Origin of the sequence: Streptomyces lycii, from assembly GCF_009735685.1 — a bacterium.
GTDB classification, from domain to species: domain Bacteria; phylum Actinomycetota; class Actinomycetes; order Streptomycetales; family Streptomycetaceae; genus Streptomyces; species Streptomyces lycii.
In genome coordinates, this window is record NZ_WHPN01000351.1 from 25,749 (window position 1) to 83,419 (window position 57,671).

Genomic DNA, 57,671 nt, shown 5'->3' on the forward strand with positions numbered 1-57,671 from the left:
CCCGCCGGCCGGGTCGCCGGACGCTCCGTCCGCGGGGGCCGGGGTCGTGGTCGGGGCCGGGGTTGGGGCCGGGGCCGGCCGGGCAGGGGTGGGCCGGTCCGGGGTGGGCAGCCGGTCCGGGGTGGGCAGCCGGTCCGGGGCCGGATCGTCGGCCCGTACGGACTCGGTCACTGCCAGGTCGTCGGCCGGTACGGACTCGGGCACTGCCAGGTCGTCGGCCGGTACGGACTCGGGCACGGCCGGGACGTCGGCCCGTACGGACCCGGGCACGGCCGGGACGTCGGCCCGTACGGACCCGGGCACGGCGGAGTCTTCGGCCGGCACGGACCCGGGCACGGCGGGATCTTCGGCCGGTACGGACCCGGGCGCGGAAGAGAGCGGGGGCGCGGGCACGGGGCGGACGGTGGGCAGCGGGACCGGTGGAGTTCCGTGCGCGTCGAGCCGTACGCCGAGGGGCGCGGCCCAGGCCGGGTCGGGAACCTGCTCGCAGCTGGTGCGGACGGCGGCGCCCTGGGACCGCAGGAGACGGGCGAGGGTGTCGGTGGTGACGACGGCGCGGAGCTCGTACGGGCAGTGCAGCTGGTGAACCTCACCGGCGAGGACGGAACTGTGGCCGTAGCGGAGACCGGCGGCGAGGATGTCGCGCACCAGCAGGGTGGCGGTGTCGTCGGCGAGGGTGATGTTCAGGAACCCGGGGCCGGCGATGTCGACGCGCCGGATGCCGGGGGCGCCGGCGAGCCGGGGCCGCAGGATCTCGGCGACGCGGCGTGCGGGAAGCCCGGAGGGCCCGGCGAGCTGCAGGGCGACGGCGGTGGCGTAGTCCCCGAGCCCGGGGCGCGCGGCGGGCTTGACGACCACCCGGCCGGGAACGGGCACGCGCAGCTCACCGTCCTGGACGGCACGGCGCACCGTGCTCAGCACGGTGCCGGAGAGCTGGGCGGGGGTCACGCAGCAAGCGTATGGGAGGAAGGGGGTGGGTCCGCGAACCGGTTTCACGGACCGATACGCCGGGCGGGGCGCACCGATACGCCGGGCCGGGCCTCGACCGGGGGCCGGGGAACGCGGAAGGACCGCGCCGGCGCAGGGATCTCGGCTCTGTCGTCGCGTGGCAGGACGTGTGCCGTGGCGTGGCCTGGCTCATGTCGCCATGGCGTGCCGTGACGTGGCTCATGCCGTGCCCGTGGCGTGGCGCGCCGTGGCGCGCCGTGGCGCGTCGTGGCACGGCTCACGGACTCCGGGAAGGACGGTGCTGCGAACAGCGGAGGGCGTAGGCCGCGGGCGGCGGGAGGACGCGGTTCGCGGGCAGTGGTGAGAGACGCGGTCGCGGACGGCAGGAGGGCGAGGGTCGCGGACGTGGCAGGAGGACGAGGTCCCGGACGGCGAGTGGGCGGCACGAAACGGGGCGGTACGAAACGGGCGGCCGAGCCCGGCCGGGGGCAGGCGCGGCGGCTGCCCGGGCCGGCCCACTGTCGAGCCGGGCCCCGGGCAGGCGCGGCAGCCTCGCTCGGCCAGGTCCGGAAAGGTCACCCAGCCGCTCGGCGCGGGCCCGCCGGGGGCACGACGCCATCGCATCGCACCCCCGGGGCCCGGCGGCCCAGGGGTACGGACGGGCTCAGCCCGCCGGGTGCGCGAACGGAGCGGTGCCCCCGCCGGGCCAGTCGTCCGCGGCGGAGGAACCGAGCGGAGCCCGCTTGCCTCCGTGCAGCAGCTGACGTACGACCCGTACGAGCTGGACCGGTTCGAAGGGCTTGGCGACGAAGGCGTCGACACCGGCGGCCTGGGCGCTGTCGATCTCGCTGCGCGTGCAGGCACTGACGATGGCTATGGGCAGTTCACGGGTGCGCGGATCCTCGTGCAAACGGGCAGCCGTACGTAACCCGTCGAGTCGGGGCATCACTACATCCAGGGTGACGACGTCGGGACGCACGTCATGGACGACATCCAGACACTCGGCACCATCGGCCGCGGTCACGACCTCGAACCCTTCAAGCTCGAGGTTGACCCTGATCAGCTGCCGGATCACCTTGTTGTCATCGACGACAAGGACCCGTGCGGACGAGTCGGGCACGTTTCGAGAGTAGGTCGAGAACTCCGGCCGCGTCCCGCTTTTGCCCACTTCCACCACCTGCGAGGGACCTTTCAGCGACTACGTGCGGGGAAGCCGCCACATGCGCTACGGCGCCCCTCCTCCCCCGGGCCCCGCCCCTCCCCCACGCCTCGGCGGCATCAGCACCGGCCGTGGGGACGACCGACGCATTCAAGCCCGCCCGACCGAGACCGGCGCCGCCCCGCACAGCCGCACGAAGCCCCCGGAACCCCAGCCTCCGCCACCTGCCCCGGCGGCCCGGCGGCCGCCTCCCGGGGCTGCGGCAAATGGTGTTCATGGACACCCCCGCAGAGCTGGTAGTGTTCTACCCGTCGCCGCGAGAGCGGCAGACACGCCCCCGTAGCTCAGGGGATAGAGCAACGGCCTCCGGAGCCGTGTGCGCAGGTTCGAATCCTGCCGGGGGCACCATCGATTAAGGTGCCCAAAGACCCCGTCACCAGCGGAAACGCTGAGGCCGGGGTCTTCGCGTTTGTGCAGCCGTATGCCGCTCGGAGCGGCCGTATGTCGAGGCCTGTGGGCGAGGCGTGGACGGGATCCTGAAGCATCGCCGCAGGTGGCCCGTGAGAGGGTGAGAGCCTACGCCAGCGTGACCTGGTCAGCTTGGTGCACCTGCGCTGATGCCACACCTTGATCCAGCTCGCGGCGGGCCTTGGCATCTCCGTCCGCACCGCCTACGCCTACGTCACTGTCATGACCTGCTTGTCAAGTCGCCAGATCGATCAACACCGACATCTTGAGCCGAGGGTCAGGGGACTGGACGTCACGTCCCGCAATCATGGCAACAACACGTTCAGGCAACTCAGGGAGCGGCTGATCGTTAGCGTCACGCAAGGCCAAGCGTCGAGAGATACCGCTAGGCAAGACAAGGGAATCGGCATGGGCTACGGGATGAGTTACTGGCGGAAGGTCAACATGCTTGCCTGATGCAGATGACCACTTGTCACCCTTCACAGTATCGCGCTCAGGCCGCTCCGCTCTAAAAGCGACAGAATTCTCCGCCCATGCGAAGTGGACAAGACCAGCGCGATGCATGAAGTTGACTACTGCATAGGCGCCCTCCAGGTCGCCCGGACTCTGATCTGAATCGTCACAAAGGATTGTGTGCCACGGCATGCTCTGCTGCCTGGCATACCTTGGCCCCAACTTGGGATCAAGAATCGCAGCTCTCACCGTATGAGCGGAGACAATGGTGCAACCAAGATGGGCTTGTTCACCGGAACCGTGAGGGCAGTCGAAGACGGCGTGGCCCGGAGAGTAGGGGGTCCAGTTTCGGTGGTTGTAGAACACATAGGCGGGTAGACAGCCCGACGCTTGTGCATCTTCCACGAGCAGTTCGCTTTGCAGGCGACCTCGTACGGTGTACTTCAACTGGTAGCTACCACCAGGCTTCATGCGCTTCGCTTGTACCCGCATACCAAACCCCCGCTTTCCAGAGTGGAACCACCACTCCCAGTCCGCGCCGTTTCGAGCTTCTTCGGATCGATGGAACTCCCGGATCTGCACACGGCCTCCGTGCAATCGACGAAATCTCCGCAAGTTTTTCTTGGTGAATTCCTCCTCGCTCGCAGGAGACCCATGAACATGGTCCATCGCGAGATCCTCGAACGTCTCCTTCGCACAGTCTCGAAGCGTACGACACAGAGAGCCGACAGGCGCCACACTTCGCTCCGCCCGGGACTCGACAGAATCGTCAACCCCCGTTCCGCAATACGGGCAGAAACTGAATTGCTCGTCGGCCTGACGCCCACAGCACAACATTGGTCCCCTCCCAGGGCAAGCGATGCGCGGAGCAAGGCTGGCGGGCTATGAAACAAGAGAGGCCCCGGACAGGATGCCCGGGGCCTCGATGGGGTGCAGGATGTTTCACTCGTACTCGCGCAAGAGGTCCTCGATACGCCGGTTAGTACTCCAGCAGGACTTTGCTGTCTGACCTGCGGGTTCCGCTGGGCGGCTGGAGTGTAGCGGGACTTCGATCGTGCGGGGGCGGTCTCACGGAGACCGCCCCTCGATCGTGCGACAACGCCGCAGGTAGTGACAGCGGCGGGCGACTGCTTGGCGTCGGCGGCGCCAGTTCGACCAGCTCAGCGCGTGGTGTCGTGCTCGGTGTCCGCTCAGGTGCGGGGGCCGGGCACGACTAGCTGCCAGGAGTCGCCGAACCTCCGCCACTGTGAGCTCGATGGTCCCGGCTGTCCCACCTGTTCGCATTCCTCGATCGCCCAGCGTGCCCCGGCGACCCGCGCCAGCTCCTGGACGGTGACCTGAAGGGGGTGTAGGCGAGGTAGTAGGCGATCTCGTCGGGCTTGTTGATGCTGCGCCGGGCCAGTGCCCACCGCATCCGGTGAGGGACCTCGCCCTGATAGTCGAACTCGGCGACGGCCGGCAGCCGCACCGCTGTCCAGTGGTAGACGCGGGGGCCCCTTCGCGCCGTTGCCGCATGAGATCTTCTCCCACGCTTCGTCCGGGGCTTGCGCGAACAGAACCTCGATCCGCGAACAGCTCACGCAGAACCGGGACTTGGGGACGGCCAGCACGTAGCCGACACCCGACTGTTCCAGCAGCCGGCGGAATCGGTTCTCCTGACCGTAGGCGGAATCCGCGGTGACCCAGGCAATGGGCAGCGGCGAGGCGACGGCCCGCAGCACCATATGCCGGGCCAGTTCGCCCTTGGTGGCGAACTCCCGCTCGTCGGGGACCCTTGCGGTGCGGCAGCGTTCCCGGTCCTCGGTCCAGGACTTCGGGAGGTAGAGCTCGCGGTCGACCAGGGCCCGGCCGCGGGCGGAGGCGTATGCGGTGAAGACGCCGATCTGGCAGTTCTCGGTCCGGCCGGCGGTTCCGGAGTACTGGCGCTGGACCCCGGCTGAGGTGGTGCCCTTCTTGACGACCCCGGTGTCGTCGACGATCAGGATGCCGTCGGCCTCGCCGAGCTTGTCGGCGATGTATGCGCAGGTCGTCGCGGATGTCATCGAGCTCCCACTTCGATCCGGCAAGGAGGTGCTGCAGGCCGTCGGGCGTGGGGTGGCCGACCTGTTCGGCCAGCTGCCAGCTGTTCTTGCGGGCCACCGGGGCGAGCAGCCCGCGTACGTAGTCACGCATGCGACGGCGGAGCTCGAATCGGCCGAAGCGGTGCCCGATGGTCAGGAAGAGATCGTCCAGTTCGAGGTCCCATTGCGCGGCGGCGTACTCGGTGATCACCCTCGGAGGCTGCCCCGCCGCTGTCATTGCTCCGTGTCGCGTCCCCCCGGCCGAGAGCTGACGCGGCGTCCGCCGGCACGGGCCTGGCCGGCAGGGTCGGAGGGGTCGGCGGGATCGGCGGAATCGGCGGGATCGGCGCCGGAGGGGGGCGGCCCTGCCCTTGTCCTTTCCCGCTCAGGGTTCGCGGAGTTGCAGGGTGTCGTGCGGCTGCCCGCCGAGGACGACCTTGCGCGCACCGGTGTCGGCGGCCCGTGAGAAGACGTCGTACGCCTCCTCCATGGCGTCCAGGGAGAAGGTGTGGGTGACATGGACCCCGCGGACAGACGGCCGGCGTTCAGCATGCGCAGCAGCGTGGGCGTGGAGTACGTGTCGACCAAGCCGGTGGTGATCGTCACGTTCTTGTGCCAGAGGTCTTCGAGGTGCAGGACGGGCCATCCGCCGTCCCCGGTAACCACCAGCCACCGGCGCCGACGACAGACCGACGACAGGGGGACATCACTTGGCGGCCGTCCCGGGACGGAGTGCCCTCGTCCCACAGCCTGCCTCCGACCGCCGCCGTCCGCAGCGGCAGGCAGCTCGTTTCCGCCGCCGGAGCGGTGCGCCCGGGCGGGCCGGAGGCCGGCCGGGCCTCAGCGGTGCGTCTTGCGGGGCCGGGGCTGTGCGCCTCGCCGAGCCGGAGCCGTGCGTCCCGCCAGGAACCGGAGCAGTACGTCAGCCAGGGCGCAGCGGCACGTCTCACCGGGCCACAGCGGCTGCGTCGACCCGGCCGCGCAGCGGTGCATCTCGCCAGGCCGCAGCGGTTACGCCTCACCGGGCCGTGCCGCTCCGCGCCCGTACCCCCCGGCGCGGAGCCTGCGCCCGCAGCAGCGCCAGGGGCCCGTACCCGGCCGCCGCGCCGCCCCGCCACGCCGCCCCGCCGTGATCACGCGGGGTGCTCAGCGCTGCTTCCCAGCAGGTCGCTGCCGATGGCTCGGGCCCATGCGTCGACGTCGGGCCAGTCCCGGTAGTCGCCGTAGCGCAGTCCCATCGCCCGCAGTCTCAGCCGCCCGGCCCGCGACAGGTGCTCGGGCCGGATGACGCCTGAGAACAGGCGGTGACCACGCGGCCGCAGTTCCTCGGTGAGATCGCCGGTCACCTGTCCTTCTTCCCTGCTCACGAGTGCTTTCCACGGCCCTCGCAGAGCGGACGGCATCCCCACGCTGAAGATCCACACGCCGCGCCGGGCCAGCAGCTCCGCGTCCCGGTGCACGAGGGCGAGAGCCTCGGGCAGCCACGCCATGTCGTGGACCGCACTGCCCAGGACGTAGGCGTCATACCCGCGAAGGTCGTCCACCGCCCCGGCCGGCAGGACATCGGCCGCGACACCCAGCTCCCCCGAACGGGTGGCGATGCGTTCGGCGATGCTCCGGGTCGAACCGTGGACACCGGCATACGTGACCAGCACACGCACGGCCCCGCCCCGCGGTCCTCCCGCAGAACGCGCCTGTCCCGGATCGGTCGCCATGCCCGCCAGTCTCGTCCACAGCGAGCCGCACCGCGACTTCCGCTGCGTACGTCCTGTGCGTACGCATGACGACTTCGTACGCATGACGACCGATCCGGTGGCCGGACGCGCGCGGCGCTACGGCGTCAGCGTCCGGCCGATCGCGGCGCCCGAGGGAAGCCCCAGTGCCCCGCGGCCGTAGTAGACGGCGCCGGTGGTGGACACGCCCGCACTGCCGCTGTCCAGTTGCAGGATCGTCCCGTTGCCGCTGTCCTCGCCCTGGGCCCCGATGGCGAGATCGGCGCGGCCCCAGCCCGAGAGGTCCTGCAGGACCACCGACGAGCCGACCTGGTCGCCGGACTCGCTGACGCCCGGCACTCCGGACGTGTCCTGGGAGAGGGCGCGGGCCCCGGAACCCGTCAGGCCGGCGGAAGTGCCGCGCAGCAGCAGCGTGGCGCCCGCGTTCTTCCGGCTGGTGCCGCTGCGGGTCAGGTCCTCGTTGGGCAGGCCGGCCAGAACGTCGGCGTAACCGTCGAGGTCGTAGTCGCCCACCGAGACGGACCAGCCCAGCGCGTCGCCCGCCTCGGCGGCGCCCGGGACGCCGGAGGTGTCCTGGTGGATGGTTTTCATACCGGTCGTCGTGAAGCCGGTCGAGGTTCCGGGTACCACGGTCACCTGGCCGCCGGCCTTCGCGTTGGACTCGGCCGTGTACGCCTGGCCGATCACGAGGTCGTCGTAGCCGTTGCCGTTGACATCACCCGCGTCGACCGAGCGGCCGCCCCGCACGGACAGGTTGCCGACCTTCACGAGGCCCGAGGACGATCCCTCGAACCAGGTGACCCGGCCGGTGCCGCCCGTGTCGCGGTAGTTGAGCGCCACGTCCGCGTAGCCGTCGCGGTTGAAGTCACCGGTGGTGGCGTCCATGTACGCGACGGAGCCGGTCGCGCTCGTCAGCGTGCCGTACTTCGTGCCGCCGTCCGTGTGCCGCACGTTCCAGTTGCCGCCCCCGCCGGTGCCGGCGGAGAAGAGGTCCGCCTTGCCGTCGGCGTCGAAGTCGCCGATGGTGACGGCCGAGCCCAGCTTGGCGCCGGACGCCGTGACCCCCGTGGTGGTGTACATCGACCCGGAGTCCAGCCCGGGCCCGTACAGCACCGTGACCGCGCCCTGGTCGGTCGCGGACAGGTTCTCGCCGGGCGCGCCGACCGCGAGGTCCGCGTACCCGTCGCCGTTGAGGTCGCCCCAGGCCGTGGCGGCACCGAAGGAGTCACCGGACTCGGAGCCGCCGGGCACACCGGCGCTGTTCTGCGTCAGGGTGCGACCGGCCTCCGCCACCGGCCCCTCCGTGCCGCCGGGCACGACGGTCAGCGAGCCCGCGCCGCTCGACGTCTTGGGCGTACCTGCCACCAGGTCGGCGATCCCGTCGCGGTCCGTGTCGGAGGTGGGTACGGCCGAGTCCGCGCCCGGGGAGGCGGCGAAGCGGCGGATCTCGCCGAGCTTCGCGTAGAGGGTGGTGCCGGGGCAGGCGGTCGCGAAGCCGTCGCGGTGGCCGGAGATCCGGTGGATCGTGGCCTCTTCGTCCGTCTCCCAGACGCCCGTGTCGCCCTTGGCGGTCAGGGTGACCTCACCGGCCGGATCGCCCCCGTACTGCCCGAGCTTCCAGGCCGCGACGCGTGCCACGGACTCCAGCGCTGCCCGGGTCGGTTCGCCCGGTGCGATGCCCTTCGCGGGATCGCCGTGGAAGTCGCCCAGGACCGCGATGCCGGTGGAGTAGCTGTTGAAACCGTAGGTGTGGGCACCCGTCACCGGCAGGTCGATCCCGCCGCCGCGGCCCTCGAAGATCTGGCCGCACTTGTCGACCAGGAAGTTGTAGCCGAGGTCGTTCCAGCCCTCGGACTGAACGTGGTAGGCCATGATGCCGCGCACCAGGGCGGGCGACTCGGCGCAGCTGTAGCTGTTGCTGCCGACCGTGTGGTGGACGAACGCCGCGTCCACCCTGTCGATGTACGTGGGCGGTTCCTCCACCATCGACTCGTCCGCGCCCCACCCGGCCCGGCTGATGACGGGCGGCTGCGTGACGGTGGACGGCGGGGCCGTCGGCACGGTCGCCGTGGGGGACGGAGAGGCCGGCGCCGAGCCGGTGGGCGTACCCGAGCTGGGTGTACCCGAGCCGGTGGGGGCGTCGCTCCCGGTCGGGGCAGCGCTGCTGGTCGGGGTGGCCGTCGCGGACTCGCCGGGTCCGGCGGTCCCGTCGGAGGTCACGCCGGGCGAGGGGCTTCCCGGCGGCGTCTCCTCGGCCGCGAAGGCCACCGGGTCGAGCTCGGAGCTGCTGTCCTCCGCCTCGGCCGCCGTGACACCCGGGTCGACCAGGCTGATCTTCATCCCCTTGGGCAGCCCGGCGGAGGTGGTTCCGTCCCCGGCCACGACCTGCACCTCGACGCCGTCCGACGGACCGACCCACAGCGGCTCCGAGCCGCCGCGAACACCTGGTTCCGCGGTCTCCGGCGGATGCGACTCGTCCGCCTCCAGGTCCCTCCAGGGCCCCCACTTCCCGTCGTCGCTGCTGCGGGTGCGCACCTGCGCGCTGCCGTCGAGCTTCTTCGCGGCGCCGGTCCAGGTGACTCCGAGCAGGGAGAAGGGCTCCGTGCCCGTGCGCTGGAGTTCCCGCTTGCCCTTGCCGGTGTTCTTCAGCGCGATGTCGTGCACCGCGACCGGGCGCTTGGTCTTGCCGCCCGCCCCGGCCCGGTCCTCGTTAGGGCCGGCGACGGCGTAGGTGACGACGCCTCCACCCCCGAGTACCAGGGCCCCCAGAGTCAGCCAGGCTCTTCGTCTCGGACTGAGCGGTCTGTATGCGTGTGTTGTGCGCGGGCTCACTGCCCCACCCCTCGAAAAGTTCGTTTCGCGGCCCGCCTGTCCGGCAGGGCCCTGCTGTGAGCAGCGCCGTGAGCTGCTGAAACGTCACACCTCAAGGGGCGCAACCACCACACTCGTCGCGGATGCTCCCCGAACGGAGCCTCCCGCGAGGGCCCCCGGCGGCGGATTCCTTCCCAGAGGCAGCCACGCTCAGGAAACCTCGGAGGTCCGGTCTGCCGCGCTCGCCGCCCCGGCACGGGTGGCGCGAAGCGCCCGCGGTCCGAACGGCCTCGCTGTCCGACCCGGTCCGCGGGCCGGAGCACCGCACCGGCTCGGGGACCACGGCCTCCGAGCCGGCGCCGCACCCGGGCTGCCGACGTGTATCAGCCGAACTGGCCGACCTGGTAGTCGCCCGCCGGCTGCTGGACGAGGACGTTCAGCCGGTTGTACGCGTTGATGACCGCGATGAGGGCCGCCAGGGCGGTGAGCTGCTCCTCGTCGTAGTGCTTGGCGGCGTTCGCCCAGGCCTCGTCCGTGACGCCGCCGGCCGCGTCCGCGATGCGGGTGCCCTGCTCCGTCAGTTCCAGCGCGGCGCGCTCGGCGTCCGTGAACACCGTGGCCTCCCGCCAGGCCGCGATCAGGTTGAGGCGCGTCGAGGTCTCCCCCGCCGCCGCGGCCTCCTTGGTGTGCATGTCGGTGCAGAAGCCGCAGCCGTTGATCTGGCTGGCACGGATCTTCACCAGTTCCTGCGTCGCGGCCGGCAGCTCCGACTCCGAGATCACCTTCCCCGTCGCGTTCATGTGCTTCATGAGCTTGGCTGCGAGCGGGCTGCCGAAGAGGTTCAAGCGAGCATCCATGGTTCACTCCCTGTGCCGTTATCGGTGACTACACCTCCCTGACGGAGCAGCCCGGCGTGATGTGACGGGACCGGGTGTGACGTGCGTCCCACCCTCCCGTTCCCCGGCGGACGAAAGGCCTTCACGCCGGGCAGCGCCCGGGCCGAAGGCCGGCTCCCGCGCACCTCGACGGGCCGACGTAATCTGGACCGCCGCAGGTCGGCGCCTCTCTTCCAGGGCCGCCGGCACCGCGGCTCCCCCGGGCGGCGCCGCGGGGAGGGCACGGGAGGGGAGGGGAAAGGTGAGTACGTTGAGGATCGCGCTGGACGATCTGTCCGGGCCGGAGATCGCCGGGTTTCTCGAGGAACACGTACAGCAGATGCGCTCGCTGACCCCCGTGGACAGCAAGCACGCCCTGGATCTCGACAGTCTCCGGAAGCCGGACATCACGTTCTGGTCGGTCACGGACGGCGGCGACCTGGTGGGCTGCGGTGCTCTCAAGCGGCTGGACGCGCGCCACGCGGAACTGAAGTCCCTGCGCACCCGGCCGGCACGGCAGCGGAGCGGAGTCGCGTCCCGGCTGCTGGGACACATCGTGGCCGAGGCGCGGCGCACGGGTTACGAGCGGCTGAGCCTGGAGACGGGCGCGGCCGAGTTCTTCGTGCCCGCCCGGAGGCTGTACGAGAAGTTCGGCTTCCGGTATTGCGAACCGTTCGCGGACTACCGGCCGGACCCGAACAGTACGTTCATGACGCTGCGGCTCTGAGGGGTCCGTCCACGTAATCCGGCTCGGCTCGGCGGAGGCCGCGGGCCGGTGCGGGCCGCCCCCGGCCGGTGACGCAGCCGGTGACGCTGCCGGGTGCGCAGCCGGGGCCGACACCGCCTTGCGGGAGCCGCCCCGGCCGCGCACCCGGCCTCCGGCCTCAGGACACCGGCCTCAGGTCACCGGGCCCAGATGACCGGGCTCGGGTCACCGGGCCCGGATCACCGGCCTCAGACCACCGGCGCCGGCGCCGCCGGATACGTCGGGTACTCCACCCCGGACACGTGCTGCACGACCCGGATCACCTGGCAGGAGTAGCCGAACTCGTTGTCGTACCACAGGTACAGGATCGCGTCGTCGCCCTCGACCTTCGTCGCGCCCGCGTCCACGATCGACGCGTGCCGCGAGCCGATGAAGTCGCTCGACACCGCGTCCGGCGCGCTGGTGTAGTCGATCTGCCGCTTCAGCGGCGAGTTCAGCGATACGTCCCTCAGGTGCTCCAGGACCTCCTGGCGGGTCGTCTCGCGGGCGAGGCGCAGGCTGAGGATCGCGATCGACACGTCCGGGACCGGGACCCGGATCGAGCTGCCCGTGATCCGTGCGTTCAGGTCGGGCAGCGCCTTGGCCACGGCCGACGCGGCGCCGGTCTCGGTGATGACCATGTTGAGCGGCGCCGAGCGGCCCCTGCGGTCGGACTTGTGGTAATTGTCCAGCAGGTTCTGGTCGTTGGTGAACGAGTGGACCGTCTCCACGTGCCCGCGCAGCACCCCGAACTCGTCCGCCATCGCCTTCAGCGGCGGCACGATCGCGTTCGTCGTGCAGGACGCGCAGGACAGGATCTGCTCGTCCGGCTTGATCATGTCGTGGTTGACGCCGTGCACGACGTTCGGCACGTCCCCCTTGCCCGGCGCGGTCAGGACGACCTTATCGACGCCGGGCCGCAGGTGCTGCGACAGCCCTTCGCGGTCGCGCCACCGGCCCGTGTTGTCGATGAGGATGGCGTCCTTGATGCCGTACGCCGTGTAGTCCGGCGACGCCGGATCGTCGGAGTAGATCACCTTGATCTCGTTGCCGTTGGCGATGATCGTGCTGTTCGCCTCGTCGACGGTGATCGTGCCCTGGAACTGGCCGTGGATCGAGTCGCGGCGCAGCAGCGACGCGCGCTTGACGATGTCCTGGCCCGCGCCCTTGCGGACCACGATCGCCCGCAGCCGCAGGCCGTTGCCCGAGCCGGCCTTCTCGATGAGCAGGCGTGCCAGCAGGCGGCCGATGCGGCCGAATCCGTAGAGCACGACGTCGCGCGGCTCCCGGCGCTCGATCTTGCCGGCACCCGTGGCACCCGCGACGGCCTCGGCGGTGAACTCCGCCACCGGCAGTCCGCGGTCGTCCGCGCGGTACGCCGCGGCGAGCATCCCGAGGTCGATCTGCGAAGGGCCCAGGTCGAGGGTGGTGAGGGCCTGGAGGAAGGGCATCGTCTCGGTGACGGACAGTTCCGCGCCGGCGATCTGCCGGGCGAAGCGGTGGGTCTTGAGGATGCCGACCACCGACTTGTTCACCAGGGAGCGGCTGTGGAGCAGGACGGTGACGTCCCTCTCCCGCTGCAGCTTCCCGATGATCGGGATCATCGACTCCGCGGTTTCCTCGCGGTTCTTCCAGTTGGTGAACGTGTCCACGGTGGCAGTCACACTCATCTTTCGAGCTAGAGGGTGCTCAAATGATAAACGCCTGCCGTTTCGGCGTTTCACCCGGTGCCCTCCGGGGAAAGGTCTCCTGCTTCCGGGCTCGTGCCCGCGTCGGAGGCGGCGCCCGCCCTCGTCCCTCCGGCCCCCTGCCGTGCCCCGCCGAAGTCCTCATCCGGCCCGATGGATCGCCCCTTCCGCGTCCCTAGCGTCATGGCCATGCGACGAACCTTCGTAACCCTGACCGCGATCACCGCGGCCCTCGGCATCGCCGCCGGCGCTACCGCGACCGCCGCCGACCGCTCCCCCGGTGACGCCGGCCGGGACGCCGGCCCCGTGAGCCGGGCCACCCTGCAACACGACGCCGACGCCCTCCTCGACCTCGGCGCGCCCGGCGTGCTGGTCGCGCTGGACACGCCGGGCCGCGACATCACCGTGCGCAGCGGCTACGGCAACGTGGACCGGAAGACCCCGGTCCCCTGGAACGCTCGGTTCCGTATCGGCAGTTACACCAAGACCTTCGTGGCCGCGACCGTGCTGCACCTGGCCGGCGAGGGGAAGCTGTCCCTCGACGACACCGTCGAGGACTGGCTGCCCGGGCTCGTCAGGGGGCACGGCCACGACGCGGACGCGATCACCGTGCGCATGCTGCTCCAGCACACCAGCGGGCTGCCCGACTACGTCGCGGGACTGCCGCATCTGTTCCTGGAAGAGGAGTTCGAGGCCAGGCGCTTCGAGACGGTGACGGCCGGGGAAGCCGTCCGGACCGGCCTCCGGCTGGACCCGGAGGACCAGGACACCTCACCCGGCGAGTGGAGCTACTCCAACACCAACTACGCGCTCATCGGCATGATCATCGAGAGGGCCGCCGGGCACAGCTGGCAGCACGAGGTCCGCGAGCGCATCATCGAGCCGCTGGGCCTGCGCCACACCTACGCGCCGGACACGTTCCCCTTCATACCCGGACCGCACGCCGTCGGCTACCAGCGGTTCGCCGAGAAGGGCCTGGAGGCCGACCCCGAGGACCCCCGGTACGGCGAGGCCGTCGACGTGACGGTCCAGAACCCGTCATGGGGCGGCGCCGCGGGCGAGATGATCAGCACCGCCGAGGACGCGAACCGGTTCCTGCGCGCTCTGCTGGGCGGCGAGGTGCTCCGCCCCGCCGAGCTGGCGGAGATGAAGAAGACGGTGCGCGCCGACAAGTTCGACGGGCCGTGGCCCGGGGCCCGTTACGGCCTGGGACTGATGTGGGTGCCGAACTCCTGCGGCGGCTCCTGGTCACACGGCGGCGACATCCCCGGCTACAAGACGCGCAACGGCGTCACCCCGGACGGCAGCCGCAGCGTCGTGGTGTCGCTCAACACCGACAGCATGGTGCCGAAGCCCGGCGTCACCGCGCCGGCCGGGGACGAGGCGGCCGACCTGATCGATCACGCGCTCTGCGGTACGGGGTGACCCGCGGCCCCGGCGGCTTCGCGGTACGGGGCGGCTCCGTCCGGTGCGGTACGGGGCGGCTCCGTGGGTGCGGTACGGGGCGGCTCCATGCGGTGGGGTACACGGCCGCCCGTGATCGGCTTCAGCGGTGGCGCGTGCGGTGCGGAGCGCGCCTCCCGCCGCGGACCCGTGGACCCGTGAACGGTCGGGGACATGGCCAAGGGCTCGCCGACCGGTCGCGCTGAATGCTCCGGGCGGCCTTGCCGTGCTTTGCGGATGGAACGGGTGTTTCCCGCACGGGACAGGAAACGCCCGATTTCCCTTCCAGAGACGCTGGTACGGCATCGCTGCGGGGTGCGGAGAATCTGCCGCCGGGCACTGGGAACGCCGTGCGATCCGGCTCCCCTGAGGATTGTTCAGGAATCCGCACGGCTGAAATCTCCGCACGGCTGAACGGACACGGACAATCCGTGCCGGTTCGAACCGCATGCACCCGGCACGGCCGTTCGCCGGCACGGCCGTTCACCGGAACCGGCCCGGAACCCAGCCCGGAACCCGAACCCCGGTACGGACCCGGGCCAAGCCGCGACAGGCGGAAATCCACCGACCGACCGGCACCCTCCTCGACGGCACGACCGGGCCGGAACGGCACGCTACAGCCCCCGGAACGGCAGGCTCCGGCTCCCGGAACGGCACGCTCCGTGTGTCGAGGTCGCGGTCTGGCCGTGCCGAACCCGGCGCCCTACACTCGCGTCTGAAAAACCGGCCAGCGTTCGAAATCACGAACGTATTCGGTGTGGGGGCACCCTGCGGCCATGCCACGGCCCTCCCACCGCACCACCGCACCACCGCACCACCGCACCACCGCACCACCGCACCACCGCACCACCGCACCACGGCACCACGGCACCACGGCAAGCGAACCAGTCGTTCCGTTCCGGTGAGCCCCCGGTCACCAGTGTTGTCCGTACAGGGCGGCCCACCGGTCACGCCGCTTCCTCCCGGCCGCCGGAGCCTCCCCGGCACCGCGTCGGTCACGGCCCGGCACCGGGTGGGAGCCGGCCGAGCCCGAAGGAGAATGAGCCCCTTGCACAAGACACCACCCCTCGCCCGGCGGGCGGCCACGGTCCTCGTCACACTGCTGCTGGCCGCGGCAGCGGCGGTCACGACCGGCGCCCCGTCCGCGCCCGCCGCCACGCAGGCCACGAGCACGTCGACGCCGTCACCGCAGGCGCCCACGGACCCCCCTGCCGTGGACAACGACTTCCCCGTCACCCGGGAAGGGGCGCACGGCGACAACCGCTACACGGTGTTCCGCCCCACGGACCCGCAGGCCGCCGGGCATCCGCTGCCCGTGCTGGCCTTCGGCAACGGCGCCTGCGCACACACCGACAACAGCGAGGTCACCCAGGCGTTGACGTTCATCGCGTCGAAGGGATTCGTCGTGGTGGACACCGGGTCCGCGGACGGCTCGTCCAACGGCGTGCCGAGCGGCCGGCCCATTCCGTCCCTGCTGACCGACGCGATCACATGGGCCGAGCAGGAACAGAACCGCCCGGACTCGCCGCTGTCCCAGCAGCTCGACCTCACGAAGGTGGCCACCGCGGGCCACTCGTGCGGCGGACTGGAGGCACTCGTCGCCGCCCAGGACGACCGGGTGTCCGCCGTGGTCTCGCTGAACAGCGGGTTCTTCGAGGACGGCTCCTTGGGCTACCCGCGCTCCGAGCTGCAGAAGCTCCACACGCCGGTGATGTTCATGGACGGCGGCTCCGCCGACACCGCCTACGCCAACTCCCAGGCCAACTACGGCCTCGTCACCGTCCCCGCCGTGCTCGCCTCGCAACCGCAGGCCGGCCACGTGGGGTTCATCACCGGCAGCCAGCTGGCCGAGGGCATGACAGCGGCCGTCTCGTTCCTCGACATGGTGCTCAACGGCAACGAGACGGCGCGGGACTACATCCTCGACCCCGGCGGCCTCGCCTCCCAGGCCCCCTGGACGGTGGCCACCAAGAACTTCTGAACCACCGGCCACTCCGCCGGCCCCCGCCAGGGCCGGCCCCCGTCCGGCCGCCGCGGTGACCCCGGGCCGCCGGCAACCGTCCGGCACCGCCCCCCTCCGGCACTCCCGCGGCATTCCTCCAGCTTTCCTCCAATTCCCTTCCGGACCTCCTCCCTTCGCCCTCCGGCTTTCCGTACGCCGCCCCTCCGGATTTCCGCACGCGACCCCTCCGGCTTTCCTCCGTTCTTGGCCCGCGCCGCGCGGCAGGCCCGGAATCCGCTCCCCATCCCTGTCCCGGCCGGGCAGAATCCGGGGCATGACCGACACCCGGCTCACCGCCGCTATCAAGCTTCCCGACGGCACCCCCGTACGCGGACGGGGCCTGCGCGATCCGCTCCCCGGCGGGGCGGAGCCCGAGTACGGCCTCTACCTCGGCAGCGCCCGGCTCCGGCGCCGGCACGACAGCGGGCTCGACTGGGAGCACCGCTGGGTGGACTGGCCCGACTTCCTCCTCCCCCGCGACCGGGACGACGCCGTGGACGGCATCCGCACCCTCTACGAGCGGGCAGCCGCCGGGCGGCGGGCCGAGGTCGCCTGCGGCGGGGGCGTCGGCCGTACCGGCACGGTCGTCGCCTGCCTGGCAATCCTCGCCGGGCTGCCTGCCGGGCAGGCGGTGGACTGGGCCCGCGAGAACTACCACCGGCGGGCGGTCGAGACCCCGTGGCAGCGCGCCTGGGTGGCCCGCTTCCCGCCCGCCTGAGCGGCCACCCGGGCGAGCCCCTGGACGACCGCGCGGGCGACCCTGGACGACTGCACAGACGAACCCCGGGACGACTGCCGGGGCAAGTCCTGAACGACCGCCCGGGCGAGCCCTTGAACCACCGACTGAACCACCGCTTGGACGACCGCCCGGGCGAGCCTCTGAACCACCGCCCGGGCGAACCCCCTGAACCACCGCCCGGACGACCGCCCGGGCGAACCGTTGGACCAGTTCCCGGGCGACCGCCTCGCCGTGCCGCCAGTTCTCGCCATTGTCGGGTGACCTGCCGCAAGGCGCGCACCTCCGCTGTGCGGGACTCATTCCCGATCGGGGACCGCTGTACCGCGAACTCCGGCCAGGTGTATTCCCTCCGCCCGACAGGCAGCCGTTGACGGGAATTTTGGGCAGGGCGAGACTCAATCCGCCAATGTCGCCGGACCAATCGAGGTGTCCGCACATGCTGGGTACACGCCACAGATTCCTGCTCGTCATCGGCACCACCGTCTCCCTCTTTCTCGCCCCGACCGCCGTCAACGCACACGCCGACGAGGCGAAAGCACCGGGAGAAACGGTCTCCCATTCCGCTTCCGTTTCCGCTCGCAACGCCCGAGCCACTGCCGCCGACTACTGGACCACCCAACGCATGGCCTCCGCGATACCCGTGGAGACGACCGAACTCGCCGAGGAGGCCGCCGAGCGCGCCGCCTCGGGGAACGCGCCCGGCCCCGACGCGCCGCAGGCCCCCGCCGGGGCCCCGACGACCGGTTCCGAGCCGGCCGCGCCCACCACCGGCGACTCCCTCCACCGCGCCGCCGTCACCGCGACCCAGGTCGTCGGCAAGGTCTTCTTCACCGCCTCCGACGGGCTCGACTACGTCTGCTCCGCGTCGGCGGTCAACAGCACGGGCAAGAACATGGTGTTCACCGCCGGGCACTGCGTCCACGGCGGCCCCGGCGAGTCCTGGGCGTCCAACTGGCAGTTCGTGCCGTACTACGACCACGGCAGCCGCCCGTACGGCACCTGGAGCGCCGAGACGCTGGTGGCCTTCAACGGCTGGATCGAGAACGGCAACTTCGGCTACGACCTCGGCATCGTGATCACGTACCCGAATTCCTCCGGTACGGAGCTGGTCGACGCGGTCGGCGGCCTCGGGGTCCAGTGGAACTATGAGAAGGCGCGCGCGATGATCGCCATGGGCTATCCGGCGTCCGGACAGTTCGACGGCGAATGGCAGTACTTCTGCCAGGCCACCACCTCGCAGCGCAGCTCCGGCGTCCCCGACCAGATCAAGATGCCGTGCAACATGACCGGCGGTTCCAGCGGAGGCCCGTGGATCTACGGCAAGGACGACAGCGTCTACTACAGTGGCTATGTCAATGGTGTGAACAGCAACGTCGAGGACCGGGACGCTCCCACCGAGATGCGTTCCCCCTATTTCGCGACCTGGGTCGGAGACGCGTTCAACGAATACTCCGACAACTGACCGGGCGCTCGACCGACCGGGCTCTCAACCGACCGGGCGCTCTTCGAGGGTGAGGCGTTTTCCCATGACGGGGTCCACTGCGGCACCTGCCAGGCTTTGCGTCGTCGTGCTGGCGCTCGCCTGCGTGCTGCTCGGCTGTGCCGCGGAGAGCGGGCCCGCACGGCCGTCGCCGCCCTCGGAGGGCGGCGACGGGAAACCGGGCGACGGCAGGACTCCGTGTCCCCGGTCCCAGGCCCCCGAGCAGCCGTCGGACGGCGGCTCGCCCGGGACCACCGGCCCGGCGGACTCCCCGGAGCCCTCCTCCGGCGCCCCCGGGGACAGCACCTCGCACACGCTCCCTCCGGGTGACGGCTGCGTCATCGAGAGCGGGATCCCGGCCATGCCCGTGGACCCCTGAGCCGTACGAGTGCTGTGACGGCACCCGGCGTCCCGTCCTCGAGCACGTCGATGCCGCCAGAGCCGCCAGAGCCGGATCCGCGGGTCACCTCAGAACCGACCGAACCGAACCGACCGAACCGGCTGAACCGACCGAACCGACCGGAGCGGCCGGCGTGACCACGCGCCGGCCGCTCCCTGCTGTGCGCGCCACCCGCAGCCGGCCTCACAACCGGCCCCGAGAACCGTAGAAAACGCTCTCTGCGGTCTCGACAGTCCGGCGGTTCCGCCGCGCCCCTTGCACAGGCGGGGCGCGGAACCGACGGAAGGAAAACGCTTGTGAGGCGCAGGACTTTGTTAACGGCGGCCGGCGGAGCCCTGCTCGGCTCCGTCGTGGCGTCCGGTACGGCGCACGCGGACGCCATGGTGCGCGTCGAGCCGGGCACGGACAACGGCCCCTGGGACGGCTGGGGAACCTCGCTGGCCTGGTGGGCCAACGTGTTCGGTGAGCGGGACGACTTCGCCGACGCCTTCTTCACCCTCGACGACGTGCCGTACGGCGGACGCACGCTGCCCGGCCTGGGCATGAACATCGCCCGCTACAACCTCGGCGCGTGCAGCTGGAACAGCGTCGACGGCGAGTCGATGGTCGAGTCCCCCAACATCCCCCGGTTCAAGCAGATCGAGGGCTTCTGGCAGGACTGGCGCGACACCGACCCGGCCGGCTGGAACTGGAGCGCCGACGCCGCGCAGCGGGGCGCCCTGCTGCGCGCGCACCGGCGCGGGGCGCAGGCCGAGCTGTTCTCGAACTCGCCGATGTGGTGGATGTGTTCCAACCACAACCCGTCCGGGGCGGCGGACGGCGGGAACAACCTCCAGTCGTGGAACCAGCGGCAGTTCGCCACGTATCTCGCGGAGACCGCCCGCCGTTCGCGGGACGACTGGGGCGTTCCGTTCGTCTCCGTGGAGCCGTTCAACGAGCCGTCCTCGGACTGGTGGAAGGCCGACGGCAAGCAGGAGGGCTGTCACATCGACTCCGGTGTGCAGGCCGTCGTGCTCGGCCACCTCGCCGACGAGATGGGCCGTGTGGGCCTGTCCGGCACCACCCTCGCGGCCTCCGACGAGACCAGTTACGACCTGGCCCGGACCACCTGGGCGGCGTTCGGAGCCGACACCCGCGCGCTGGTCGGGCGCGTCAACGTGCACGGCTACCAGGGCTCCGGCGGGCGCCGCGACCTGCTGCACGACGAGGTGACCGGCGCCGGCAAGGCGCTGTGGAACTCCGAGACCGGGCAGAACGACGCGACCGGACTGTCCATGGCGACGAACCTCTTCCTGGACTTCCGGTGGCTGCGCCCCAGCGCCTGGTGCTACTGGCAGGTCATGGACCCGAGCCCCGGCTGGGCCCTGATCGCGTACGACCCGGACACCCTGCAGGCGGGTGCCGTGCAGACGAAGTACTACGTGCTCGCGCAGTTCACCCGGCACATCCGGCCGGGCATGCACATCCTGGGGACGAACGCGGGCGACAGCATCGCGGCGTACGACCCGGAGGCGCGCCGGCTGGTGATCGTGGCCGTCAACGCCGGGGACGCGCAGACCCTGACCTTCGACCTGTCGCGGTTCGGCCGGGCGGACGGCGGCGAGGGCGGTCTCGTCACGCGCTGGTCCACGCACACGTCCGGCGGCGGCGACCTGTACACGCGCCGGGCCGATCTGCGGCTGACGGGGACCTCCGTGGCCGTGCCGTTCGCCGCGGGGCAGATCCAGACCCTGGAGATCGAGAACGTCACCGAGTGAGGACGGCGGCGGGTCACCGGGCTCCGCGTCCCGGTGCCCCGCTCCGTCCCGACGTCCGATGCCCGGTGCCCCCGCTCCGTCCCGGTGACGCGCCCGCCCCGGTACGCGCCGGCCCGGTGACGCGCCGTCCGCAAGGCGGCGTCCCGCTGTCCCGGCGCCCCGTAGCCCCGCAACCCCGTAACCCGGCACCCCGGCCACCCGGCCACCCGGCCACCCGGCCACCCGTAACGAAACACCCCGGTGACCCGCCCTCCCGCCGGCCGCACCGCCCTTGCGCATCGGTGCGGGGTCCCGCGAGACTGCGGCGATGACCTCGCTGACCGTTCCCGGCTTACCGTTCCCGCTCGTTCCGGAGGGCTCGCCCCCGTGCGCCGCCGAGGTGTCGCCGGACGGGTCGCTGCGGCTGACCGGCCGGGGCGGGACCGATCTGTTCGCCGATCCCGCCGGAAGCACTGATCCGCTGCCCGACGCCGGGCGGCTGACCGGCGTGCCGCCCGCCGGGGACTTCACCCTGTCGGCCCGCGTCGGCGTGGACTTCACCGACGTCTACGACGCCGGGGCTCTGCTCCTCCACGCCTCCGAGCGGCGCTGGGCCAAGCTCGCCTTCGAGTTCTCGCCGCAGCAGCGCCCGACGGCCGTCACCGTCGTCACCCGCGGCACCTCCGACGACTGCAACTCCTTCGAGACGGACGAGCGGGCCCTGTGGCTGCGGATCACCCGCGCGGGAGCCGCCTGGGCCTTCCACGCGGCCACCGGCGAGGACGCCCCGTGGCGGCTGCTGCGGTACTTCTCGCTCGGCGAGCACGGGGAACGGGACGGCGCCGAGCCGGTGTCGGTCGGTTTCCTCGCGCAGTCGCCGCTCGGCAAGGGCTGCACGGCCGGCTTCACCGGGATCACCTTCGCGCCGGGGGCGCCCGGGGACCTCCGCGACGGCAGCTGAACACCTGCCGCCCCGGTCGCCCTCGCCGCCCCCTTCCGCCCCCGCTCACGCTCCCTGCCCGCGTTCCCCGACCACCGGCATTCCCGGACCACCGGCATTCCCGGACCACCGGCGCTCCCGGACCACCGGCGCTCCCGGACCACCGGCCCACCGGGCTGTCGGGCTCCCGGGCTCGGGCTCCGGTCCATCGGGCTCCCCGGCTCGGGCTCCGGTCCATCGGGCTGTCGGGATCCCGGCGCTCCCGGCGCCATCGGTGTTCCCGCGCTCCCGAGTTGTCCGTGTCCCCCGGCCTCCCGCGCTCCCGACCCCGTGCTACCGGGCTCCCGCGCTCCCGGCGCTCCCGCTCCATCGCTGCCCCCGGACTCCCGGCCTCCCCGCGTCGGCCGAACCGACCGGGCGGCTTCGGTCCGCGGGCGTACGACCGGCGGCCGATCCCGGTCGGGACGCGGGTCCGAGGTGGTTGTCCGAGCCGGCGGATACGGTCGTGTCCGGACCACGACACCGCAGGCCCGGCAGACACGTCACAGGGGGAGACCATGACCGAAGGGCTCGACATCGACCGCTATCTGGCCCGCATCGGCCGGCCGGAGACAGGCGGGGCCGACGCGGACACCCTGCGCGCGCTGCACCGGGCGCATGTGCTGTCCGTCCCGTTCGAGAACGTCGAGTCGCTGCTCGGCTCGGCCCCGTCGCTCGCCCTCGCCGATCTGGAGCGGAAGCTGGTCGGCAGCCGGCGCGGCGGTTACTGCTTCGAGCACAACACGCTGTTCGCGGCGGCGCTGCGCGGCTTCGGCTTCGAGGTGACCGGGCTCGGCGCCCGGGTCCGGCTCGGGGGCGGCGACGGAGCCGTCCGGCCGCGTACGCACCTGCTGTCGCTGGTGCGGGTGCCCGGGGAGCCGGGGCCGTATCTGGCCGACGTCGGGTTCGGTACCAGCGGACTGCTGGAGGCGGTTCCGCTGGTCGCGGATGCCGTGACCGACCGCGGCGGCTGGGAGCTGCGGCTCGTCCGGGAGCCGCGGGAGCACGGCCCGGCCGACGTGTGGGTGCTCCAGCGCCGGGGCAAGGCGGCCGACGGCACCTGGACGGATCTGTACGACTTCACCCTGGAGCCGTTCGAGCCGGCCGATGTGCAGATGGCGAACTGGTATGTGGCGACCTATCCGCGCTCCCCGTTCCGGACGGGCCTGATAGCCCGCCGTGTCGGTGTGGACCGGCAGTTGAGCGTCGACGGGCGGGTGCTCGCCGAGGAGCTGGGCGACGGGACGCGCAGCGAGCGGAAGCTGGTGGAGGACGGCGAGCTGCTGCGGGTGCTCGCGGAGGACTTCGGCATAGAGCTGCCGGAGGGGACGCGGCTGCCCCTCTGAGCCGTGGGCCGCCGGGCGTCGGAGGGAGACCGTTCCGCCGCCCGCCCGGCGTGCCCGACCGGCCCCCGGGCGGCCGGACGGGACGCTTCCGAGCGATCGGACCGGACGCTTCCGGACGGCCGGACCGGACGCTTCCCGTGCCGGCACGGGCCTGTCGCGCGCCCCTCCGGGCCGATATCCGCATAACAGACATAAGGCGTCTCGCTTGCTAGCGTCTTGTGTCATGACCGCATCGACCGCCGGAACGGCGGACCGGGACCGGCGGGACGCCCCGCCGCCCGCGCTCCGGTTCCCGAAGCGGCGGGGTGCCGAGCTGGCCATGCTCGTCGCCGCCGTCCTGATCCCCGTCTACGGCTATGTCGAGGTCGGCCTCGCCACCAGCGGGACGGTCCCGCCGGGGGCCGCGGGGTACGGTGCCGGGCTCGGGGCGCTCGCGCTGCTCGCGCACGTCGCGGTGCGGCTGCGCGCCGCGTACGCCGATCCGCTGCTGCTGCCCATCGCCGTACTCCTCAACGGCCTGGGGCTGGTCTTCATCTACCGGCTCGACCTGGCCACCCCGGACGACGAGGCCGCGCCGACCCAGCTGGTCTGGTCGGCGCTCGGCGTGCTCCTCTTCACCGCCGTGGTGGTGCTGCTGCGCGACCACCGGGTGCTCCAGCGGTACGCGTATCTCGGTGTCGCCGTCGCGCTGGTGCTGATGGTCGTTCCGATCTTCTTCCCGGCGGTGAACGGGGCCAAGATCTGGATCCGGTTCGCGGGCTTCTCGTTCCAGCCCGGCGAGTTCGCCAAGATCCTGCTGGCCGTCTTCTTCGCCGCCTATCTGGCGGCGAACCGGCACGCCCTGGCGTACACCGGACGGCGGCTGGGGAAGCTCCAGTTCCCCACCGGCCGGGTGCTGGGGCCGATCGTGGCGATCTGGCTGGTCAGTGTGGGCGTGCTGGTCCTGGAGCGGGATCTGGGGACGTCACTGCTCTTCTTCGGGCTGTTCGTGGTGCTGCTGTACGTGGCCACCGGGCGGCTCGGCTGGATCGCGGTGGGGCTGCTGCTGGCGGGCGTCGGCGCGGTCGTCGTCGGCTCGCTCGAACCGCATGTGCACAGCAGGGTCGAGGCCTGGCTGCACCCCTTCGCGAGCATCGAGGCCGGGGAGGGCCCGGGCCAGCTCGCGCAGTGCCTGTTCGCCTTCGCCTCGGGCGGCGCGCTCGGCACCGGGCTGGGCCAGGGCCATTCCGTCCTCATCGGCTTCGCGGCCAAGTCCGACTTCATCCTCGCCACCGCCGGGGAGGAACTGGGGCTCGCCGGTCTCGCCGCCGTCTTCCTGCTCTACACCCTGCTGTCCGCCCGCGGCCTGCGTGCCGGGCTGGCACTGCGCGACTCCTTCGGCCGGCTGCTGGCCATCGGTCTCGCCTCGCTCGTCGCGCTCCAGGTCTTCGTGATCGCGGGCGGTGTGACCGGGCTGATTCCGCTGACCGGGATGGCGATGCCGTTCCTGGCGCAGGGCGGTTCGTCGGTGGTGACCAACTGGATCATCGTGGCGCTGCTGATCCGCATGAGCGACTCCGCCCGCCGGCCGCGTCCCCAGCGGGCGGAGACGGGCGTGATCGCGGCCGTGCCCGACAGCCCCGGCGGTGGCTCCCGGCCGGACGGCGGCCGCCCCGACACGGCCCCGCCGGACCGGGACCGGGCGCACGGGGCCCGGCCGGACGGCGGCCGCCCGGACCGCGGCCGCCCCGGCAACACCCCGTCCGGCGACGGCCAGCCCCGAGACCCGCGTCAGGAGGACGAGCGACCGTGATCCGCCAGACCCGCCATCTCGCCGCCTTCCTGCTGCTCCTGCTGATCGCGCTGCTGGCCACCGCCTCCCGGATCCAGGTCCTCGACTCCGAGCGCTACGAGGAGAACGAGGCCAACCGGCGGCAGGCCGTCGCCCGTTACAGCCAGCCACGCGGTGACATCCACGTCGGCGGCGAACCGGTGACCGGCTCCCGCGACACCGGTGAGCGGCTGGCGTACGAACGCACGTACACGAACGGACCCTTGTACGCGCCGGTCACCGGCTACGCCTCGCAGGCGTACGGCACCTCGCTGCTGGAGAACGCGGAGGACGACCTGCTCTCCGGCACCGACGGCCGGCTGTCCCGCTTCCCGCTCTGGACCTCCCTCACCCGCGAGCAGCAGCCGCCCGGCGACGTCCACACCACCATCGACCCCGCCGTGCAGCGCGCCGCCGCCGGGGCCCTGGGCTCGGCGCGCGGCGCGGTCGCGGCCGTCGAGCCGTCCACCGGGAAGATCCTGGCGCTGGTCAGCAGCCCGTCGTACGACCCGGAGCGGTTCTCCGGATCCGGGTCCGCGGCGGCCCGGGCGTGGCAGCGGCTCAACGCCGCCGAGAACCGCCCGATGCTCAACCGGGCGCTCCGCCAGACCTATCCGCCGGGTTCCACCTTCAAGGTCGTCACGGCGGCGGCCGCGCTGGACTCCGGGCTCGTGCGGGATCTCGACGAGCCGACGGACTCCCCCGCCCCGTACACCCTGCCCGGCACCTCGACCGAGCTGACGAACGAGGCGGCGGGCTGCGAGGACGCGACGCTGCGGCACGCCTTCGAGGTGTCCTGCAACACCGTCTTCGCCCGGCTGGGCGTACGGGCCGGGCTCGGCACCATGGTGGACACCGCGGAGAAGTCCGGCTTCAACGACGACGGCCTGCGGATTCCGTCCCGGGTCGCGGAGAGCGTCTTCGACACGGACATGAACGACTCGCAGCTCGCCCTGTCGGCCATCGGCCAGTACAACACCGCCGCGACCCCGCTCCAGATGGCGATGGTCGCGTCGGCCGTGGCGAACGACGGTGAGCTGCGCCGACCGTATCTGGTCGACCATCTCACCGACGCCGGCGGTGACCGGATCGCCACCACCCGGCCGCGGACGTACGAGCGGGTCATGGACTCCTCGACGGCCCGGAGCCTGGCGGAGCTGATGCGCGGGGTCGTCACCGACGGCACCGGGACGAACGCCGCGGTGCCCGGCGCGGAGGTCGGCGGGAAGACCGGTACGGCGCAGCACGGGGTGGAGAACGAGGGGATTCCGTACGCCTGGTTCATCTCCTGGGCAAAGGCGGAGGGCGCGGACGATCCGGCGGTGGCCGTGGCGGTCGTCGTCGAGGACGCGGAGGCGGACCGGGCCGACATCAGCGGCGGCGGCAACGCGGCACCGGTGGCGCGGCGGGTGATGGAGGCGGCCCTCGGCCGGTGACAGGGCCGGACGCCCGTCCGCGCCGCCGCCTCCTCCCGGCCGTCAGCCCGCGGTCAGTTGCCCGTCAGTGCCACGGTCAAGAATTCCGGGTATCCGCCGGACACTTCACCGGGAGGCAAAATGCCCAGCACCGTCGTCATCAATGCCGAGCAGCGCGCCCAGATCAAGGAAATCGTGTGCGACATCCTTGAGATCGAGCCTGCCGACGTGACGGACACCAGCCTTTTCAAGGAGGACCACAACGCCGATTCCCTGGGTGCCATCGAAATTCTCTCCTCGCTGGAGCGCACCTTCAACGCCGAGATCGACCAGGCGGAGCTGACCCGGATGGTCAACCTCGACGGGGTCGTCCAGGTCGTCGAAGAGGCCCTGGCCAAGTAGTCCGCGTAACGCCGGGCGTTGAGAGAGAAGAGGCAGCGGTGAACAGCGAACACCGGACACCACGCCGGGTCGTCATCACGGGTCTGGGTGTGGTCACCAGTATCGGCACCGGGGCGGCGGAATTTCTTTCCGGCCTCCGCACCGGCCGCAGTGGCGTCAAGCCGATCACTTCCTTCGACACGGCCGGCTACGCGCACGCCAACGGCTGCGAGATAGACGATTTCGACCCGGCCGAGTGGATCGAGAACATCGACCCGGACGAACTCGGCCGGGCCAGCCAGTTTTCCGTCGCCGCGGCGCGGATGGCCGTGACCGACGCGGGAATGGAGCACGAGGAACTGCGGCGGCGCCGGGTCCTGGTGTCCGTCGGCACCACCGACGGGGAGTCGCACGATCTGGACACCCTGATGGGCCGCCAGCTGGAGGCCGGCCCCGAGTCCCTGGACCCGGGCGTGGCCCGCCGCTCCGCCGCCGGGCTGCTCTCCAGCAGCGTGGTGCGCGAGCTGGAGCTGACCGACGTCGAGGCCGTCACCATTCCCACCGCCTGCGCGGCGGGCAACTACGCCATCGGCTCGGGCTACGACGCCATCCGCGCCGGCGAGGTCGAGGCGGCGCTGTCCGGAGGGGCCGACGCGGTCTGCCGCAAGACCTTCACCGGCTTCTACCGGCTCGGCACCATCGCGCCCGAGGTGAGCCAGCCCTTCGACACCGACCGCAAGGGCATCCTCACCGGGGAGGGCGCGGGCATCCTGTTCATGGAGAGCCTGGACTCCGCCCTGGCCCGCGGCGCCCGGATCTACGCCGAGGTCCTCGGGTACGGGCTGAACTGCGACGCCCACCACGCGGTCGCCCCGGACCGGGACAGCCTCGCCGCCTGTATCGAGGTGGCCCACCGCAACGCCGGTGTGAAGCCGGGGGACATCGACTTCATCTCGGCGCACGGCACCGGCACCAAGGCCAACGACGTCACCGAGGCCGGGGCGATCCGGCAGGTCTTCCCCGACCCGCCGCCGACCGTCTCGGTGAAGTCCATGCTCGGCCACACCATGGGCGCCGCCAGCGCGCTGGCCTCGGCCGCCTGCGCGCTGTCCATCACCGAGGGCTTCATCCCGCCGACCATCAACCACCGGCAGACCGACCCGGAGTGCGGTCTGGACCCGGTGCCCAACGAGGCGCGCACCGCCGATGTCCGCATCGTGCAGAACAACGCGCTGGCCTTCGCCGGGAACAACGCCGTACTGATCCTGGGGCGCTACGAAGGCCCGGAGCCCGTCGGCTCGGCCGGCCGGCCCGCCGCCGGACAGGGCGCGGCATGAGCGTGGCGGAGCCGCGGTTGCGCCGCCCGTCCGGCACCGACGACCCGCTGCGGGTCCTCATGCTGCACGGACTCGGCGGCAAGACCACCGTGTGGGACCGGCTGGCGGACCGCGCCGACCGGACGCTGGAGCTCTGGGACGTGGAGCTGCCCTGGCGTGCCATGGCGGGCAGCGAGAGCTGGGGCACGCTGCCCGACCCGGCGCAGTTCCTCGTCGACCTGGTGGGTGAGGACACCGGCCGGTTCGACGCGGTGCTCGCCCATTCCTACGCGGCGAACCTGCTCACCGAAGCGATGGCGGAGGACCGGATCGCGCCCCGGCCCACCGTGCTGATCAGCCCGTTCTACCGGTCCAGCCCGCAGGACTTCGACTGGTCGGTGATCTCGTACTACCTCAACGACTTCCACCGCGTCTTCGAGGAGGCGCTGGAGGTCGGCGAGACCGGCCGGTTCGGCAAGGCACACCGCGACTGGATGGCGCTGCGGCTGCGCGACCAGATCGGGCCGTACGGCTGGATGCGGTTCTTCGAGGCCTATCTGCGGTCCCCGTTCATCGACCGGGGCGCCGTCCGGTCGCCGCTGCTCGTGCTGTCCGGGGAGAAGGACATCGCGGCGCGCCCCGGGGACGGCCGCGCCCTCGCGGCCGGGATCCCGGACGCGCGCTACGAACTCCTGGCCGGCTGCGGTCACTTCCCGATGGTGGAGCGCCCCGATCTCGTCACCCGGCTGGTGTGCGACTTCCTCGCCGGTGCCGGACGTCCGCAGCGGTGCGGCGCGGCGGCGTCCCGGCCCTCGCCCTCGTCCTTCCTGTCCGAATTGGAGATGTCATGAGCAAGAGCACCACCGCCGTGGACGGCGCGACCCAGACGGAGATCCGGCCTCGCTACGAGGGTTCGAACATCTGCACCTGGATCGGCTTCAAGCACGTCAACTACATGGTCGAAGAGGCCGTCTACGACCACCTGCGGCAGCTCGGCCTCCCGGCCGGGAAGCTGTACGAGCGGCACGGCCTGGGTGTCGACATCACCGATATCGACACCAAGATCCGTACGGCCTTCCACATCGACGACCTGGCGACGGCGACCGTGACCCCGGCCGCCGACAAGGGCGACGGACGCCGCTTCACCGTGGAGATGACCGTCGAGCGCGAGGGCGAGACGGTGAAGGCCGTCACCTCGAAGGTCGCGGTGCAGTTCCGGCTCGACCCGCACGGCCACCCGGCCGAGGAGCCGCCCGCCGAGCTGGCCGGGCACGTCACCGACCGGCTCGGTGCCGGCGCGGAGCCGATCCGGGTGGAGCCCGGCACGGACCCGGCGGACCTGCTGACGGCGGGCAAGAACGCCTTCGCCTGGACCTGGCGGATCCCGTACTTCTACTGCCACTTCACCGAGCGCATGCAGATGTCCGGCTACCTGCGGCAGATGGAGGAGGTCGTCGACCTGTTCCTGGAGGACCGCGGCGTCTCCATCAAGACCCTGCTGGACGAGCAGGACTGGATCCCGGTGGTCCCGCACTCGAAGATCACCATCCTGGACGAGGCCAACATGGAGGAGACGCTCTACACCGTCTTCACCGTGGAGAACGTCTTCAAGCGCTTCACCTACACGGCGCGCATGGACACCTACGTCCTGCGCGACGGCGTGCTCGTGCCGACCGCCACCGGCCGGATCACCCACGGCTGGGCCGTGATCGAGAACCGGCGCGACTGGAGCCTGGTCGACTTCGACGACCGCCTCGTCAACGGCCTGAACGGCAAGGCGGGCAAGATCACGGCCCGGGGGACGGCGTGACGTCCGCCGCCACCCTGGACGCGGCGGGACCGGCCGGGAGTGGGCCCGGTTCCACCGGCGAGCTGGTGTTCTCCGCCTGGTCGGCGGTCTCCCCGTTCGGTACGGGCGCGGAGGCGTACAGCGCGGGCCTGCGGAGCGCGACGAGCGCCGTCGGCGCTCTCGACCCCGAGGCGTACCCGGGCCCGTACGAGCGGGCCGGGCTGGTCGACGGCTTCAGCGCCGCGGCCGCCCTGGGCAAGAAGGGCACCCGCACCATGGACCGGGTCACGGCGCTCGCCGTGTCCACCGTCGGAGAACTGCTGGAGCGCTGCGGGAGCAGTCTGCTGGAGCGGCCCGAACGGGTCGGCCTGGTGCTGGGCACCGGGTCCGGCAGCGTGCAGAGCATCATGGACTTCACCCGTGACTCGCTGACCGGGGACCGCCCGTATCTGGTGGACCCGGCCAGGTTCCCGAACACGGTGATGAACCGGGCGGCCGGGCAGAGCGCCATCTGGCACGGCATCAAGGGGCCGAACACCACCATCGCGGGCGGCTGGCTGACCGGGCTGCTCGCGCTCGGCTACGCCGCTCGGCTGCACCGCGGCGGGCACTGCGACCGGGTGCTGTGCGGTGCCGCCGAGGAGTTCTCGGTGCAGCGCGCCTGGCTGGAGTGGCACGCGGCGGAGGAAGCCGCCCGGCCGCCGCTCGGCGAGGGCGGTGCGGCCTGGCTGCTGGAGCCCGGGGACGAGGCGCGCGCCGCCGGCCGGGAGCCGCTGGCCCGGCTGCTGACCACGCGCTTCCGCGCCTACCACCGGCCGCAGGACGCGGGCCCGGCGCTGACCGAGTGCGTCCGCGGCGCGCTGGCGGAGGCCGGGGTCTCCGGCGGCGCGGTGCGCCTGGTCGCGCCGCTCGGCGCCCCCGGCGAGGAGTACGCGGTGCTGCGGGCGCTGCCGGCCGGCAGCGACCCGGAGTGGATCCGCTGCCGTCCCCTGCTGGGCGACGCGTCGGCGGCGGCCACCGGTTTCCAGCTGGCGGCCGTGCTGGCCGCCGCGGGTGACGGACGTCCCGCGGCGGGAGAGCTGTCGCTGGTCACCGGCATCGACCGGGACGGAACGGTGGGCTGCGCGGTGCTGGCCCGCTGAAGGCTCCGACCGACGACGACGGCCTCCGGGCCCCGGCGTACGTCTCCTCCCGCTGCCGCGGCGGGGCCGTACGCCGGGCCGGCCCGGGGCGAGAGGAGGACAGCCCATGATGCTCGAACAAGCTCTGGCCATCGCCGAGGTGCCGGCCGGACCGGACCGGACGGACGGCGCGCCGGAGGACAGCGAGGAGACCGTCGTACGGGGCACCGTCACGGTCGACGCCGGGGACCCGTTCCTCGCCGGGCACTACCCGGGCTTCCCCCTCGTGCCCGGCTTCAGTCTGGTCCAGTACGTCCACGACCTGGTGACCGGCGCGGCCGCGGTGCCGCCGGAGAATCCCGCGGTGGTGCGGAAGGCCCGCTTCCTGAGCCCGGTGCGGCCGGGTGAGGAGATCGTCATCGAGGCCCGCGTCGGCCGCGACGCGAAGGGCGTCCACACCACCGCGACGGTCTCCGCGAACGCGCGGCCGGCCGCGGAGATCCGGCTCGACCATCCACAGGAGAACTTGTGACAGGCACAGAAACCGGGACCGCGGCCGGGCCCGGCACCGGCACCGGCACCAGTACAGGCGCCGACGCCGACCGCATCGCCTCGGTCATCCCGCACCGTCCCCCGGCCCTGCTCGTCGACCGGGTCACCGAGGTGGAACCCGGGCGGCGGCTGGTCGCGGTCACGGACGTCCGCCTGCCCGCCGGCCGGCGCGGCACCGGGACGGGATCGGGCCCGGCCGGGGCCGAGTACGCGTACCCGCTCGGCCTGCTGCTGGAGTCCTGGGCGCAGGCCGCGGTGCTGCTCGCGTGCTGGGAGAAACCCAATCCGGACGTGCTGGCCGGCCAGGTGGCGCTGCTGGCCGGGGTGCGCGACGCGCGCGCCCTGGCGCCGGTGCGGGCGGGCTCGGTCCTCGAGCACGAGGTGCGGGTGCTCCGCGACCTCGGCGACACCGTCATCACCACCGGCCGCAGCACCGTGGCCGGCCGCCCGGTCCTGGAGATGGGGCAGCTCACCCTGGCGCTGCGCGGCGCCGGGACCCTGGCGCCCGCACCCGCGGGAACGACCGCCGGACCCACCGGCGCGGTCACCGCGGAAGCCACCGGAACAGTCACGGAGAACACGGAGAAGAGGTCATGATGTCCGAGGAGAACCGGCGGGTCGCGCTGGTGACGGGAGGCTCCCGCGGCATCGGCCGCAGCGTGGTCGCCCGGCTCGCCGCCGACGGCTACGACGTGGCGTTCTGCTACCAGCGCGACCACGAGGCGGCCGAGGCCACGGCCAAGGAGGCGGAGGCCGCGGGAGCCGCGGTGCTCGCCCGGCGCGTGGACGTGGCGCAGCAGAGCGAGGTCGAGCAGTTCGTACGGGCGGCCGAGAAGGAACTGGGCCCGGTGCACGCCGTGGTGTCCTCCGCCGGCATCATCCGCGACAACCCGCTGATCATGCTGTCCGAGCAGAACTGGCAGGACGTGCTGCGGGTCAATCTGGACGGCACCTACAACGTGTGCCGCGCGGCCGTGTTCTCGATGATGAAGCGGCGGGCGGGCACACTGGTGACCCTGTCCTCGGTCGCCGGGGTGTACGGCAACGCGACCCAGACCAACTACTCGGCGTCCAAGGCCGGGATCATCGGCTTCTCCAAGGCGCTGGCCAAGGAGGTCGCCCCGCGCGGCATCCGGGTCAACGCGGTGGCGCCCGGCTTCATCGACACCGACATGACCTCGGGCCTCTCCGGCGAGACCGGCGGGAAGCTGGCCGAGCGCATTCCGCTGGGCCGCTTCGGCCGGCCCGAGGAGGTCGCCGACATGGTGTCCTTCCTGGTGTCGGACCGCGCGTCCTACGTCACCGGGCAGGTGTTCGGGGTCGACGGCGGGCTGGTGCTCTGATGGCCCGCGGCGCACCGCGCTTCTACTTCTCGCTGCGCAGCCCCTACTCCTGGCTGGCCTACCGGGAGCTGACGGAGCGGCACCCGGACGTGGCCGCCGCCGTGGAGTGGCGGCCGTTCTTCGAACCGGACGCGACGAGCGAGCGGCTGCTCACCGAGCGTGGCGGCTCGTTCCCGTACACCCCCATGTCGCGGGCCAAGCACCTCTACATCCTCCAGGACATCGGGCGGATCACCAAGGAGCGGGACGTCCCGCTGAACTGGCCGGTGGACCGGGACCCGGTGTGGGAGATCCCGCACCTGGCCTATCTGGTGGCGGACCGGGAGGGGCTCGGTCAGCAGTACATCGCGGCGGCCTACCGCACCCGCTGGGAGGAGGGCCGCGACATCTGCGACCGCGACGTCGTCGCGGGGCTGGGCACCGAACTCGGCCTCGACCCGCGGGAGCTGGCGGACGCCGCCGACGACCCCGCGCTCCGCGAGGAGGGCGTGCGGCTGCTGCTCGACATCTGCAAGGACGGGGTCTTCGGCGTCCCGTTCTTCGTCCACGGGTTCACCCGGTTCTGGGGACTGGACCGGCTGCCCGGCTTCGTCGGGCATCTGCGGGAGCGGGCGGTTCCCGCCGCGGCGATGCCGGCGCCCGAGTCCGGCCCGGTCGGGCTCGGCTCCCGCACCACCGACGACGGTCATGCCGGCGGCTGCGGCTGACCACCACATGTGCCCTGGGAGGGCCAGATGTTCGATCTCGACGAACGGCTGAACGCCTTGCGCCGGCAGTTCCAGGAGTGGGGCCACGACTTCCGCCGGCACGCCCTGGAACTGGACGCCGACCCGGAGGCGATCCGGCGCTATTTCGATCTGCCCGCCGTCCGCCACCTGGCGACCATGGGCATCCCGGCGGAGTACGGCAACGACCCCGAGCCGATCGCCGGCCGGCGCTACTACGGCGAGTCCGCCCTGGAGCGCGCCGTCATCATGGAGGAGCTGGCCTGCGCCGACGCGGGCATGCTGGTCGCCTCGCCGGGGCCGCTGCTGGCCGGTGTGCTGGTGGACCTGCTCGCCGACGAGCGGCAGAAGGAGTGGTTCTACGGGCGGATGACCGCCGAGCCGCTGTGGACGTTCTTCGCCCTCACCGAGCCGGACCGCGGCTCGGACGCCGGGGCCATGACGACCGCGCTGACCCCCGCCCCGGACGGCGCCGGCGGGGGCCTGCTGCTCAGCGGCGCCAAGCGGTACGTCGGCAACGCGGCCCGGGCCCAGATCGGTGTGGTGTTCGCCCGCACCCGGCCCGGCCCGCTGGGCGTGACCGCGGTGTTCGCCGAATCGTCCGCCGCGGGCTTCCGGGCCGAGGCGCTGCCGATGATCGGCCTGCGCGGCGCGATGATCAGCTCCATCTCGCTGGACTCGGTGGCCGTGCCCGAGGAGCACGTGCTGGGCCGGCATCTCTCGCCGAGCCGCCGCGGCACCTGGGCGTTCGTCCAGACGTTCAACCGGCTGCGGCCGGGGGTGGCCGCGATCGCGGTGGGCATCGCCCGCGCCGCGCACACCTATGTGTTCGCCAACCGGCGGAACTTCAGCCGCTCCGAACGGGACCGGCTGGACGAGCTGGGGCGCCGTATCAACGCCACCCGGAAACTGGTGCACCGGGCCGCCGCGGCGGTCGACCTGCGCACGGCCAACGGCCATCTCGCCTCGGCGGCCAAGGTGCGGGCGGCGCAGCTCGCGGAGGACGCGACGCTGGAGGCCTGCTCCTTCTTCGGGCCCGGTGCCCGGTTCGACCATCCGCTGCTGGACAAGCTGGCCCGGGACGCGCGGGCGATGGAGTTCCTGGAGGGCACCGGGCACATGCAGCGGCTCAACCTCTTCCAGGGCTACCAGTCGAGCAAGTTCGACCGGAACGAGCCGTTCCCGGTCTGAGGGCGTCGCGTGGTCCCCGGCCGGCGCACGACGGGAGCCGCAGCACCTCGCCGCGCTGCCGGACCGCCCGCATACGACCGGTACGGGGACGGCTCCTCCGCCCCGCGACGCTGAGCGACGCCGAGCGCCGACGCCGCGCACCGATCCCCCGGGGACCGGCTTGCGGGTCGAGGGGCGGCGCCCGGCGCGTACTTCCCCCGGACCCGTTTCCGGGAGCGCGCCCGGCAAGGCGCAGCGGGAGGCGCGGGCGGAGGAGGGAGCCGTCGCGGGGGGAAGGAGCCGTCGCGGTGCGGTGAGGCCCTCCCGCCCGGCCGAAGGCGGAAGACGGGGAGCGGGTGGCGGGGGCGGAGCGCGGGGGCGGGGCGGACAGCGGGGCGGAGCGCGGGAAGAGCGGCCGCAGCGCGGCTGGGGCTCTCGCCGGCGGCGCCGCGGGAACACCGGCGTCTCCCCCCGGCCCCGGTCCGGCGCACTGCCGTAGGCCGCAGGCGTAGGCCGCAGGCGTAGGTGCAGCCGCAGGCCGCAGCCGGCCGCCCGCGCCTCAGCCCAGCGCGGCGTCCTGGGTCAGGATCGACTGGTAGATCCTCGACAGACCGCGGCCGGGTTCGAGACCCAGCTCCTTGACCATCCACCGCCGGGTGCGGTGGAAGACGTCAAGGGCCTCGGTCTGCCGGCCGTTGCGGTAGAGGGCGAGCATCAGCTGCTCGCTGAAGCGCTCCCGGCCGGGGTGCTGCGCGATGAGCTGGAGCAGCTCGGGGATGACTCCACGCGCGTCACCCAGGCTCAGTTTCGCCGCGATCAGGTCCTCCCTCGCGCACAGCCGCTGCTCCTGGAGATGGGCGGTCTCCAGCTGGATGCGCGGTCCCTCGTAGATGTCGAACAGCGCCGGTCCGCGCCATTCGTTCAGGGCCTGCTCCAGCAGCCGTACGGACTCCTCGGGCTCGCTCTGCACCCGCGCCGAGCCGCGCGCGGCCAGGGACAGGAAGCGGTTGGCGTCGACGGACTGCGGGTCCAGGTCGAGCACGTAGCCGCCGCTGACCGTGCGCACGACCTCGTCGCCGCGCCGGCCGGTCAGCGTGCCCAGGATCTTCCGGGCCCGGAGGACGTTGGCCTGGAGGGCGTTGCGCATGTTCTCCAGCTCCCGGTCCCCCCATAACTCCTCCATGAGCTGTTCGAACTGGAGAGGTGTACCCGGTGGCAGCGCCAGCAGCGCCAGCACGGTCCGGACACGCTTGGAACAGACATGTTGGCGCACCTCTCCGTGGACGAGTGTCAGAGGTCCGAGCAGCTGTATTTCCATCAGCTTCTCCCCGTACAAGGCCTCGCAATGGACGACTGGTCCCGGCCATTGAGCCACCCCTGACTCGACACGTACTCAAGTTCGAGTGCAGTACCGGCGGTAATGCAGGTGGAGGGTCCGTGTTGCCGAGAAGCCGGCAGGGGCAGGGCCCCGGCCCGGCGCCTGGAGCGCCGGGCCGGGGCCCTCGGGGGAGCGTGCCGCGACAGCGCGGCGGGGGGTCAGCGCGTCGGCTGCGAGGCCGTGAGCGGCGCCTCCCGGACCGCCGTTCCGCCACCGCCCGTGTGGCGGGCGAAGTGGGGGCGCGAGGGCCACCAGAGCACCGGCGCCAGCAGCTTCATCGCGGCGGGCAGGATGAGGATCCGGACGACGACGACGTCCAGCAGGACGGCGACGCAGAGGCCGAAGCCCAGCTGCTTCATCTCCAGCAGGTTCGTGAACATGAAGCTGACGAACACGGAGACCATGACCACCGCTCCGCCGGTGACCACCCCGGCCGACCGGGCGATGCCCTCCTGCACGGCGTCGGCGGCGCTGCGGCCCTGCTGCACCGCCTCCCTGATCCGGCTCACCATGAACACGTTGTAGTCGGTGGAGAGCCCGAAGAGGATGACGAAGAGGAAGAGCGGGACGCGGGAGACGATGAAGCCGTCGGAGTCGTAGGCGAGCTGGTTCTGCATCCAGTCGGACTGGAAGACCAGCACCAGCAGGCCCAGCGCGCCGGCCGCGGACGCCACGTTGAGCAGGGTGGAGACCACCGCGATGGGCACCGAGCGGAAGGCGGCGAACATGACCGCCAGGCTCAGCACCAGCACCGCGCCGATCACCCAGGGCAGCGCGTCCATCTGGCTGTCGAGCACGTCGGCGTTGCGGGCGACGTCACCCGACACGGCCGTCTCGGCGCCGGGGATCGCGCCGACGGTGTCCGGGACCAGCGTGCCGCGCAGCCGCTCCAGGGTCTGCTGCGCCTTGTCCGAGTCGAGGGCGTACGGCGTGTGGAGCAGGACCGAGCCCGTCCTCCCGTCCTCGGCGGTCTCCAGCTTCGGCTTCTCCTCGGTGCCGAACAGCGGGTCCTGGCCGGCGGCCCGGACGAGCCCGTCCATGGCGTCCGGGAGTTCGCCGCGGTGCGCGTCGTCGGTGCGGACGACCACCAGGTAGGCGGCGCCCTGGGAGGGGAACTGCTCCACCATCCGGTCGCGCGCCTTGACGGCCTCGACCTTGGGGAGCGTGCTGACCTCGGTGGAGGACAGCTCCATGCCCAGCGCGGGCAGCCCGAGGCCGCAGATGAGCGCGAGTCCCGCGACCAGCGAGGCCACCGGCCGCCGCATGCCGGGGCGGAGCAGCGTGGTCCAGAGGCGGCCCGGGCCGTCCTGGGCGGCGGAGCGGCCGGCGATGCGGCCGATGAGCGGGACCCGGGGGCGGTCCAGCGCACGGCCCAGCTTGACGAGCATCGCGGGCAGCACGGTCAGCGAGGCGGCCATCACGATCGCGACGACGCTGATGGAGGAGACGGCCAGCGAGGAGAAGACCACGTCGCCGACGACGAACAGGGCGGCGAGCGACACCACGACGGCGCAGCCGGAGACGATGACGGTGCGACCCGCGGTGGCGGCCGCGACGAGGACCGCGGCCTCCTGGTTGAGCCGGCCGCCGGAGCGGGCCTTCTCCTCGCGCACCCGCTTGATGAACAGCAGGGAGTAGTCGACGCCGACCGCCATGCCCATGAGCAGGATCAGGCTGTTGTTGGCCCCGACGCTCGGGAAGACGTGGGAGAAGAGCTGGGAGAGGCCCATCGCCGCGGCGATCGCGGACAGGGCCAGCAGGACGGGGACCCCGGCGGCGACGACGGCGCCGAAGACGACCATCAGGATGAGGAGGGTGAGCGGGAGGGTGATGCGCTCGGCCGTGGCCAGGTCCTCCGCCATCGACTCCGAGACGCCCTGTCCCATCGAGAAGTGGCCGGTCTGGGCGACCTGCACCTGCGGATGGGCCTTCTGGACGTCGGCGGTGATGTCCAGCAGGGCCGGGATGTCCTCGGAGATCTCCGCGTCCTCGCCCTCCATGGCGAGGTGGACCAGGACGGCCTGGCCGTTCGGCGCCCACTCGGTCTCGCCGACCTCGCCGACGGACGGGGCGCCGGCCATCCGCTCGGCGGTCTCCTGGGCCGCGGCGGTGGCCGCGGCCCGGTCGATCGTGTCACTGCCGGGGCGCGGGGTGATGACGACCTGCTCCATGAGCGGGTCGAGGATCCCGGCGTCGGCCGCGATCGCCTCGGCCCGGCCGGCCTCGCCGACGCGGTAGTCCACGCTGTCGGCCTGCCGCGTTCCGGCCATCGAGCCGAGGGCCAGGCACACCACCACCAAGGCCAGCCATCCGATCATCGCGCGCCACGGGTGGCGCGCGCTCCACATGGCCATTCGGACGGTTAACCGCTGTTCCATCACGACTCCCCATTGGGTTCCAGATCGGAGGGTGCAAGCTTTCTCGTGTAAGTTCAGACTGACAGGTGAATGGAATAGCCGTCAACTGTAGGAGCGGGCTCATTTCGAGTTGGCCGGAAGGTGACGCTCCGGCGCGCGGCCGAAGAAAAGGGCCGGGGTGCGACGTTCGCACCCCGGCCCGATCCCGCTGCGCCAGTGCCTACCAGCATCTGCTCCCGGCCACGGCCGTACGGGCCACGGCCCGCTCCTCCTTCTTGCCGGCCGACGCGTACGCCTCGGCGAGCAGCTCCGAGACATAGCCGACCTGACCGGGCCCCGTCCGCAGATAGCCGCTCGCGCCCAGCAGCTTCACCTGGGCGCGGTCGGTGGCCGTCAGCCGCCTCTGGAGGTCTCCCAGCAACGCCGGCGACAGCTCCGCCGGCCGGGCACCGTCCAGCACCGCGCGGACCTCCAGATGCTCGATGAGGGCGTCGGCCACCGCCGACTTCACCAGCTGCTGGTGCAGCAGCGGGGAGCCGCCCGTCGTCCGGCCGCCGAGATGCGCCACCACCGACTCGCGCAGCCCCTCGGACAGGCCGAGCCGCAGCCACACCAGCCCCAGCCCCCAGCCCGCCCCGAGGTCCCCGGGCCCGTACTCGACCGCGGAGGGCACCTCGTGCCGCACCATGACGACCTCACCGCCCGGCAGCTCCGTCCGGGACAGCACCTCCGGGCCGCCCGGGGCCAGCGGGCACGGCCGTCCGCCGTACCAGACCTCCTCGGCCTTCAGCAGGGTCTCCGGCGCGACCACGCCGTGGCCGTGCGGCCCGCAGGGCAGCATGCCCGGCAGCAGTTCCCCGGCCAGCAGGGCCAGCGCGGGCGCCGGCCCCCGGTCCCGGGCCGCCCGGTGACAGGCGTCCCACAGGGCCGCGCTCACCGCTCCGCCTCCACCGGTCCCACGGCGCACAGACCGAGCCAGCGGGTCACCGGGTCGTGGTCGACCAGCACCAGCGGCCGGTCCGCGGGACGCGGGCCGGCCAGCGCCGACCACAGCCCGGTGCACGGGAAGCCCTTGCCCGTCCGGCGGACCTCGGCGAGCCCGGCCGGCAGGTCGCGAGCCGGGTCGACACCCGGCCCGGCCACGACCGTCGCCCGGCCCTCGTACCGCGCCAGCTCGCCGGCGAGCACCTCGCGTACGTCCGGGGTCGCCACTCCGGTGAGGTACCGCAGATCCGGCCGCGGTCCGGCCTGCTGTGACGCGGACAGCAGCAGGGCCACCCCCGCGTCGCCGCCCAGCTCGGCCGGCCCGGTGTCGTACGGCAGCGAGGCCTGGTCCAGGATCAGCACCACGGCCGCGCGCAGCCCGTGCCGTCCGGTGTAGCCGGCGGCGAGCCGCAGCGCGGAGAACGGCGTGCAGCTGCCCTGCTCCGAGACGCCGAAGGACAGCGGGCCGTGCGGCCACGCCTCCGAGAGGTAGGTGGCCGCGGCGTAGCGGCAGTCCAGGTCGGGCGTGGAGTGGGCGACCACGGCCAGCCCGACGGGCTCCGACTCCGCGCCCAGGGCCCCGACCAGCTCCTTGGACATGGCGGCGAAGGTGTTGCCCGCCCCGCCGCTGACCGCGCCGGGCCGGAACTCGGTCCCGTAGGCCGCGGTCAGATCGGTGAAGTGACGTACGGAGAAGGCGTCGTCGATGCGGCTTTCACCGGGCGGGAAGACCCGGTGCACGACGCGTTCGAGGCGCAGCGGAAACACTCCGCCGGCGGCGTCCTGAGGTGCGCCCGCCGGGGGCGCGGCCGTTCGGTACACGGCTCAGGCGCCCATCTCGCCGAGCAGGAAATCGGCGAGCGTGCGCACCGATTCGAAGTGGCTCATCTCCAGGTTGTCGGTGTCCAGCTCGATGGAGAACGCCTCCTCCAGCGCCATCAGGAGTTCGAACACCCCGCTGGAGTCGAGGCCGACCTGGTCGAAGAGGCGGGAGTCCTCGGTGAGGTCGGGCAGGTCGTGGCCCAGCACCTCGGCCAGCGCGGAGGCGATGGTCTCCACGGCCTTGGTCCGGTCGACAGCGGTCGCTGTGGAGGCGGCGGCGTCAGTCATGGCGTGACAGTCCTTTCGGAGAGCGTCGGTTCAGTGGCCCGTGGCGGTACGGGAGAGCACGTCGGCCGCGGGGAGGTGCTGCTTGCGGAGCAGGTCGTCGGGACGGTCCCGGTCGCGGACCAGGTGCGCCTCGCCGTCCAGGACGAGCGCCTCGGCCGGGTGGCCGTGGCTGAGGAAGAGGACCGGGGAGGCGCTGGGCCCGTAGGCGCCGGACCGTTCCACGCCGATCAGGTCGCCCGGCCGGACGTCCGGCAGCGGGACCTTCTTGCCCAGGGTGTCGTTCGGGGTGCAGAGCGGGCCGGTGAGGTTCCACGGGCCGGTGGCGGGCTCGTCGGTCCGGTTGAGCACCGTCATGGGGAAGTTGCGCTTGACGAACGACCCGATGCCGACGGCGGCCATGTGGTGGTTGGTGCCGCCGTCGAGCACGGCGAAGTTCTCGCCCATGGACGTCTTCACATAGCGCACCGTGGTGACGTAGAGGCCGAACGGTGCCGTGAGATAGCGGCCCAGCTCCATCACCAGCCGGGTGTCCGGGTGGCGCGAGGCGAACTTGTCGATCACCGGGTTGAGCTGCGAGGCCAGCAGGTCGAAGTCCAGATCGGTCTCGTTGTCGAAGTACGCCACACCGAGGCCGCCGCCGATGTCGACCATCTCCAGCGGGAAGTCCAGCGCGTCCGCGACCTGCTCCGCGAGGTCGAAGATCCGCTCGGTGTTCTCCACCACGGCGTCCTCGCTGAGGATCCGGGTGCCCATGTAGACCTGCACGCCCATCAGCCGTACGTGGCTCAGCGCCGACACCGCCTCCGGCGCCGCGCCGAGCAGCTGCGCGGCGTCGATGCCGAACTGCCGCGGCTTGCCGCCCATCGTGAGGCCGGAACCCTTGACGGCGAACTCGGGGTTCACGCGCAGCGCCACGCGTGCCGTCACCGAGCGGTCCCGCGCCAGCTCGTCGATGAGCGCCAGCTCTCCGAAGGACTCGCAGATGATCGCGTAGACGCCCTCGTCGAGGCAGGCGGCCAGCTCCGCGCGGCTCTTGCCGGGGCCGAGGAAGAGGATGTCGGCCGGGTCGACGCCGGCGCGCCGCGCGGTGGCCAGCTCGGCCAGCGAGGAGATCTCCGCGCGGGCGCCGTGGGCGTGCAGCAGGCCGCAGACGGCGATGTTGGGGTTCGACTTGAGGGAGAAGAAGACCTCCAGGCGGGGGTGCAGCCGGTCCCGGACCGTCGTGATCCGGTCCCGCAGCCCGTTGCCGTCGTAGAGGTACAGCGGGGTGCCGTACCGCTCCGCCAGCTCCGTGACCCCGATTCCCTGCACCGTGCGTTCAGCGGGCATGACTCACTCCTTCCGCCACCAGCCGGGCGGTGATGTCCTCATCGAGGGCGGTCAGCTCGGCGGCCGAAGCGGCCACCACGATTCCGTAGAGACGGCCGTCGTACGCCTCGTCCGGGCGGACCCGGCCTCCGGCGTTGACGGTCGCGAAGTTGTTGACGAGCAGGCCGGACCCGCCGGGCGCGGTCAGCAGCGCGTCGCCGAGGATCCGGCGGAAGCCGGCGAAGTCCAGCTCCCGTTCCAGGCGGACCGGGTAGTGGCGGGCCAGCGCCGTCATGCCGGGGCCCACGAACTGCTCCTGGAGGCGCACCTGGTAGGTCGACATGTTGTTGCGGGCGTTGATCTCCAGGACCGGCCACACCCCGTCGGCCTCGTCCAGCAGCGCGTCCACGCCGACGACGCCCGCGTAGCCGTCCGCGGCCAGCCGCTTGCCCAGCAGCTCGGCGGCGGACCGGACCGCGGCGAGCCGGGACGGCCCGAGCGCGGCCGGGATCCGGTGGCCCTTGTGCACGCCGCCCTCGGTCACGGCGCGCTTGACGAAGTCGAAGTGCACCGCACCGTCGTGGCCGACGGTGAACTGGTAGTTCAGATCGCCCTGGTGCGGGACCCACTCCTCGACGGTGAACGCGATGCGGTCCTCCCCGGAGCGGGCCACCTTCTGCCCGACCATCCGGTGCACCCGGTCCATCCAGCGCTCGTTCTCCAGCACCACGATGCCCTTGCCGGACACACCGAAGGCCTCCTTGACGACCGTACGGCGGCCCTGCGCGAGCAGCTTCCTGGCGTGGCCGAGCGCTTCGCCCAGCTCGTCGACGGTCTCGCACACCCAGCCCGCGGGCTGGCGCAGTCCCAGCTCGTCGGCGACCCGGCGGCTGTAGATCTTGCTGTTGACGCTTTTGCAGAGGTCGGCCGGGGAGCCCGCGATCTCCATTCCGGTGCGCCGGCACAGCTCTTCCTCCAGCACCGACACCCCGTGCGGGAACAGCCGGCAGCCCTGCCCGGCGAGTCCGGTGAGCACGGCCGGCAGTGCGGGGTCGCGCAGGATGTCCTCGGTGACGTTGCGCTGCGCGTCCTGCTCGGCGACGACATGGACGGTCGGCAGGGCCAGCCCGAGTTCGCGCAGATACGCGAGGTACGCCTCGTCGGGCGCGGTCTTGAGCACCACGTGGTCGCCCTCGCCCGCCAGCAGCAGGGCGAACTCGTCCATGCGGTTCACCACGGCGCTGCCCGACGCCGCGGAGAAGCGGGGCAGGGTGTGCTCGCCCTGCGCCCACACCTCCTCGACCTCGAAGTTCCCGAGGAACACGAGTGGCGCGCCGGCCGCTCCGGCCACGGCGCTCTTGAGCCGGCCGGTGAAGCCGGGCAGGAATTCGTCCATGTCTTCTCCCACGTCCATGTCCGGTTGCGGCGGGCCGGGCTCTCTGCTTGCCGTCAGTGGCTCGTCAGTGCTGGAGGACCATCGCGGCGAAGGACTGGCCGAGGCCCGCCGAGGTCATCAGGTAGTGGTCGCCCGGGTTGATCAGGCCCAGCTCGCGCACGGACTGGTAGTTGATGTAGGGGTCGGCGCAGAAGGAGTGCCCCGTGGCCCCGATGTTGCCGAGATAGATCTTGTCGGCGGGGATGCCCAGGTTCTTCGCGGCGACGGTCCAGGAGACCCGGTTGACGTTGTGCGGCAGGACCAGGTCGAGGTCGGCGACGGTGATCCCGGCCTCCTCGGTGGCCGCCAGCACCACTTCCTCCAGGGCGTCCTGGTAGATCCGTACGGCTTCCTTCGCGAGGTCGCCGACCAGGTCGATCAGGCCGTCCTCACGGCCGCGGATGCGGGCCGCGTAGCCGAGCATCCGGTCCCGGCCGCCGCCCGGGCCCACCAGGACCGCGGCGGTGGCCTCGCCCATGATCGAGACATCGGCGACCCACTGCGAGAAGGGCGTCAGCGTCTTGTCGCCGGCCAGGATCAGCGCGAGCGCGTCGGGGTCGCCGTCAGCCTCCAGCAGCATCCCGGCGACGTCGAACGCGAGCAGCCCGGTCGCGCAGCCGTGGTCCGAGACCGCGAAGGTCGTGGCGTTGCGCAGGCCCAGCGCGTCGCACACGTCGCGCAGCGGGTTGTTGGGGTACGGGGCCGTGGTCCGCAGGCCCTTGGCCCGGACCACATAGCGCACCCGGTCCTCCTGGCCGGCCAGTCCGTCGAGCTTGCCGGCCGCGGCCAGCAGCAGCTCGCTCTCGGAGCGGTCCGGTGCCTGGCAGATCCGGTCCAGCCCGTACAGCCGGGTGAACCTGCGCACCTGCTGGTCGTTGAGTCCCAGGGGTTCCTTGAGGGCGTCCACCGGCACCGTGTCCGGCAGATGACTCGACACTGCCACCAATGAGGTCATGCGACGGACGCTAGGCAGCACGGCTGACGCCCGGCTGACGCGACGCTGACCGTGGCCGGGCCCCGGCCCGGCGGGTGCCCGCCCGGGTCTCCGCGGCGTGCCGGCGCCGCGGCGCCGCGGGGATCCGGACGACACCCCCCCCAGGTCAGTTCGCCGTCAGCGGGGCGTCAGTGCCGCCCCGGAGCATGAGCCGTGTCCGGAACGGCTTGCCAGGGAGCGTGGAAGAGATGCCGGTGTCACAGTCGGAGGAGAGCGGACCCGAGGCGCTGCCCGCCTTCGCGGTGGTTCCCGGAGCACAGGTGAACGCCGTGCTCCAGGGACGTGAGAAGCATGTCATCGACGTCGTGGAGGCGGCCTACCGGCTGCACGGCGCCGGGAGCACCGTGAACCCGCCCTCGTACTTCCTGCGCTTCCCGGACCGGCCGGACGCGCGGATCATCGCGCTGCCCGCCTCGCTCGGCGGGGAGTCGCCCGTCGACGGGCTGAAGTGGATTTCCAGCTTTCCCGGCAACATCACCTCGGGGCTGCCCCGCGCGTCGGCGGTGCTGATCCTCAACGACCCGGCCACCGGCTATCCGTTCGCGTGCCTGGAGTCGTCGGTCATCAGCGCGGCCCGCACCGCCGGTTCGGCGGCGCTCGCGGCCCAGGTGCTCGGCCGGGAGCGGGGCACACGGCCCCGCAGGGCCGGCTTCGTCGGCACCGGGCTCATCGCCCGCTTCGTGCACACCTATCTCGCGGCCGCCGGTTTCGAGTTCGACGAGATCGGGCTGCACGACCTCGACGCGGGGCACGCCGGACGGTTCGAAGGCTATCTCCAAGAGAGCGGGCACGGCGGCCGGACCGTGGTGCACAGCCGCGCGGAGGACCTGATCCGCTCCAGCGATCTGGTGGTGTTCGCGACCGTCGCCGGGGAGCCGCACGTCAGCGACCCCGCGTGGTTCGAGCACGCGCCGCTGGTGCTGAACCTGTCGCTGCGCGACCTGTCGCCGGAGGTCGTCCTGTCGGCCGTCAACGTGGTCGACGACGTGGAGCACTGCCTCAAGGCCAACACCTCGGTGCACCTGACCGAACAGTTCACCGGCAACCGGGACTTCCTGGCCGGGACCCTGTACGACGTGCTGACCGGGAAGCTGCGCCCGGAGAGCGGCAGCCCGCTGGTGTTCTCCCCGTTCGGGCTCGGGGTCCTCGACCTCGCCGTCGGTTCGTACGTGTACGACGAGATCGCCCGTGCCGGCGAACTGCACGCCGTCAACGGATTCTTCGATGAGCTCGACCGCTATGGGAAGAGCCGAGCCGCGGCCCGTCGGCCGTAGGTGGGAGTCGTCCTGTGCCAGTCATATCCACTCCGCAGGAATTCAACGTCGACGACCTCTACGTCGACCTCCGGTGGATTTTCGGTCGCCATCTCTTTCTCAAGTGCGAGGGATTCAACTTCGCCGGATCCATCAAACTCAAGGCCGCCGCCGAGATGATCGCCATGGCCGAGCGCAGCGGAGAGCTGCAGCCCGGGGACATGCTCGTGGAGAGCAGTTCCGGGAACATGGGCGTGGCGATCAGCCTGCTGGCCAGCAGCAAGGGCTACCGCTTCACCTGTGTGACGGACTCCCGCTGCACGCTGGGCGCCCGGCAGCTGATGGAGGCCCTCGGCACCGAGGTGCACCTCATCGACCAGCCGCATCCGCAGGACGGCCTGCTCGGCGCGCGCATCGCGCACGTCAAGAAACTCTGCACCGAGAACCGCAGCTATGTGTGGCTGAACCAGTATTTCAACGCCGGGAACTGGCTGGCCCATTTCCACACCACCGGGCCGGAGCTGCTGAAGATATTTCCCGAGGTCGACGTCGTCTTCGTCGGCGCGGGCACGACCGGCACCCTGATGGGCTGCGCGCGCTATCTGCGCCAGGCCAAGCCCTCGGTGCGGATCGTGGCCGTCGACACGGTCGGCTCGGTCACCTTCGGCACCCCGCCCGGGCCGCGTTCGATCCCGGGACTCGGCACCAGCGTCCGGCCGCACCTGCTCGACGAGTCCTTCGTGGACGACGTCGTCCACGTCTCCGAGGCCGACACCCTGCGCGCCTGCCGCCGGATGGCCGACCACGGCTTCCTCTTCGGCGGCTCCACCGGAACGGTCGTCAGCGGCGCGCTGGGCTGGCTGGCGGAGAACCCGGCCACCGACGAACTCACCGCGGTGACGATCGCGCCGGACCTCGGCGGCCGCTATCTGGACACGATCTACAACGACGAGTGGGTCGAGCAGGTCTACGGGGCGGGCGCGCTGGAGCCGCCTGCCGCCGGCGCGGGCCTACTGACCAGGGGGATCCAATGACCGACACCGCCGGCCGCACCGAGGACCTCGCGCTGACCGCGGGGCAGGCCGACATCTGGTTCGACGAGAAGCTCTCCGGGGCCGGTTACGCGTACAACACGGCCGGCTACCTCGACATCGACGGCCCGCTGGACCCGGAGCTGTTCCGTGCGGCCGCCCGGCAGCTCGTCGACGAGGCCGAGTGCACCCGCTCCCGGTTCGTGGAGACCGGCGGGGTGCCGCGGCAGCGGGTGGAGCCGCTGGCGGAGCTGCCGTACACCGTGCTCGACCTCGCCGGGGAGGCGGACCCGCTCGCGGCCGCGCGGGCCTGGATGCGGGCGGACCTCGACACCCCCTTCACGCTCGACGACTTCCCGCTGTTCCGGCTCGCGCTGATCAGGACCGGCGAGAACCGTTCGCTGTTCTACATGTGCATCCACCACTTCCTGTGCGACGGCTACAGCCAGGTCGTGTTCTGGCGCCGGCTGGCGGAGATCTACGCCGCCCTGGCCGACGGCCGGGACACCGGCCGCGGCGCGCTGCCGCCGCTCGCCGACCTGATCGCCGCCGAGCAGCGTTACGACAGCTCCGGCCCGGCCGCCCGGGACGCCGCCTTCTGGGCGGGCCGCTTCCCGCAGGCCCCGGAGCTGGTCACCCTGTCCGCGCACGAGGACGCGGAGCCGGTCTCCGGCTTCGTACGGGACGAGTTCACCCTCGGCAAGGAGATCACCGGCGCCCTGCGCGAGCTGGCGACGCGGACCTCGGTGACCTGGCCGACCGTGATGATGGCCGCCGTCGCCGCCTACACCCAGCGCCGTACCGGCCGGCCGGACGTGCTGCTGACGGTGCCCGTCACCACCCGGGTCGGCGCCCGGATGCGGGCCGTTCCCGGCATGGTCGCCAACACCCTGCCGCTGCACGTCCAGGCCGGGCCCGCGACCACCCGCGCGGAACTGCTGAAGAACACCTCCCGGGAGTTCACCCGGATCCTCAAGCACCAGCGGCACCGGGTCAGCAAGGTCCGCCAGGCCATGGGCCTGCGCAGCGACGACCGGCGCCCGTTCGGCCCGCTGGTCAACATCCTCCCGCAGGAGACCCGGCTGAGCCTGGGCCCGTGCGAGCTGACCGTCAACAACCTCTCCACCGGGCTCATCGACGACTTCGAGATCACCGTGGTGGACGCGGCCGACGGCGGATCGACGGTGCACCTGAGCGGCAACGCCGGCCTGTACACCCGGGAGGAGCTGGCCGGGCACACCGCCGGGCTCGCCCACTTCCTGCGGTCCTTCGTGGCCGCGGACGACGACACCCCGCTGGGCCGGCTGGCCACCCTGGACGGGAAGGCCGTCGCGGAGCTGCTGCGCACCGGCACCGGCCCGGTGGACACCCGCCCCTTCGAGGGCGTCGTGGAGCGGGTGCGCCGGACCGCCGACACCTTCCCCGACGGCGTGGCCGTCGTCGAGGACGGCGGCTCGCTGTCCTACTCGGCCCTGGTGGCCCGCGCCAGCGCCCTCTCCCGCAGGCTGGACACCGCTCCCACCGCGGTGCTCGCGGCGCCCGGCGCCGGTTTCGTCACCGCCGTGCTGGGCGCGCTCAACGCGGGCGGTTCCTATGTGCCGCTGGACACCGGCGCCCCCAGGACCCGGCTGGTCTCGCTGCTCCGGGACAGCGGCGCGGCGACCCTGGTCACCGACGCCGCGCACCGGGAGCTGGCGGACGACATCGCCGACCGGGCCGGCACCGCTCCCCGGGTGGTGGAGCTGGACGGTGCCGAGGACCCGGCCGGCGAACTCGTCCCGCCCCGCGGCTGCGACGACGACCTGGCCTACACGATCTTCACCTCCGGCTCCACCGGCCGCCCCAAGGGCGCCATGGTGCACCGGGCCGGGATGGCCAACCACCTGCTGGCCAAGGTCGAGGACCTCGACCTGTGCGAGGGCGACACCCTGGTCCAGAACGCCCCCGTGACCTTCGACATCTCCGTCTGGCAGATGCTCGCGCCGCTGCTCACCGGCGGCCGGGTGCGCGTCGTCGACCGGGCCACCGCGGCCGACCCCGAGCTGCTGTTCCCCCTCACCGCGCGCGAGCAGGTGACGGTGTTGGAGGTCGTGCCCTCGCTGCTGCGGGCCGCGCTCGACTCCTGGGACGAGACCGGGGAGAGCCCCGAGCTGCCCTCGCTGCGCCGGCTCGTGGTGACCGGTGAGGTGCTGCCGGCGGACCTGTGCGCCCGCTGGACGGCCCGCTTCCCCGGCATCCCGATGGTCAACGCGTACGGGCCGACCGAGTGCTCGGACGACGTCACGCACGCCGTCATCACGGCGGACGAGCTGCCCAGGGGCCGGGCGAGCGCCCCGATCGGCCGCGCGGTGCGCAACACCCGGCTGTTCGTCCTCGGTGACGAACTCCAGCCGGTGCCCGCCGGCACCCCCGGCGAGCTGTACGTGGCCGGCGAGGGCGTGGGCCGCGGCTATCTGGGCGATCCGGGGCGCACCGCCTCGGTGTTCGTGCCCGACCCGTACGGCCCTCCGGGGACCCGCATGTACCGCACCGGGGACCGGGTGGTGCTCCGTCCCGACGGGCAGTTCGAGTTCCTGGAGCGCCGCGACCACCAGGTCAAGGTGCGCGGTCACCGGATCGAGCTGGGCGAGATCGAGTCGGCCCTGCGCGAGCTGCCGCAGCTCGCGGACGCTGCCGTCGCCGTCCACACGGACCCGGCGGGAGGCAAGCGGCTCACCGGCTATCTGGTGGCCCGCGGCGGCGAGCCCGGCGACGGCGGCGGCATCGTCGCTGCCGTCCGCGAGCTGCTGGCCGCCCGGCTGCCCGACTACATGGTGCCGTCCGCGTTTTTGACCCTGCCCGCGCTGCCGCTCACCCCGCACGGCAAGGTGGACCGCAAGGCGCTGCCCGAGCCGGAGTTCACCTCCGCCGCGGGCGCCGGCCGCGGCGCCGCCCCCGGCACGAGCAGCCCGGGCGAGGACATCCTCACCGCCGTGATGGCGGACGTGCTGGGCCGTGCCGCCGTCGCCCCCGGCGACAACTTCTTCGAGCTGGGCGGCGACAGCATCAGCGCCATCCAGGTCGTCAGCCGGGCCCGCCGGGCCGGTCTGACGGTCAGCGCGCGCCAGATCTTCGAGCACCGCACCCCGGCCGCCGTCGCGGCGGTCGCCGGACCCGTACGGGAACGGCGGACCGCCGTGCCCGACGACGGGGTCGGCGAGACGGAGCTGCTGCCCGTCGCCCACCAACTGCGGGAGGACCTGGAGGAGCTGGACGCGCCGGTCCGGGAGTACAGCCAGTACGTGGCCGTCGAGGTGCCGGCCGGGGCCGGGGCGGACGCTCTCACCACCGCGTTCCAGGCGCTGCTGGACCACCACGACGCGCTGCGGCTGCGGCTCGCCGTCCCCGTCCCGGGCCTGTGGACCCTGGAGGTCCGGCCGGCCGGCGCCGTACGGGCCGCCGACGTGCTGAGCCGGGTCGCCGCCGACGACCGGCCGCTCGCCGAGCAGACGGCCGAGCAGGTCGCCGCCGCCCGCGCGCTGCTCGACCCCGAGCAGGGCACCGTGGTCCGCGCCGTGCTGCTGGACCGCGGCGCGGACCGGCCCGGCCGGCTGGTCGTGGTGGCCCACCACCTGGCCGTGGACGGTGTCTCCTGGCGCATCCTGGTGCCGGACCTGCGGTCCGCGTACGAGGCCGCGGCGGCGGGCCGCACCCCCGTACTGGAGCCGGTGCCCACCTCACTGCGCCGCTGGTCGCGCGAGCTGTCCGAGCACGCCCGGGCCACCCGCCGGGTCAGCGAACTGCCGCTGTGGCGCCGCCAGCTCACCGGCGACGACCCGGCGCTGGGCAGCCGCCCGCTGGACCGCGCCAAGGACGTCCGCGCGACCGCCCGCAGGCTGCGCGCCGAGCTGCCCGCCGAACAGACGGCGGAGCTGCTGAACTCGGTGCCCGCGGCCCTGCACGCGGAGATCAACGACGTGCTGCTGACCGCGCTGGCCCTGGCCGGCGCCGACTGGCGCAGACGGCGTGGCGGGAGCGGCTCCGAGCTGCTGGTGGAGATCGAGGGGCACGGCCGCGAGGAGTTCGCGGAGGAACTCGACGTCTCCCGCACGGTCGGCTGGTTCACCACCTCCTTCCCCGCCCGGCTCGCGCCCGGCGACGTCGACTGGTCCACGGTGTGGTCCGGCGGCCCGGCCGCGGGAGCCGCGCTCAAGCGGGTCAAGGAGCAGCTGCGCGGGCTGCCCGACCACGGACTGGGATTCGGGCTGCTGCGCCATCTCAACCCGCAGACGCAGGCCGTGCTCGGGCGGCTCGCCCCGCCGCAGATCGGCTTCAACTACCTCGGCCGGTTCGGCGGCCCGGCGGCGGACGGCAGCTGGTCGCTGGACGGTGCCGACGCCGTGGTGGGCCTCGGCGCGCACCCGGACACACCGCTGCGCCACGTCGTCGAGCTGTCCTCCGTCGCCGAGGAGCGGGACGGCGGCCCGGTGCTGGTCGCCGAGTGGGCCTGGGCCGGTGAACTGCTGGCCGAGGCGGACGTCGACGAGCTGGCGCAGGGCTGGTTCCGGGCGCTGCGGGCGCTGATCGCCCATGCCCGTACGCCGGACGCGGGCGGCCGGACGCCCGCCGACTTCCCGCTGGTGTCGCTGTCCCAGCAGGAGGTCGAGGAGTTCGAGCGGGAGCTGGGGCCGCTGTCGGACGTGCTGCCCGCCTCACCGCTCCAGCAGGGGCTGGTGTTCTCGGCGGAGTACGACACCGAGGGCCTGGACCCGTACACCCTGCAGATCGGGGTGGACGCCGAGGGCCCGCTGGACCCGGCGCGGCTGCGCGCCGCGGCGCAGGCCCTGCTGCGCCGGCACGCCAACCTCCGCGCCTGCTTCCCGGCGCGGCCGGACGGCGGCGACCCGGTGCAGGCGGTGCCCGCCGAGGCCGCCGTCGGCTGGCGGGAGACCGATCTGAGCGGTCTGCCGGAGCAGGAGCGGGAGGCGGAGCTGGCCCGGCTGACGGAGGCCGAGTGGCGCGCCCGGTTCGACATCCACCGCTCGCCGATGGTCCGGTTCACCGTGGTCCGCACCGGCGAGGAGCGGCACCGGCTGCTGTGGTCGGTGCACCACGCGCTGGTCGACGGCTGGTCGATGGCGATCTTCGCCCAGGAGCTGTTCACCCTCTACGCGCAGGGCCCGGACACCGCGTCGCTGCCGGACGCCGTGCCGTACCGCTCGTATGTGAGCTGGCTGGCCGAACGCGACCCGGAGGAGGCCCGCGCGGCCTGGAAGTCCGTGCTGGACGGCATCGAGGAGCCGACCCGGCTCGTCCAGTCGGCACGGGCCGCCGGCCCGGCGGGCCTGCCCGGGGAACTGCTGCGGGAGGTGGACGAGGACCTGTCCGCCGCGCTGGCCGACTGGGCCCGCGCCCGCGGCCTCACCGTCAACACGGTGTTCCAGGGCGTCTGGGCGGTGCTGCTGAGCAGGCTGACGGGGCGCCACGACGTGGTGTTCGGCGCGGTCGGCTCCGGCCGGCCCGCCGATCTGCCCGGAGTGGAGTCGATCGTCGGCTCCTTCCTGAACACCCTGCCGGTACGGGTCCGGCCGGCCCCCGGCCGCACCCTTCCCGAAGTGCTCGCCGAACTCCAGGAACAGCAGTTCGCGATGGCCGAGCACCAGCACCTGGGGCTCGCCGAGGTGCAGCGGATCGCCGGGACGGGCGACCTCTTCGACACGGTGATCAGCTACAACAACTACCCGATGGCCGACGTCTCCAGCCTGGACGGGGTGGTGCCGGAGCTGCGCTTCGGCGCGAGCCACGCCAAGGTCGTCGCCGAGTACCCGTTCGCGCTGTCCGTCTACCCCGGCCCCCGGCTGCAACTGCACGTCCAGTACGCCCCGGACGTCCTGCCCCGCGAGGAGGCGGAGTCCGTCACCGGCCGCTTCCTGCGGCTGCTGCGCACCGTGGTCGAACAGCCCGACGTTCCGCTCGGGCGCCTGGACGTGCTGGAGGACGCCGAGCGGCGCACCCTCCTGGAGGACTGGGCGGGCCACGCGGAAGCGGGCGCCGGTGCCCCGGTCACGGAGCTGTTCGAGGGCTGGGCGGCCCGTACGCCCGGCGCGCCCGCGGTGGTCTTCGACGGCGCGGAAATCCCGTACGGCGAGATCAACAGCCGTGCCAACCGGCTGGCGCGGCTGCTCACCGGCCGCGGGGTCGGCCCCGAGGACCTGGTCGCGCTCGCGCTGCCGCGGACGCCCGACATGGTCGTCGCCGCGCTCGCGGTGCTGAAGGCCGGCGCGGCCTATCTGCCGATCGACGCCGGCTATCCCGCCGACCGCATCCGCTACATGCTGGCCGACGCCCGGCCGGTGGCGCTGCTCACGGCGGCGGAGCTGGCGCTGGACCTCAGCGTGCCGGACGAGGTCCCGGTGCTGGTGATCGACGGGGACGCCGTGTCGGCGGACCTCGCCGGGCTGCCGGACGCGGACCTCGCCGACGCGGACCGCCGGGAACCGCTCCGCCCGCAGCACGCCGCCTACACCATCTACACCTCCGGCTCCACGGGGAAGCCCAAGGGCGTCGTGGTGGACCACTCCGGTTTCGCCGCGATGGTCGAGTCGCTGACCGAGCGGTTCGGTCTCGATCCCTCGGTGCGGGTGCTCCAGTTCGCGTCCTTCAGCTTCGACGCCTCCGCGTGGGAACTGGGCCTGGCGCTGTTCAACGGCGGCGCGCTGGTCATCGCCGACGACGAGTGCCGCGACCCGGGCCGGCCGCTGGTCGACCTGATCAACGACTCCGGGGTGACCCTCGCCGGGCTGCCGCCGGTCGTCGCGGGCGCGCTGCCGGACGACGCCCGGCTGCCCGAAGGGCTGACCATGGCCGTCGCGGGCGAGGCCTGCCCGCCGGAGGTGATGGCCCGCTGGGCGCCGCGGGTGCGGATGTTCAACGGCTACGGCCCCACCGAGGCGGTCGTCGCCTCGACCGTGGGCGGTCCGCTCTCCGGCACCGACCGGCCGCCCATCGGCCGGCCGACGACGGCCCACCGGGTGTACGTCCTCGACCGCGACCTGCGTCCCGCGCTGCCGGGCGTCACCGGCGAGCTGTACGTCGCCGGGGGCCTCGCCCGCGGCTACGCCGGCCGCCCCGGACTGACCGCGCAGCGCTTCCTGGCGGACCCCTACGGCCCGCCCGGCACCCGGATGTACCGCACCGGCGACCTGGTGCGCTGGCTGCCCGACGGCCAGCTGGACTACGTCGGCCGCAGCGACGACCAGGTGCAGCTGCGAGGCTTCCGCATCGAACTCGGCGAGATCGAGTCGGTGATCGCCGCCCACCCGGGCGTGGCCACCGCGGTGGTCACCGTCCGCGGGGACGGCTCCGGCGACAAGCGCCTGGTCGGGTACATCGTGCCGGACGCCTCCGGCACCGCCGACGCACCGGCGCTGACGGCGGCCGTGCGCGAGCGGGTCGCGGACGCGCTGCCCCAGCACATGGTGCCGTCCGGCTTCGTGGTGCTGGACGCCCTGCCGCTCACCCCGCAGGGCAAGGTCGACCGCAAGGCGCTGCCCGCCCCGGACCACACGGACCGGGACGCCGGCCGGGGCCCGCGGACCCCGGTGGAGGAGATCATCTGCGGGCTGTTCGCCGATGTGCTGGGGCTGGAGCGGATCGGTGTCGACGAGGACTTCTTCGCCGCCGGCGGGCACTCGCTGCTCGCCACCCGGGCGGTCGGCCGGGCCCGTTCCCTGCTGGGCGTCGAACTGCCGATCCGCACCCTCTTCGAAGCCCGCACGGCCGCGGGCCTCGCCGAGCGGGTCGCCGGTGCCGCGCAGGCCCGTCCGGCGCCGAAGCTGGCACCGCGCACGGACCGCCCGCCCGCCGAAGGGGACGGCAGCGCGCCGCTCTCCCACGCCCAGCGGCGCCTGTGGTTCGCGGGCCGGCTCGAACAGGGCGGCCGGGGCAGCTACAACGTGCCCTTCGCCGTCCGCCTCACCGGCCGGCTCGACGTGCAGGCCCTCCAGTCGGCGCTGAACGACCTCGCCGGCCGCCACGAGGTGCTGCGCGCGGTGTTCCCGGCCGGTGACGACGAGCCGTACCAGCAGGTGCTGGACGCCCCCGCGGGCGATCCCGTGCTGCTGGCCCGGCGGGTCACCGAGGAGGAGCTGCCGCAGGCCCTGGCGGTGGAGGCCGAGACGGGCTTCGACCTGACGGCCGTACCGCCGCTGCGGGCCCGGCTGTTCACGCTCGCCGAGTCCGACGAGACGTACGTGCTGCTGCTGGTGTTCCACCACATCGCCTTCGACGGCTGGTCCATCGCGCCGCTGCTGGCGGACCTCACCCGCGCCTACCGGGCCCGGGCCGCCGGAGCGGAGCCGCAGTGGCAGCCGCTGCCGGTGAGCTACGCCGACTACGCGGCCTGGCAGCGGGACCTGCTGGGCTCCCCCGAGGACCCGGACTCCCTGCTGTCCCGTCAGCTGGAGCACTGGACCCGGGCACTGGCCGGGCTCCCCGAGGAGCTGCGGCTGCCCCGGGACTACGCCCGGCCGGCGGTCGCCAGCCACAGCGGCGGCGGCGTGGAGTTCCTGCTCGGCCCGGAGCTGTACGCCGAACTGAACGCCATCGCCCGGCAGTCCGGCGCGACGCTGTTCATGGTCCTCCAGGCGGCCTTCGCGGCCCTGCTGACCAAGACAGGCGCCGGCACGGACATCCCGGTGGGCAGCCCGGTCGCGGGCCGTACCGACGAGGGCCTGTCCGATCTCATCGGCACCTTCGTCAACACCCTGGTGCTGCGCACCGACACCTCCGGCGACCCGACCTTCCAGGAGCTGCTGGCCCGGGTGCGGGAGGTGAACCTCTCCGCGTACTCCCACCAGGAGCTGCCGTTCGACCGCATCGTGGACGCGCTCAACCCGGAACGCTCGCTGGCCCGGCACCCGCTGTTCCAGGTGATGCTCGTGCTCCAGAACACCGATGACGGCGCCCCGCCGGTGCTGCCCGGCCTGGAGCTGAGCGGCCAGCCGGTGCCCCAGCGGATGACCAAGTTCGACCTGCGGCTGCAGTTCGACGAGCCGCACGGCCCGGAGCACGGGCTGCGCGGGGTGCTGGAGTACGCCACCGATCTCTTCAAGCGCTCGACGGCCGAGGGCCTGGTGGAGCGTCTGCAGCGGCTGCTGCGGGCGGTCGCCGCCGATCCCGGAGCACGGCTGTCGGCCATCGACCTCCTCGACGGAAAGGAACGGCAGCGCGTGCTGACCGACTGGAACGACACGGACCACGAGACGGTGACCGCCACCCTGCCGGAGCAGTTCGAGGCCGCCGTACGGCGCACCCCCGACGCCCCGGCCCTGGTGGCCGGCGACACCGCACTCAGCTACCGGGAACTGGACGCGCGGGCCAACCGGCTGGCGCACCACCTGCTCGCCCAGGGCGCCGGGCCCGAGCGGATCGTCGGCATCGCCCTGCCGCGCTCCCCCGAACTCGTCGCGGCGGTGCTCGCCGTGCTGAAGTCCGGCGCCGCCTACACCCTGTTCGACGCCGCGCTGCCCGCCGGCCGCATCGAGGCGCTGGCCGGCCAGGCCCGCCCGGTGTGCATCCTCACCACCGCCGGCTCGGCCGGCCGGATGCCGCCGGGGTACGCCCGGGTCGTCGTCGGCTCGGCGGCGCTGGACGCCTCCCTCGCGGAGCTGCCGGACACCGCCCCGGAGCCCCGGTGGAGCGGCGGCCCGGCCGCGGCCGCGTGCGTCGTCTACACCTCCGACGCCGACGGCAGGCTGCTGGGCACCGTCGTGGAACACCGCGCACTGGCCGGCCACACCGCCTGGGCGGCGGAGCGGGAGCCCGGCTCCGACGCCGTCCTGCCCGCCCCGCTCGGCTACGAGAACGCGATCGGCTCGCTGTACGCGCCGCTGGTCTCCGGCGGCACCGTACGGCTGGACGCACCGGCCGGCGACCGTTCCGGCCCGTCCGGCACGGCCTGGACCGTGGAGCCCGACGACCGGGTGCCCGCCGGGATCCTCGACGGCGGCCGGCCCGCCGGGCACACCCGGGCGTACGTCCTGGACGAGCGGCTGGCCCCGGTCGCGCCCGGAGCCATCGGCGAGCTGCACCTCGCGGGCGGCCGGCTGGCGCGCGGCTATCTGCACCGGCCGGGCCTGACCGCGGAGTTCTTCGTCGCCGACCCGTTCGGCCCGGAGGGCTCCCGGATGTTCCGCACCGGCGAGCTGGTCCGCTGGGCCGAGGACGGCACGCTGCTGCCGGCCGAACCCACCGCCCTGCGCCCCGAGGAGGACACGGCCGGCCCGGCGGAGGCCGGCACGGCGTCCGGGCCCGCGGAGTCCGCGCCCGCCGGCGGCCCCCGCACCCGGCGGGAGGAGGTCCTGCTGGGCGTGCTCACCGAGGTCCTGGGCCGGGACGGGATCACCGTCGACGACAACTTCTTCACCATCGGCATGGACTCCATCCGCTCCATGCAGGTCGTCGCCAAGGCCCGCGCCGCCGGCACCCAGCTGGAGATCGCGGACGTGTTCGCGCACCAGACGGTCGCGGCCCTGGCGGCCGAGGCCGACCGCCGGGAGGGCCCGGTCCGCCAGGACCCGCCGCGCGGCTCCGTCATCGACGAGGTCTTCGCGCAGCTCGGCTCGCCCGAGGAGAACGACCCGTTCGGCACCGTCGTCCAGCTCAAGCAGGGCGGCTCCCGGCCGCCGCTGTTCTGCCTGCACAGCGGCGTGGGCTTCGCCCTTCCCTACGTCGGTCTCGCCCGCCACATCGGCGACGAGCACCCCATCTACGGCATCCAGGCGCCCAGCATCAGCGAACTCGCCCCGCTGCCGGGCACCGTGCGGGAGATGGCCGCGGAGTACGCGGAGCTGATCCGCAAGGTCAGCCCGCAGGGCCCGTACCACCTGCTGGGCTGGTCCTTCGGCGGCTCACTGGCCTACGAGATCGCCGCCCGGCTCCAGGAGGGCGGCGACGAGGTCGGCCTGCTGGCGAACCTCGACTCCTATCCGCGCACCGCGGACGAGGAGGTCGGCGACGACCAGTCGCTGCTCGGCTGGGTGGTGGAGCTGGTCGGGCACGACAAGTCCGAGTTCGCCGGGCGCGAGCTGACCCCCGCCGACGTCGTCGACGTCCTGCGGCGCGGCAACAGCCCGCTGGCCGGACTCGGCGAGCA

Annotated in this window: 39 protein-coding genes, 1 tRNA gene and 5 pseudogenes (1 of these 45 only partly in view); 27 read left to right on the forward strand and 18 right to left on the reverse strand. The window is 72.7% G+C overall.

Annotated elements, in window-relative coordinates; translation table 11 throughout:
• Together GCU69_RS33990 and GCU69_RS22900 are read right to left on the reverse strand one after the other, a co-directional pair.
• Positions 1 to 948 (reverse strand): annotated as a pseudogene (locus tag GCU69_RS33990) (hypothetical protein); the annotation flags it as partial.
• A 664-nt stretch (positions 949 to 1,612) separates the two neighbouring features.
• A complete protein-coding gene (locus GCU69_RS22900) occupies positions 1,613 to 2,122 on the reverse strand; it encodes a response regulator (protein WP_098753900.1) in 510 nt (169 codons plus the stop codon).
• A gap of 318 nt (positions 2,123 to 2,440) precedes the next feature.
• Between GCU69_RS22900 and GCU69_RS22905 the strand changes: the two genes are divergently transcribed.
• Positions 2,441 to 2,515, forward strand: a tRNA-Arg gene (locus GCU69_RS22905).
• A 294-nt stretch (positions 2,516 to 2,809) separates the two neighbouring features.
• Here the strand turns inward: GCU69_RS22905 and GCU69_RS22910 are convergent.
• From GCU69_RS22910 to GCU69_RS22935, 6 genes and pseudogenes are all read right to left on the reverse strand, one after another.
• Positions 2,810 to 3,697: a DUF6615 family protein gene (locus GCU69_RS22910; protein ID WP_143671271.1), complete on the reverse strand. Its 888-nt coding sequence runs from the start codon at positions 3,695 to 3,697 to the stop codon at positions 2,810 to 2,812.
• Between the two features lie 521 nt (positions 3,698 to 4,218).
• On the reverse strand, positions 4,219 to 5,070 hold the full coding sequence (locus tag GCU69_RS22915) for an IS701 family transposase (RefSeq protein ID WP_235978647.1): 852 nt from the start codon (positions 5,068 to 5,070) through the stop codon (positions 4,219 to 4,221).
• Between the two features lie 403 nt (positions 5,071 to 5,473).
• Positions 5,474 to 5,724: pseudogene (locus GCU69_RS22920) on the reverse strand (alcohol dehydrogenase); the annotation flags it as partial.
• A gap of 497 nt (positions 5,725 to 6,221) precedes the next feature.
• Positions 6,222 to 6,803, reverse strand: a complete 582-nt coding sequence (locus GCU69_RS22925) for a flavodoxin domain-containing protein (RefSeq protein ID WP_218037967.1) — start codon at positions 6,801 to 6,803, stop codon at positions 6,222 to 6,224.
• 117 nt (positions 6,804 to 6,920) lie between these two features.
• Complete coding sequence (locus GCU69_RS22930) at positions 6,921 to 9,653, reverse strand: FG-GAP-like repeat-containing protein (protein WP_156207053.1); 2,733 nt, start codon at positions 9,651 to 9,653, stop codon at positions 6,921 to 6,923.
• Positions 9,654 to 10,015: 362 nt separating this feature from the next.
• On the reverse strand, positions 10,016 to 10,489 hold the full coding sequence (locus GCU69_RS22935) for a carboxymuconolactone decarboxylase family protein (protein WP_098754631.1): 474 nt from the start codon (positions 10,487 to 10,489) through the stop codon (positions 10,016 to 10,018).
• Positions 10,490 to 10,778: 289 nt separating this feature from the next.
• Between GCU69_RS22935 and GCU69_RS22940 the strand changes: the two genes are divergently transcribed.
• Positions 10,779 to 11,234, forward strand: a complete 456-nt coding sequence (locus GCU69_RS22940) for a GNAT family N-acetyltransferase (RefSeq protein ID WP_098754632.1) — start codon at positions 10,779 to 10,781, stop codon at positions 11,232 to 11,234.
• A 227-nt stretch (positions 11,235 to 11,461) separates the two neighbouring features.
• Here the strand turns inward: GCU69_RS22940 and GCU69_RS22945 are convergent, their stop codons facing one another.
• Complete coding sequence (locus tag GCU69_RS22945) at positions 11,462 to 12,922, reverse strand: glyceraldehyde-3-phosphate dehydrogenase (protein WP_408055838.1); 1,461 nt, start codon at positions 12,920 to 12,922, stop codon at positions 11,462 to 11,464.
• Positions 12,923 to 13,129: 207 nt separating this feature from the next.
• Between GCU69_RS22945 and GCU69_RS22950 the strand changes: the two genes are divergently transcribed.
• From GCU69_RS22950 to GCU69_RS22995, 10 genes are all read left to right on the forward strand, one after another.
• On the forward strand, positions 13,130 to 14,365 hold the full coding sequence (locus tag GCU69_RS22950) for a serine hydrolase domain-containing protein (protein ID WP_156207054.1): 1,236 nt from the start codon (positions 13,130 to 13,132) through the stop codon (positions 14,363 to 14,365).
• Between the two features lie 1,066 nt (positions 14,366 to 15,431).
• A complete protein-coding gene (locus GCU69_RS22955) occupies positions 15,432 to 16,364 on the forward strand; it encodes an alpha/beta hydrolase (RefSeq protein WP_156207055.1) in 933 nt (310 codons plus the stop codon).
• Positions 16,365 to 16,659: 295 nt separating this feature from the next.
• Positions 16,660 to 17,103, forward strand: coding sequence for a phosphatase domain-containing protein (locus tag GCU69_RS22960; protein WP_156207056.1), 444 nt, complete (start codon positions 16,660 to 16,662; stop codon positions 17,101 to 17,103).
• Positions 17,104 to 17,560: 457 nt separating this feature from the next.
• Complete coding sequence (locus GCU69_RS22965) at positions 17,561 to 18,586, forward strand: trypsin-like serine peptidase (protein WP_156207057.1); 1,026 nt, start codon at positions 17,561 to 17,563, stop codon at positions 18,584 to 18,586.
• A gap of 64 nt (positions 18,587 to 18,650) precedes the next feature.
• Positions 18,651 to 18,983 (forward strand): hypothetical protein, encoded by a 333-nt coding sequence (locus tag GCU69_RS22970; protein WP_156207058.1) that lies wholly within the window; start codon positions 18,651 to 18,653, stop codon positions 18,981 to 18,983.
• 332 nt (positions 18,984 to 19,315) lie between these two features.
• Positions 19,316 to 20,761, forward strand: coding sequence for a glycoside hydrolase (locus GCU69_RS22975; RefSeq protein ID WP_235978648.1), 1,446 nt, complete (start codon positions 19,316 to 19,318; stop codon positions 20,759 to 20,761).
• Between the two features lie 307 nt (positions 20,762 to 21,068).
• A complete protein-coding gene (locus GCU69_RS22980) occupies positions 21,069 to 21,701 on the forward strand; it encodes a DUF1349 domain-containing protein (RefSeq protein WP_156207059.1) in 633 nt (210 codons plus the stop codon).
• A 536-nt stretch (positions 21,702 to 22,237) separates the two neighbouring features.
• The gene (locus tag GCU69_RS22985; RefSeq protein WP_098753836.1) at positions 22,238 to 23,065 is read left to right on the forward strand and encodes an arylamine N-acetyltransferase family protein; all 828 of its coding nucleotides are present in this window, start codon (positions 22,238 to 22,240) and stop codon (positions 23,063 to 23,065) included.
• 223 nt (positions 23,066 to 23,288) lie between these two features.
• Positions 23,289 to 24,857 carry an FtsW/RodA/SpoVE family cell cycle protein gene (locus GCU69_RS22990; RefSeq protein ID WP_098753835.1) on the forward strand — a complete coding sequence of 523 codons (1,569 nt, stop codon included), beginning with the start codon at positions 23,289 to 23,291 and terminating at the stop codon, positions 24,855 to 24,857.
• Positions 24,854 to 26,311 carry a peptidoglycan D,D-transpeptidase FtsI family protein gene (locus tag GCU69_RS22995; protein WP_098753834.1) on the forward strand — a complete coding sequence of 486 codons (1,458 nt, stop codon included), beginning with the start codon at positions 24,854 to 24,856 and terminating at the stop codon, positions 26,309 to 26,311. The genes GCU69_RS22990 and GCU69_RS22995 overlap by 4 nt, the downstream gene beginning before the upstream one ends.
• Before the next feature lie 53 nt (positions 26,312 to 26,364).
• Here the strand turns inward: GCU69_RS22995 and GCU69_RS34415 are convergent, their stop codons facing one another.
• On the reverse strand, positions 26,365 to 26,496 hold the full coding sequence (locus GCU69_RS34415; RefSeq protein ID WP_257155849.1) for a hypothetical protein: 132 nt from the start codon (positions 26,494 to 26,496) through the stop codon (positions 26,365 to 26,367).
• Here GCU69_RS34415 and GCU69_RS23000 point away from each other — a divergent pair.
• The 10 genes from GCU69_RS23000 to GCU69_RS23045 all read left to right on the forward strand — a co-directional run bounded on the left by GCU69_RS23000 (position 26,486) and on the right by GCU69_RS23045 (position 34,708).
• Positions 26,486 to 26,692 carry an acyl carrier protein gene (locus tag GCU69_RS23000; RefSeq protein ID WP_235978649.1) on the forward strand — a complete coding sequence of 69 codons (207 nt, stop codon included), beginning with the start codon at positions 26,486 to 26,488 and terminating at the stop codon, positions 26,690 to 26,692. The genes GCU69_RS34415 and GCU69_RS23000 overlap by 11 nt on opposite strands.
• A gap of 38 nt (positions 26,693 to 26,730) precedes the next feature.
• Positions 26,731 to 28,008 carry a beta-ketoacyl-[acyl-carrier-protein] synthase family protein gene (locus GCU69_RS23005; protein ID WP_098753832.1) on the forward strand — a complete coding sequence of 426 codons (1,278 nt, stop codon included), beginning with the start codon at positions 26,731 to 26,733 and terminating at the stop codon, positions 28,006 to 28,008.
• Entirely contained in the window at positions 28,005 to 28,838 is an 834-nt protein-coding gene (locus tag GCU69_RS23010; protein ID WP_098753831.1) for an alpha/beta fold hydrolase, read from the forward strand. The genes GCU69_RS23005 and GCU69_RS23010 overlap by 4 nt, the downstream gene beginning before the upstream one ends.
• Positions 28,835 to 29,797 (forward strand): hotdog family protein, encoded by a 963-nt coding sequence (locus tag GCU69_RS23015; protein ID WP_098753830.1) that lies wholly within the window; start codon positions 28,835 to 28,837, stop codon positions 29,795 to 29,797. The genes GCU69_RS23010 and GCU69_RS23015 overlap by 4 nt, the downstream gene beginning before the upstream one ends.
• Entirely contained in the window at positions 29,794 to 30,918 is a 1,125-nt protein-coding gene (locus GCU69_RS23020; RefSeq protein WP_328630016.1) for a beta-ketoacyl synthase N-terminal-like domain-containing protein, read from the forward strand. The genes GCU69_RS23015 and GCU69_RS23020 overlap by 4 nt, the downstream gene beginning before the upstream one ends.
• Positions 30,919 to 31,024: 106 nt before the next feature.
• Positions 31,025 to 31,429 (forward strand): hotdog family protein, encoded by a 405-nt coding sequence (locus GCU69_RS23025; RefSeq protein ID WP_143671203.1) that lies wholly within the window; start codon positions 31,025 to 31,027, stop codon positions 31,427 to 31,429.
• Positions 31,426 to 32,046 (forward strand): 3-hydroxyacyl-ACP dehydratase FabZ family protein, encoded by a 621-nt coding sequence (locus tag GCU69_RS23030; RefSeq protein ID WP_176604629.1) that lies wholly within the window; start codon positions 31,426 to 31,428, stop codon positions 32,044 to 32,046. Before GCU69_RS23025 ends, GCU69_RS23030 begins: the two co-directional genes overlap by 4 nt.
• Positions 32,046 to 32,792, forward strand: coding sequence for a 3-oxoacyl-[acyl-carrier-protein] reductase (gene fabG / locus GCU69_RS23035; RefSeq protein ID WP_170315915.1), 747 nt, complete (start codon positions 32,046 to 32,048; stop codon positions 32,790 to 32,792). The genes GCU69_RS23030 and fabG overlap by 1 nt, the downstream gene beginning before the upstream one ends.
• Positions 32,792 to 33,499, forward strand: coding sequence for a 2-hydroxychromene-2-carboxylate isomerase (locus tag GCU69_RS23040; RefSeq protein ID WP_156207060.1), 708 nt, complete (start codon positions 32,792 to 32,794; stop codon positions 33,497 to 33,499). The genes fabG and GCU69_RS23040 overlap by 1 nt, the downstream gene beginning before the upstream one ends.
• A gap of 27 nt (positions 33,500 to 33,526) precedes the next feature.
• Positions 33,527 to 34,708 carry an acyl-CoA dehydrogenase family protein gene (locus GCU69_RS23045; RefSeq protein WP_098753826.1) on the forward strand — a complete coding sequence of 394 codons (1,182 nt, stop codon included), beginning with the start codon at positions 33,527 to 33,529 and terminating at the stop codon, positions 34,706 to 34,708.
• Positions 34,709 to 35,246: 538 nt separating this feature from the next.
• On the opposite strand, the gene GCU69_RS23050 is transcribed toward GCU69_RS23045, so the two are convergent.
• The 8 genes from GCU69_RS23050 to GCU69_RS23085 all read right to left on the reverse strand — a co-directional run bounded on the left by GCU69_RS23050 (position 35,247) and on the right by GCU69_RS23085 (position 44,214).
• Positions 35,247 to 36,005, reverse strand: a complete 759-nt coding sequence (locus tag GCU69_RS23050) for an AfsR/SARP family transcriptional regulator (RefSeq protein ID WP_098752397.1) — start codon at positions 36,003 to 36,005, stop codon at positions 35,247 to 35,249.
• Between the two features lie 218 nt (positions 36,006 to 36,223).
• Positions 36,224 to 38,419, reverse strand: a complete 2,196-nt coding sequence (locus GCU69_RS23055; protein WP_170315913.1) for an MMPL family transporter — start codon at positions 38,417 to 38,419, stop codon at positions 36,224 to 36,226.
• 223 nt (positions 38,420 to 38,642) lie between these two features.
• Positions 38,643 to 39,359 (reverse strand): hypothetical protein, encoded by a 717-nt coding sequence (locus GCU69_RS23060; RefSeq protein WP_098752399.1) that lies wholly within the window; start codon positions 39,357 to 39,359, stop codon positions 38,643 to 38,645.
• A complete protein-coding gene (locus tag GCU69_RS23065) occupies positions 39,356 to 40,174 on the reverse strand; it encodes a hypothetical protein (protein ID WP_156207061.1) in 819 nt (272 codons plus the stop codon). Before GCU69_RS23065 ends, GCU69_RS23060 begins: the two co-directional genes overlap by 4 nt.
• A 57-nt stretch (positions 40,175 to 40,231) precedes the next feature.
• Positions 40,232 to 40,516 (reverse strand): acyl carrier protein, encoded by a 285-nt coding sequence (locus tag GCU69_RS23070; protein WP_098752401.1) that lies wholly within the window; start codon positions 40,514 to 40,516, stop codon positions 40,232 to 40,234.
• A 30-nt stretch (positions 40,517 to 40,546) separates the two neighbouring features.
• Positions 40,547 to 41,845, reverse strand: a complete 1,299-nt coding sequence (locus GCU69_RS23075; RefSeq protein ID WP_156207062.1) for a type III PLP-dependent enzyme — start codon at positions 41,843 to 41,845, stop codon at positions 40,547 to 40,549.
• On the reverse strand, positions 41,835 to 43,220 hold the full coding sequence (locus tag GCU69_RS23080; RefSeq protein WP_098752403.1) for a preATP grasp domain-containing protein: 1,386 nt from the start codon (positions 43,218 to 43,220) through the stop codon (positions 41,835 to 41,837). Before GCU69_RS23080 ends, GCU69_RS23075 begins: the two co-directional genes overlap by 11 nt.
• Positions 43,221 to 43,284: 64 nt before the next feature.
• Complete coding sequence (locus GCU69_RS23085) at positions 43,285 to 44,214, reverse strand: 3-oxoacyl-[acyl-carrier-protein] synthase III C-terminal domain-containing protein (RefSeq protein WP_098752404.1); 930 nt, start codon at positions 44,212 to 44,214, stop codon at positions 43,285 to 43,287.
• Between the two features lie 227 nt (positions 44,215 to 44,441).
• Between GCU69_RS23085 and sbnB the strand changes: the two genes are divergently transcribed.
• The 5 genes and pseudogenes from sbnB to GCU69_RS34980 form a co-directional block, all read left to right on the forward strand.
• On the forward strand, positions 44,442 to 45,527 hold the full coding sequence (sbnB, locus tag GCU69_RS23090) for a 2,3-diaminopropionate biosynthesis protein SbnB (RefSeq protein ID WP_218037968.1): 1,086 nt from the start codon (positions 44,442 to 44,444) through the stop codon (positions 45,525 to 45,527).
• Positions 45,528 to 45,541: 14 nt separating this feature from the next.
• Positions 45,542 to 46,540 carry a 2,3-diaminopropionate biosynthesis protein SbnA gene (sbnA, locus tag GCU69_RS23095; RefSeq protein ID WP_098752406.1) on the forward strand — a complete coding sequence of 333 codons (999 nt, stop codon included), beginning with the start codon at positions 45,542 to 45,544 and terminating at the stop codon, positions 46,538 to 46,540.
• A pseudogene (locus GCU69_RS23100) lies at positions 46,537 to 56,421 on the forward strand (amino acid adenylation domain-containing protein); the annotation flags it as partial. The gene sbnA and the pseudogene GCU69_RS23100, both read left to right, overlap by 4 nt.
• Positions 56,422 to 56,538: 117 nt before the next feature.
• Positions 56,539 to 56,751, forward strand: a pseudogene (locus GCU69_RS34975) (hypothetical protein); the annotation flags it as partial.
• Positions 56,752 to 56,886: 135 nt separating this feature from the next.
• Positions 56,887 to 57,671, forward strand: a pseudogene (locus GCU69_RS34980) (alpha/beta fold hydrolase) (its annotated part continues 313 nt past the right edge of the window); the annotation flags it as partial.

Coding starts and splice junctions, on each gene's coding strand:
- GCU69_RS22910 (WP_143671271.1), bottom strand. CDS start 3,697: ATGGACCATGTTCATGGGTCTCCTGCGAGCGAGGAGGAATTCACCAAG.
- GCU69_RS22915 (WP_235978647.1), bottom strand. CDS start 5,070: ATGACATCCGCGACGACCTGCGCATACATCGCCGACAAGCTCGGCGAG.
- GCU69_RS22925 (WP_218037967.1), bottom strand. CDS start 6,803: ATGGCGACCGATCCGGGACAGGCGCGTTCTGCGGGAGGACCGCGGGGC.
- GCU69_RS22935 (WP_098754631.1), bottom strand. CDS start 10,489: ATGGATGCTCGCTTGAACCTCTTCGGCAGCCCGCTCGCAGCCAAGCTC.
- GCU69_RS22945 (WP_408055838.1), bottom strand. CDS start 12,922: ATGAGTGTGACTGCCACCGTGGACACGTTCACCAACTGGAAGAACCGC.
- GCU69_RS22950 (WP_156207054.1), top strand. CDS start 13,130: ATGCGACGAACCTTCGTAACCCTGACCGCGATCACCGCGGCCCTCGGC.
- GCU69_RS22960 (WP_156207056.1), top strand. CDS start 16,660: ATGACCGACACCCGGCTCACCGCCGCTATCAAGCTTCCCGACGGCACC.
- GCU69_RS22965 (WP_156207057.1), top strand. CDS start 17,561: ATGCTGGGTACACGCCACAGATTCCTGCTCGTCATCGGCACCACCGTC.
- GCU69_RS22970 (WP_156207058.1), top strand. CDS start 18,651: ATGACGGGGTCCACTGCGGCACCTGCCAGGCTTTGCGTCGTCGTGCTG.
- GCU69_RS22980 (WP_156207059.1), top strand. CDS start 21,069: ATGACCTCGCTGACCGTTCCCGGCTTACCGTTCCCGCTCGTTCCGGAG.
- GCU69_RS22985 (WP_098753836.1), top strand. CDS start 22,238: ATGACCGAAGGGCTCGACATCGACCGCTATCTGGCCCGCATCGGCCGG.
- GCU69_RS22990 (WP_098753835.1), top strand. CDS start 23,289: ATGACCGCATCGACCGCCGGAACGGCGGACCGGGACCGGCGGGACGCC.
- GCU69_RS34415 (WP_257155849.1), bottom strand. CDS start 26,496: ATGTCGCACACGATTTCCTTGATCTGGGCGCGCTGCTCGGCATTGATG.
- GCU69_RS23010 (WP_098753831.1), top strand. CDS start 28,005: ATGAGCGTGGCGGAGCCGCGGTTGCGCCGCCCGTCCGGCACCGACGAC.
- GCU69_RS23015 (WP_098753830.1), top strand. CDS start 28,835: ATGAGCAAGAGCACCACCGCCGTGGACGGCGCGACCCAGACGGAGATC.
- GCU69_RS23025 (WP_143671203.1), top strand. CDS start 31,025: ATGATGCTCGAACAAGCTCTGGCCATCGCCGAGGTGCCGGCCGGACCG.
- fabG (WP_170315915.1), top strand. CDS start 32,046: ATGTCCGAGGAGAACCGGCGGGTCGCGCTGGTGACGGGAGGCTCCCGC.
- GCU69_RS23040 (WP_156207060.1), top strand. CDS start 32,792: ATGGCCCGCGGCGCACCGCGCTTCTACTTCTCGCTGCGCAGCCCCTAC.
- GCU69_RS23045 (WP_098753826.1), top strand. CDS start 33,527: ATGTTCGATCTCGACGAACGGCTGAACGCCTTGCGCCGGCAGTTCCAG.
- GCU69_RS23050 (WP_098752397.1), bottom strand. CDS start 36,005: ATGGAAATACAGCTGCTCGGACCTCTGACACTCGTCCACGGAGAGGTG.
- GCU69_RS23055 (WP_170315913.1), bottom strand. CDS start 38,419: ATGGCCATGTGGAGCGCGCGCCACCCGTGGCGCGCGATGATCGGATGG.
- GCU69_RS23070 (WP_098752401.1), bottom strand. CDS start 40,516: ATGACTGACGCCGCCGCCTCCACAGCGACCGCTGTCGACCGGACCAAG.
- GCU69_RS23075 (WP_156207062.1), bottom strand. CDS start 41,845: ATGCCCGCTGAACGCACGGTGCAGGGAATCGGGGTCACGGAGCTGGCG.
- GCU69_RS23080 (WP_098752403.1), bottom strand. CDS start 43,220: ATGGACGAATTCCTGCCCGGCTTCACCGGCCGGCTCAAGAGCGCCGTG.
- GCU69_RS23085 (WP_098752404.1), bottom strand. CDS start 44,214: ATGACCTCATTGGTGGCAGTGTCGAGTCATCTGCCGGACACGGTGCCG.
- sbnB (WP_218037968.1), top strand. CDS start 44,442: ATGCCGGTGTCACAGTCGGAGGAGAGCGGACCCGAGGCGCTGCCCGCC.